General features: G+C 64.1%; 59 protein-coding genes (2 of these 59 cut by a window edge). 31 read left to right on the top strand and 28 right to left on the bottom strand.

The window, feature by feature from the left end:
* On the bottom strand, positions 1-348 hold the start of the coding sequence (locus tag H040_RS16550; protein ID WP_027916806.1) for a purine-cytosine permease family protein. It extends 1,050 nt beyond the left edge of the window; only the first 348 of its 1,398 coding nucleotides appear in the window; it begins with the start codon at positions 346-348; its stop codon lies beyond the left edge, outside the window.
* A 235-nt stretch (positions 349-583) separates the two neighbouring features.
* Here H040_RS16550 and H040_RS16545 point away from each other — a divergent pair, with 235 nt between their 5' ends.
* The 4 genes from H040_RS16545 to H040_RS16530 all read left to right on the top strand — a co-directional run bounded on the left by H040_RS16545 (position 584) and on the right by H040_RS16530 (position 2,776).
* Complete coding sequence (locus H040_RS16545) at positions 584-1,471, top strand: EamA family transporter (RefSeq protein ID WP_027916805.1); 888 nt, start codon at positions 584-586, stop codon at positions 1,469-1,471.
* 195 nt (positions 1,472-1,666) lie between these two features.
* Positions 1,667-1,987 carry a YbjQ family protein gene (locus tag H040_RS16540; protein ID WP_027916804.1) on the top strand — a complete coding sequence of 107 codons (321 nt, stop codon included), beginning with the start codon at positions 1,667-1,669 and terminating at the stop codon, positions 1,985-1,987.
* 137 nt (positions 1,988-2,124) lie between these two features.
* Positions 2,125-2,313, top strand: coding sequence for a hypothetical protein (locus H040_RS16535; protein WP_027916803.1), 189 nt, complete (start codon positions 2,125-2,127; stop codon positions 2,311-2,313).
* Between the two features lie 160 nt (positions 2,314-2,473).
* Positions 2,474-2,776: a hypothetical protein gene (locus H040_RS16530; protein ID WP_027916802.1), complete on the top strand. Its 303-nt coding sequence runs from the start codon at positions 2,474-2,476 to the stop codon at positions 2,774-2,776.
* On the opposite strand, the gene H040_RS16525 is transcribed toward H040_RS16530, so the two are convergent.
* The 3 genes from H040_RS16525 to ampC all read right to left on the bottom strand — a co-directional run bounded on the left by H040_RS16525 (position 2,767) and on the right by ampC (position 5,043).
* Complete coding sequence (locus H040_RS16525; RefSeq protein ID WP_027916801.1) at positions 2,767-3,189, bottom strand: group II truncated hemoglobin; 423 nt, start codon at positions 3,187-3,189, stop codon at positions 2,767-2,769. The two genes, H040_RS16530 and H040_RS16525, sit on opposite strands and share 10 nt — an antisense overlap.
* A gap of 89 nt (positions 3,190-3,278) precedes the next feature.
* Positions 3,279-3,611, bottom strand: a complete 333-nt coding sequence (locus H040_RS16520) for a hypothetical protein (RefSeq protein ID WP_027916800.1) — start codon at positions 3,609-3,611, stop codon at positions 3,279-3,281.
* Between the two features lie 295 nt (positions 3,612-3,906).
* Positions 3,907-5,043, bottom strand: a complete 1,137-nt coding sequence (gene ampC, locus H040_RS16515; protein ID WP_027916799.1) for a class C beta-lactamase — start codon at positions 5,041-5,043, stop codon at positions 3,907-3,909.
* Positions 5,044-5,162: 119 nt separating this feature from the next.
* Between ampC and H040_RS16510 the strand changes: the two genes are divergently transcribed.
* Complete coding sequence (locus H040_RS16510; RefSeq protein WP_027916798.1) at positions 5,163-6,155, top strand: bile acid:sodium symporter family protein; 993 nt, start codon at positions 5,163-5,165, stop codon at positions 6,153-6,155.
* Positions 6,156-6,278: 123 nt separating this feature from the next.
* On the opposite strand, the gene H040_RS16505 is transcribed toward H040_RS16510, so the two are convergent.
* The gene (locus tag H040_RS16505; RefSeq protein ID WP_027916797.1) at positions 6,279-6,872 is read right to left on the bottom strand and encodes an eCIS core domain-containing protein; all 594 of its coding nucleotides are present in this window, start codon (positions 6,870-6,872) and stop codon (positions 6,279-6,281) included.
* Positions 6,859-7,422: a TetR/AcrR family transcriptional regulator gene (locus tag H040_RS16500; RefSeq protein WP_027916796.1), complete on the bottom strand. Its 564-nt coding sequence runs from the start codon at positions 7,420-7,422 to the stop codon at positions 6,859-6,861. The genes H040_RS16505 and H040_RS16500 overlap by 14 nt, the downstream gene beginning before the upstream one ends.
* An 88-nt stretch (positions 7,423-7,510) precedes the next feature.
* Here H040_RS16500 and H040_RS16495 point away from each other — a divergent pair, with 88 nt between their 5' ends.
* Positions 7,511-8,242, top strand: coding sequence for an SDR family oxidoreductase (locus tag H040_RS16495; RefSeq protein WP_027916795.1), 732 nt, complete (start codon positions 7,511-7,513; stop codon positions 8,240-8,242).
* 26 nt (positions 8,243-8,268) lie between these two features.
* A complete protein-coding gene (locus H040_RS16490) occupies positions 8,269-8,862 on the top strand; it encodes a 2-hydroxychromene-2-carboxylate isomerase (protein ID WP_027916794.1) in 594 nt (197 codons plus the stop codon).
* A 38-nt stretch (positions 8,863-8,900) separates the two neighbouring features.
* On the opposite strand, the gene H040_RS16485 is transcribed toward H040_RS16490, so the two are convergent.
* The 4 genes from H040_RS16485 to H040_RS16470 all read right to left on the bottom strand — a co-directional run bounded on the left by H040_RS16485 (position 8,901) and on the right by H040_RS16470 (position 12,394).
* A complete protein-coding gene (locus H040_RS16485; RefSeq protein WP_027916793.1) occupies positions 8,901-9,446 on the bottom strand; it encodes a cupin domain-containing protein in 546 nt (181 codons plus the stop codon).
* 79 nt (positions 9,447-9,525) lie between these two features.
* Positions 9,526-10,731: an MFS transporter gene (locus H040_RS16480; RefSeq protein WP_027916792.1), complete on the bottom strand. Its 1,206-nt coding sequence runs from the start codon at positions 10,729-10,731 to the stop codon at positions 9,526-9,528.
* A gap of 86 nt (positions 10,732-10,817) precedes the next feature.
* Positions 10,818-11,351, bottom strand: coding sequence for a cytochrome b (locus H040_RS16475; protein WP_027916791.1), 534 nt, complete (start codon positions 11,349-11,351; stop codon positions 10,818-10,820).
* Positions 11,348-12,394 carry a catalase family peroxidase gene (locus H040_RS16470; RefSeq protein WP_027916790.1) on the bottom strand — a complete coding sequence of 349 codons (1,047 nt, stop codon included), beginning with the start codon at positions 12,392-12,394 and terminating at the stop codon, positions 11,348-11,350. The genes H040_RS16475 and H040_RS16470 overlap by 4 nt, the downstream gene beginning before the upstream one ends.
* 130 nt (positions 12,395-12,524) lie before the next feature.
* Between H040_RS16470 and H040_RS16465 the strand changes: the two genes are divergently transcribed.
* On the top strand, positions 12,525-13,046 hold the full coding sequence (locus H040_RS16465; RefSeq protein WP_027916789.1) for a sigma-70 family RNA polymerase sigma factor: 522 nt from the start codon (positions 12,525-12,527) through the stop codon (positions 13,044-13,046).
* Positions 13,043-13,795, top strand: a complete 753-nt coding sequence (locus tag H040_RS16460) for an anti-sigma factor family protein (protein WP_027916788.1) — start codon at positions 13,043-13,045, stop codon at positions 13,793-13,795. The genes H040_RS16465 and H040_RS16460 overlap by 4 nt, the downstream gene beginning before the upstream one ends.
* Positions 13,796-14,097: 302 nt before the next feature.
* Here H040_RS16460 and xthA read toward each other — a convergent pair whose 3' ends face one another.
* Positions 14,098-14,910 carry an exodeoxyribonuclease III gene (gene xthA, locus H040_RS16455; RefSeq protein WP_027916787.1) on the bottom strand — a complete coding sequence of 271 codons (813 nt, stop codon included), beginning with the start codon at positions 14,908-14,910 and terminating at the stop codon, positions 14,098-14,100.
* 164 nt (positions 14,911-15,074) lie between these two features.
* On the opposite strand from xthA, the gene H040_RS16450 reads away from it, so the two are divergent.
* From H040_RS16450 to H040_RS16440, 3 genes are read left to right on the top strand one after another with little or no spacing between them, the layout of a single operon-like run.
* The gene (locus H040_RS16450; RefSeq protein WP_027916786.1) at positions 15,075-15,725 is read left to right on the top strand and encodes a GNAT family N-acetyltransferase; all 651 of its coding nucleotides are present in this window, start codon (positions 15,075-15,077) and stop codon (positions 15,723-15,725) included.
* 53 nt (positions 15,726-15,778) lie between these two features.
* Positions 15,779-17,521, top strand: coding sequence for an autotransporter assembly complex protein TamA (locus H040_RS16445; RefSeq protein ID WP_027916785.1), 1,743 nt, complete (start codon positions 15,779-15,781; stop codon positions 17,519-17,521).
* The gene (locus H040_RS16440; protein WP_027916784.1) at positions 17,518-21,192 is read left to right on the top strand and encodes a translocation/assembly module TamB domain-containing protein; all 3,675 of its coding nucleotides are present in this window, start codon (positions 17,518-17,520) and stop codon (positions 21,190-21,192) included. The genes H040_RS16445 and H040_RS16440 overlap by 4 nt, the downstream gene beginning before the upstream one ends.
* Before the next feature lie 6 nt (positions 21,193-21,198).
* Here H040_RS16440 and H040_RS16435 read toward each other — a convergent pair whose 3' ends face one another.
* From H040_RS16435 to H040_RS16420, 4 genes are all read right to left on the bottom strand, one after another.
* Positions 21,199-21,756, bottom strand: a complete 558-nt coding sequence (locus H040_RS16435; protein WP_027916783.1) for a DUF2589 domain-containing protein — start codon at positions 21,754-21,756, stop codon at positions 21,199-21,201.
* Between the two features lie 67 nt (positions 21,757-21,823).
* Positions 21,824-22,492: a DUF2589 domain-containing protein gene (locus tag H040_RS16430; RefSeq protein ID WP_027916782.1), complete on the bottom strand. Its 669-nt coding sequence runs from the start codon at positions 22,490-22,492 to the stop codon at positions 21,824-21,826.
* Positions 22,493-22,556: 64 nt separating this feature from the next.
* A complete protein-coding gene (locus tag H040_RS16425) occupies positions 22,557-22,937 on the bottom strand; it encodes a Mor transcription activator family protein (protein ID WP_027916781.1) in 381 nt (126 codons plus the stop codon).
* A 231-nt stretch (positions 22,938-23,168) separates the two neighbouring features.
* Positions 23,169-23,627, bottom strand: coding sequence for a hypothetical protein (locus H040_RS16420; RefSeq protein ID WP_027916780.1), 459 nt, complete (start codon positions 23,625-23,627; stop codon positions 23,169-23,171).
* Between the two features lie 149 nt (positions 23,628-23,776).
* On the opposite strand from H040_RS16420, the gene H040_RS16415 reads away from it, so the two are divergent.
* Positions 23,777-23,965 carry a hypothetical protein gene (locus H040_RS16415; RefSeq protein ID WP_003248064.1) on the top strand — a complete coding sequence of 63 codons (189 nt, stop codon included), beginning with the start codon at positions 23,777-23,779 and terminating at the stop codon, positions 23,963-23,965.
* A gap of 35 nt (positions 23,966-24,000) precedes the next feature.
* Here H040_RS16415 and H040_RS16410 read toward each other — a convergent pair whose 3' ends face one another.
* On the bottom strand, positions 24,001-24,375 hold the full coding sequence (locus H040_RS16410) for a fe2+ zn2+ uptake regulation protein (RefSeq protein WP_027916779.1): 375 nt from the start codon (positions 24,373-24,375) through the stop codon (positions 24,001-24,003).
* Between the two features lie 202 nt (positions 24,376-24,577).
* Between H040_RS16410 and pvdQ the strand changes: the two genes are divergently transcribed.
* Positions 24,578-26,890, top strand: a complete 2,313-nt coding sequence (gene pvdQ / locus H040_RS16405) for a bifunctional acylase PvdQ (protein ID WP_027916778.1) — start codon at positions 24,578-24,580, stop codon at positions 26,888-26,890.
* Positions 26,891-27,010: 120 nt separating this feature from the next.
* On the opposite strand, the gene H040_RS16400 is transcribed toward pvdQ, so the two are convergent.
* A complete protein-coding gene (locus H040_RS16400) occupies positions 27,011-27,733 on the bottom strand; it encodes a UDP-2,3-diacylglucosamine diphosphatase (RefSeq protein WP_027916777.1) in 723 nt (240 codons plus the stop codon).
* Entirely contained in the window at positions 27,730-28,233 is a 504-nt protein-coding gene (locus H040_RS16395) for a peptidylprolyl isomerase (protein WP_027916776.1), read from the bottom strand. Before H040_RS16395 ends, H040_RS16400 begins: the two co-directional genes overlap by 4 nt.
* Before the next feature lie 246 nt (positions 28,234-28,479).
* On the opposite strand from H040_RS16395, the gene H040_RS16390 reads away from it, so the two are divergent.
* Positions 28,480-30,183: a glutamine--tRNA ligase/YqeY domain fusion protein gene (locus H040_RS16390; RefSeq protein WP_027916775.1), complete on the top strand. Its 1,704-nt coding sequence runs from the start codon at positions 28,480-28,482 to the stop codon at positions 30,181-30,183.
* Positions 30,184-30,192: 9 nt separating this feature from the next.
* On the top strand, positions 30,193-31,575 hold the full coding sequence (gene cysS, locus H040_RS16385; protein WP_027916774.1) for a cysteine--tRNA ligase: 1,383 nt from the start codon (positions 30,193-30,195) through the stop codon (positions 31,573-31,575).
* A gap of 120 nt (positions 31,576-31,695) precedes the next feature.
* Here cysS and H040_RS16380 read toward each other — a convergent pair whose 3' ends face one another.
* From H040_RS16380 to H040_RS16360, 5 genes are all read right to left on the bottom strand, one after another.
* On the bottom strand, positions 31,696-33,087 hold the full coding sequence (locus tag H040_RS16380) for a sensor histidine kinase (protein WP_027916773.1): 1,392 nt from the start codon (positions 33,085-33,087) through the stop codon (positions 31,696-31,698).
* Complete coding sequence (locus H040_RS16375) at positions 33,065-33,745, bottom strand: response regulator transcription factor (protein ID WP_027916772.1); 681 nt, start codon at positions 33,743-33,745, stop codon at positions 33,065-33,067. Before H040_RS16375 ends, H040_RS16380 begins: the two co-directional genes overlap by 23 nt.
* A gap of 146 nt (positions 33,746-33,891) precedes the next feature.
* Positions 33,892-34,911 (bottom strand): branched-chain amino acid aminotransferase, encoded by a 1,020-nt coding sequence (locus H040_RS16370; RefSeq protein WP_027916771.1) that lies wholly within the window; start codon positions 34,909-34,911, stop codon positions 33,892-33,894.
* Between the two features lie 485 nt (positions 34,912-35,396).
* Positions 35,397-35,756, bottom strand: a complete 360-nt coding sequence (locus tag H040_RS16365) for a hypothetical protein (protein WP_027916770.1) — start codon at positions 35,754-35,756, stop codon at positions 35,397-35,399.
* A complete protein-coding gene (locus H040_RS16360; RefSeq protein WP_027916769.1) occupies positions 35,753-36,130 on the bottom strand; it encodes a glyoxalase superfamily protein in 378 nt (125 codons plus the stop codon). The genes H040_RS16365 and H040_RS16360 overlap by 4 nt, the downstream gene beginning before the upstream one ends.
* 272 nt (positions 36,131-36,402) lie before the next feature.
* On the opposite strand from H040_RS16360, the gene H040_RS16355 reads away from it, so the two are divergent.
* Genes H040_RS16355 through ureG form a run of 8 tightly spaced genes read left to right on the top strand, consistent with a single transcriptional unit; the run spans position 36,403 to position 41,965 of the window.
* Entirely contained in the window at positions 36,403-37,236 is an 834-nt protein-coding gene (locus H040_RS16355; RefSeq protein WP_027916768.1) for an urease accessory protein UreD, read from the top strand.
* Between the two features lie 9 nt (positions 37,237-37,245).
* Entirely contained in the window at positions 37,246-37,548 is a 303-nt protein-coding gene (locus H040_RS16350) for an urease subunit gamma (RefSeq protein WP_027916767.1), read from the top strand.
* A gap of 19 nt (positions 37,549-37,567) precedes the next feature.
* Positions 37,568-37,885, top strand: a complete 318-nt coding sequence (locus H040_RS16345; RefSeq protein ID WP_027916766.1) for an urease subunit beta — start codon at positions 37,568-37,570, stop codon at positions 37,883-37,885.
* On the top strand, positions 37,882-39,585 hold the full coding sequence (gene ureC / locus H040_RS16340) for an urease subunit alpha (protein ID WP_027916765.1): 1,704 nt from the start codon (positions 37,882-37,884) through the stop codon (positions 39,583-39,585). Before H040_RS16345 ends, ureC begins: the two co-directional genes overlap by 4 nt.
* A gap of 10 nt (positions 39,586-39,595) precedes the next feature.
* Positions 39,596-40,087, top strand: a complete 492-nt coding sequence (ureE, locus tag H040_RS16335; RefSeq protein WP_027916764.1) for an urease accessory protein UreE — start codon at positions 39,596-39,598, stop codon at positions 40,085-40,087.
* Between the two features lie 23 nt (positions 40,088-40,110).
* Positions 40,111-40,656 carry a HupE/UreJ family protein gene (locus tag H040_RS16330; RefSeq protein WP_027916763.1) on the top strand — a complete coding sequence of 182 codons (546 nt, stop codon included), beginning with the start codon at positions 40,111-40,113 and terminating at the stop codon, positions 40,654-40,656.
* The gene (locus H040_RS16325; RefSeq protein ID WP_027916762.1) at positions 40,656-41,330 is read left to right on the top strand and encodes an urease accessory protein UreF; all 675 of its coding nucleotides are present in this window, start codon (positions 40,656-40,658) and stop codon (positions 41,328-41,330) included. Before H040_RS16330 ends, H040_RS16325 begins: the two co-directional genes overlap by 1 nt.
* A gap of 11 nt (positions 41,331-41,341) precedes the next feature.
* Positions 41,342-41,965, top strand: a complete 624-nt coding sequence (gene ureG / locus H040_RS16320) for an urease accessory protein UreG (RefSeq protein ID WP_027916761.1) — start codon at positions 41,342-41,344, stop codon at positions 41,963-41,965.
* A 5-nt stretch (positions 41,966-41,970) separates the two neighbouring features.
* On the opposite strand, the gene H040_RS16315 is transcribed toward ureG, so the two are convergent.
* Positions 41,971-42,699: a DUF899 domain-containing protein gene (locus tag H040_RS16315; RefSeq protein ID WP_027916760.1), complete on the bottom strand. Its 729-nt coding sequence runs from the start codon at positions 42,697-42,699 to the stop codon at positions 41,971-41,973.
* 169 nt (positions 42,700-42,868) lie between these two features.
* Positions 42,869-43,531, bottom strand: coding sequence for an HAD family hydrolase (locus H040_RS16310; protein ID WP_027916759.1), 663 nt, complete (start codon positions 43,529-43,531; stop codon positions 42,869-42,871).
* A 95-nt stretch (positions 43,532-43,626) separates the two neighbouring features.
* Between H040_RS16310 and lexA the strand changes: the two genes are divergently transcribed.
* The 4 genes from lexA to H040_RS16290 are packed head-to-tail and all read left to right on the top strand — an operon-like array spanning position 43,627 to position 49,366.
* The gene (gene lexA / locus H040_RS16305) at positions 43,627-44,244 is read left to right on the top strand and encodes a transcriptional repressor LexA (protein ID WP_027916758.1); all 618 of its coding nucleotides are present in this window, start codon (positions 43,627-43,629) and stop codon (positions 44,242-44,244) included.
* Positions 44,244-44,864, top strand: coding sequence for a translesion DNA synthesis-associated protein ImuA (gene imuA, locus H040_RS16300; protein WP_027916757.1), 621 nt, complete (start codon positions 44,244-44,246; stop codon positions 44,862-44,864). The genes lexA and imuA overlap by 1 nt, the downstream gene beginning before the upstream one ends.
* Positions 44,865-44,870: 6 nt before the next feature.
* A complete protein-coding gene (locus tag H040_RS16295; RefSeq protein WP_027916756.1) occupies positions 44,871-46,289 on the top strand; it encodes a Y-family DNA polymerase in 1,419 nt (472 codons plus the stop codon).
* Positions 46,286-49,366, top strand: a complete 3,081-nt coding sequence (locus H040_RS16290) for an error-prone DNA polymerase (RefSeq protein WP_027916755.1) — start codon at positions 46,286-46,288, stop codon at positions 49,364-49,366. Before H040_RS16295 ends, H040_RS16290 begins: the two co-directional genes overlap by 4 nt.
* Positions 49,367-49,492: 126 nt before the next feature.
* Here the strand turns inward: H040_RS16290 and H040_RS16285 are convergent, their stop codons facing one another.
* Together H040_RS16285 and H040_RS16280 are read right to left on the bottom strand one after the other, a co-directional pair.
* Positions 49,493-50,314: an aldo/keto reductase gene (locus H040_RS16285; protein WP_027916754.1), complete on the bottom strand. Its 822-nt coding sequence runs from the start codon at positions 50,312-50,314 to the stop codon at positions 49,493-49,495.
* Positions 50,302-51,207, bottom strand: a complete 906-nt coding sequence (locus H040_RS16280; RefSeq protein WP_027916753.1) for a LysR family transcriptional regulator — start codon at positions 51,205-51,207, stop codon at positions 50,302-50,304. The genes H040_RS16285 and H040_RS16280 overlap by 13 nt, the downstream gene beginning before the upstream one ends.
* A gap of 140 nt (positions 51,208-51,347) precedes the next feature.
* Here H040_RS16280 and H040_RS16275 point away from each other — a divergent pair, with 140 nt between their 5' ends.
* The 3 genes from H040_RS16275 to H040_RS16265 all read left to right on the top strand — a co-directional run bounded on the left by H040_RS16275 (position 51,348) and on the right by H040_RS16265 (position 54,345).
* Entirely contained in the window at positions 51,348-52,046 is a 699-nt protein-coding gene (locus tag H040_RS16275) for a CoA transferase subunit A (protein WP_027916752.1), read from the top strand.
* A gap of 35 nt (positions 52,047-52,081) precedes the next feature.
* A complete protein-coding gene (locus H040_RS16270) occupies positions 52,082-52,738 on the top strand; it encodes a CoA transferase subunit B (protein ID WP_027916751.1) in 657 nt (218 codons plus the stop codon).
* 188 nt (positions 52,739-52,926) lie between these two features.
* Entirely contained in the window at positions 52,927-54,345 is a 1,419-nt protein-coding gene (locus H040_RS16265) for a short-chain fatty acid transporter (RefSeq protein WP_027916750.1), read from the top strand.
* A gap of 126 nt (positions 54,346-54,471) precedes the next feature.
* On the opposite strand, the gene H040_RS16260 is transcribed toward H040_RS16265, so the two are convergent.
* A protein-coding gene (locus H040_RS16260; protein ID WP_027916749.1) for a dihydrodipicolinate synthase family protein crosses the window boundary here: on the bottom strand, positions 54,472-54,695 show its 3' end. It continues 664 nt past the right edge of the window; 224 of the gene's 888 nt are visible here — the last part of the coding sequence; the start codon falls outside the window, past its right edge; it ends in the stop codon at positions 54,472-54,474.

The following is a 54,695-nucleotide window of genomic DNA, read 5'->3' as shown; positions in this document are numbered from 1 at the left end:
GGTGGCGGTGAAGCCCAGGTACATCAGGCACACCAGCACCATCGGGATGGCCGCGCCATAGACACCGAACTGCACGCGGCTGGAGATCATCTGCGGCAGGCCAAGGCGCGGGCCCTGGGCCGCATGCAGGGCCATGACCGCGCCGCCGATGAGCTGGCCTAGCAGCAGGCCGATCAACGACCAGAACACGTCGCCGCCCAGCACCACGGCCAGGGCGCCCGTGACGATGGCGGTAATCTGCAGGTTGGCACCGAGCCACAGGGTGAATTGGCTGTACAGCTTGCCATGGCGCTCGGCTTCGGGAATGTAATCGATAGAGCGCCGTTCGAGCACGGATTTGCGAGACATTTGTGGGCTCCACTTCATTGTTTTTGTGTCAGGGAGAGGGTGACGCCTGCAGGCCGCGCAGATGGCGTCTGCCTGATATGAGCATGTCTATACAAGTAGGGTCAAGTGAAGCCTGCAAGGGCATAACAGCCAATCTGTTGTACAAGGGTTGGCCACAACTGTGCTGGTCCCTGGCGGGAAAATGGCCTTATGCTGTTACGAAATATGTCTAGAACGCCTGAAGAAGGAAGCTGCAATGCCGCTCAAGGACCTGCTGATCGCCCTGGTGGTGATTGTCGCCTGGGGAGTCAATTTCGTGGTCATCAAGGTCGGCCTCGATGGCTTGCCGCCGATGCTGCTGGGGGCGTTGCGCTTTTTGCTGGTGGCGTTTCCGGCGGTTCTTCTGGTCAAGCGGCCGAAGCTGCCATGGCGCTGGCTGATTGCCTATGGCGCGACCATCTCCCTGGGCCAGTTCGCCTTCCTTTTCCAGGCCATGTACAGCGGCATGCCGCCGGGCCTGGCGTCGCTGGTGCTGCAGTCACAGGCGTTCTTCACCCTCGGCTTTGCCGCGCTGTTCCTTGGTGAGCGCCTGCGTCTGGCCAGTGTGCTGGGGTTGCTGGTCGCCGCCAGCGGCCTGGCGCTGATCGGCAGTGAAGACAGTGGCCATGTGCCGCTGTTGGCGTTGCTGCTGACCTTGTGTGGCGGGGCCATGTGGGGCATGGGCAACATCATCACCCGCCGCTTTGGCTCGGTGGACCTGGTGGCGATGGTGATCTGGGGCGGGTTGATTCCACCGTTGCCCTTCCTGGCCTTGTCGTGGTGGCTGGAAGGGCCGGAGCGGATCAGCCACTCGCTGGCCAATATCGGTTGGAGCTCGGTGCTGGCACTGGCTTACCTGGCGTTCGTTGCCACCATGCTCGGCTACAGCTTGTGGAGCCAGTTGCTGTCGCGCCACCCGGCAGGCAAAGTGGCGCCGTTTTCGCTGCTGGTGCCGGTGATTGGCCTCAGCTCCTCGGCCTGGTTGCTGGGTGAGCGGCTGACGGCGGTGCAAGGGTGGGGGGCACTGCTGGTGATGCTCGGCCTGCTGGTCAATGTGTTCGGGGCGAAGCTGGGGCAGCGCCTGCGGGCGGCCAGCGCGCAATGAGCTGAAGGCCCCATCGCCGGCAAGCGCGGCGCCCACATGGATCGGCCAGGTTTTAGAGGTTGAGCATGATAGAAGCGCCCACAGCTACTGCATACACCTGAAAAACCGTGAATCATTTGTGAGCGCTGGTTGCCGGCGATTGGTTTTTGGCGTTTGGTAGACTTGGTTTTTTTTTGCAAGGCCTAGGAGCTCAGCATGATCATCTCTACTACCAGCCAGCTCGAAGGCCGCCCGATTGCCGAGTACCTTGGCGTGGTCAGCTCCGAATCGGTGCAGGGCATCAACTTCGTGCGCGATTTCTTCACCCGTTTTCGTGACGTCTTCGGTGGCCGTTCGCAGACCCTGGAAAGCGCCCTGCGCGAGGCCCGCGAGCAGGCCACCGAGGAGCTCAAGGCGCGGGCACGGCAGTTGCAAGCCGATGCAGTGGTGGGCGTGGACTTCGAGATCAGCATGCCGTCAGTGCAAGGGGGCATGGTCGTGGTGTTCGCCACCGGTACTGCCGTGCGGCTGAAGTAGCTAAATGCCACTGGTCGGGTCTGCCGGGTTTGGCCGGGCAGTCCGCTTGTGACCGGCTAGTCTCACAGTCACAGGTCGCGTTTTTCAGGTCAGCCCGTTGTTGGCCGACGCGGTCGCCACTGACATGGAGACAGGGCATGAGCGAGTCCTTTTTCGAAGACACGAATGATGCATTCCCGATCAACAGCCAGGTGCGTTGTGGGCAGGCGGCATTTCGCCTGGGCTTTGCCCACATGACCCTGGATGAATCAGAAGACCTCAAGCCAGCCCACCTGCAGCGCAGCAAGAAGGGCCGCTTCACGCCAAGGGTGCCGGCCAGAAAGTAAGCCTGCGAAAAAGTGAACCTGCTCACACAACCCCGCCCGATGGCGGGGTTTTTGTTGGTGTTGCTTGATCCTGCTCATGGTAACCGCGAGTTGCCCTCGCGGCGCCTGCGCAGTTGTGGTCTTCTGGCGCGGCATTCAGGAAAGAGAGGATTGATTTTCCATGCGAGTCAGGGACGAGACCTATTGGCAGTGGGCCGATGCACAGTTGCATAGCCGCTGCCACGACGAAGTACTCAGCGACGGCACCACGCTGGACATCCAGGTGCGTCTGTCGCGGCTCGGCGCCACGCAGCTGTTCCTCGGGCTGTACGGCCAGGACGGCAGGGCGCTGCTGGAGGAGTACTACCCGGCGCGGCCGGGCGAAACCATGACCCGCGCGCTGGTGTGGGGAGTAGACCGGGCTCGGGCGCTGGCCACGGGTGCGTTGCCGTTGCCCGTGGCGCCGCGGCGCCTTCAGGCCTGAGGGTGGCGCGCGCTGGCGGCCTGGACGATGCGCTGGGCCGGCACCTGAAGCTGGCGCAGCAGGTAGTCGGCGAAAGCCGGCTCCCAAGGCTGCAAGGCGATGGCATCGCGCATGCACGTCAGCCAGATTCCCGCGTGTTGCGCGTCGATCGGCCATTGCGCATGGAACGACGGGATACCGATCGAGCCATAGCGTTCAGCGTACAGCGGTGGCCCGCCCAGCCAGCCACTGAGGAAGCACGCCAGCTTGTCGCGCGAGCCAGCGAGATCGGCCGGGTGCATCTGCCGCACCGGAGCGGCGACTGGGTTCTGATCCATCAGCCGGTAGAAGTCGTCGACCAGTCGGCGCAGGCCGTCGATGCCGCCAGCGGCCTGGTACGAAGCGTCGCCAGTGCCATATGCAGGGGTAGTCATGCTGGGCTCCACAATCACGGGCCGGCATTCTAGCAGGCATGAAAAAGCCCGGCCTATGCAGGCCGGGCTCCGTAAGTGGTGGCGAACCCTCAGTTCAGCGGTTCGATCACCTTGACTGCCTGCCGCTCACGGGCGGCGGGCCATTCTTGTTGCAGGGTCTGCAGGACGCGGCCGACGAACTCGGTATCGGCGGCGGCCTTCTTGCCGACGTAGCCCTGGCCGCGGCGGTAGACCTTGAAGCGTGCGCGCATGCTAGGCAGGTGCGCTTCAAATTCATCTTCGACAGTGTTCGGCGGCAGGCGGTCGATGCGCACCTCGCCGGTCTGGCTGACCCACAGCAGGTGGTCGTCGAGGCTGTCCTTGCGTACTGCGAACAGCTGGGCCAATTGGTCGATTGTCGGATTGTTGTTCAAGTTCATCATAAAGCCCCCATCACCTATTTGTTGTTGATTGTCACAGTTGGCGCCACAGGTTGTAGCGCACTACCAAGGCTGCTACAGCAGCATCGCAACAGGGGCTTTCTCACGCTGCCTTTTGGACAGATTCCCTCTCCACGGACGGCCTGCGTTACCGCGCAAACCGTCTGGAACACCCTTGCCACCGCTCCCGATCAGGGAGACGGCTTCATCATGCACAAGGGCGAGGAATGGCGTCAATGGTTTTGTAGTGAATATTTTTTCTCACTACATATTGTCTGACAATCCATCTGGCAGTGACTTAGCGGTCAAGTTTGGACAGGATCTGGAAGGCCGCGCGCACACGGGCTTCATTAGGGTAATTGCGGTTGGCGAGCAGGGCGATGGCCTTGCCTTCGGCTGGGATGAAGGCGGCGTAGACGCCGAAGCCGTTGGTGGAGCCGGTCTTGTTGTACCAGGCCGCCGGCAGTGCAGGCAGAGGCGGGTTCAGGCGCTGAGTGGCCTGGGGTTCGCGGATCAGCCGCGGGCTGTTGCCATCGACCAGGGTGTCCAGGCTGACCGGGTAGGGGTAGCGCTCCCAGCCCAGGCCCTGGGTCATGTTGCCGACGCTGAAGTAACCGGCCTGGGTGATGGCGATGGCTTTGCGCAGTGGCGCTGAAAGTTCGCTCGCTTGCATGTTCAGGCGCAGGTAACGCAGCAGGTCGCTGGCGCTGGTCTTGATGCCATAGGCTTCGTCGGCGTACGGGCCAGGGCTGACCCGCACGGGGCGGTTCTGCGCGTCATAGCCCTGGGCATACAGGCCTTGCTCGCTTTGTGGTACCTGCAGGTACGTGTGTCGCAAGCCCAGCTCTGGCAACAGGTGCCTGGTCATGACATCGGCGAAGGTGCGCTGCTGCGCACGCGCCGCAAGGTCGCCGAACAGGCCCAGGCTCGGGTTGGAGTAGCAACGCTGGGTGCCGTGCTCGCTGCGCGGCTGCCAATTGCGGAAGAATGCCAGCGTCTGCTCTGGGGTCTGCACTGCGTCCGGGAACTGTAATGGCAGGCAATCGGCGCTGTAGGCCCCGAACTCCAGCACGCTGAGGTCGCCTAGAGGCGCACCGGCAAGCGCTGGCTGGTAGCGCCGGGCAGGGGCGTTCAGGTCGAGCGTGCCTTCGGCGCTGGCCAGGGCGGCGAGGGTGGCCGTGTAGGTCTTGCTCAGCGAGCCGATCTCGAACAGCGTGTCGGCAGTTACCGCCTTGCTGTCGGCTTTGCTGGCCACGCCATAATTGAAGTAGTGGGCCTGACCGTTGACGTAGACCGCCACGGCCATGCCGGCGATGTCCTGCTCTTTCATCAGGGGCCGGATAACTTCGTCCACTTTGGCCTGCATCGGCCCGGCAGCGTGCGCCGAGGCGAGGCCGAACAGGATGAGCAGTGGGGCGAGACGTACACGTGGCATGCAAAGGTCCTATTTGTGAGAGTGTCCGTTGAGCGACACCGATGGGGGTTCCGGCGTTAGCAGGAAAAAGCCTCAGACCTTATCGTCTGCCCTTGCACAACGACAAGATGGAAAACGTTATGAAGTATTTGCGCATGTTGTTCGACAACTTCACCCTATGCCTGCTCGGGGTGGTACTGATCGCCACCGTGCTGCCTTGCTCGGGCGACGGCGCGGTGTATTTTGGCTGGTTGACCAACCTGGCGATCGGCCTGTTGTTTTTCCTGCACGGTGCCAAGCTGTCGCGCGAGGCGATCATCGCCGGTGCTGGCCACTGGCGTCTGCATCTGCTGGTGTTCTCCTGCACGTTCGTGATGTTCCCGCTGCTGGGCCTGGCGTTCAAACCGTTGTTCGTGCCGCTGGTGGGCAACGAGCTGTACCTGGGCGTGCTGTACCTGTGCGCGCTGCCGGCCACCGTGCAGTCGGCCATCGCCTTCACCTCGCTGGCCCGCGGCAACGTGCCTGCGGCCATCTGCAGCGCTGCCGCTTCCAGCCTGATCGGTATCTTCCTGACGCCGCTGCTGGTGATGCTGCTGCTGGGGGCCAGTGGCGATACCGGTTCGGGGCTGGATGCCGTGTTGAAAATTACCCTGCAGCTGCTGGTGCCGTTCGTGGCCGGGCAGATCGCACGGCGCTGGATCGGTGCCTGGGTCAAGAAGAATGCCCGCTGGCTCAAGATCGTGGACCAAGGTTCGATCCTGCTGGTTGTCTACACCGCGTTCAGCGAGGCCGTGGTCACCGGCCTGTGGCACACCGTGTCGCCACAGCACCTGGCGGGGCTGTTCGCCGTCTGCGGTATCCTGCTGGCGGTGGTGCTGTTCGGTACGCGAATGCTGGGCAAGGTACTGGGCTTCAACCTGGAAGACCGCATCACCATCCTGTTTGCCGGCTCCAAGAAGAGCCTGGCGACCGGGGTGCCGATGGCGCAGGTGTTGTTCGTGGGTAGCGGCATCGGCGCGATGATCCTGCCGCTGATGCTGTTCCACCAGATCCAGCTGATGGTGTGTGCGGTACTGGCGCAGCGCTATGCCAGCCGTGAGCAGGCGGTTGAGGGCGCTACCGCTTCTTCCTGATAGCTTCATGTTGTCTGTACTGGCCTTTTCGCGGGTAAACCCGCTCCCACAGGTACTGCACCACCTTCGAGCTTGGTGAATATCCTGTGGGAGCGGGTTTACCCGCGAAGGGGCCGGTGCAGTTTATCGGGCCTGCCCGGAGCTGCGCTCACGCAATGCCTTCCCCACCTCGGCCTCGATCTTGTAGGCCGGCCCCTCCAGTTCTTCGTAGTTGCGCGTATAGCGCCTGGCAAATTCATTCACCCCAAGCTGCTGATACTGCTGCACATGCTTCAGCTCATGGGCCCACAACGCCACGTTGTCCTCGGCATCACTGGCATGGCGGAAGATGATGGTGTCGATCAGTGTTACGGCGTTCACGTCCGGGTTCTGCAGCATGGCGTTGGCCGCCGTGACCTGCTGCTCGTCACCCACCCGGTAGCGAGCTGCATCGAGCACGGCAAAGTCGTACCAGGGTTCCAGTTGCGCGCGGACGTGCAAGGGGATCGGTTGAGTGCCATTGGCAGTGGCCTCGTCTCGCGCTTGCTGCAAGGCGAACGCCAGGCTGCTCGACGCCGCGGTCTCGACATCCTTGAGGATCTGCCCGGCCTGGCCGGGGTCGATCGGCGCGCAGAAGCAGGCCATCAGGCAGACTTGGTACTGCCCGGGCGGGCAGGCCTGTTCGGCAAGCGCTGGCGCAGCCAGCAGCAGCGCCAACAGCAGGTTAACTCGCTTCATTCAATGCCCTGTCGACAAGCCGTTTACTGGCATCGAGCACCTGCTGTTGCACATCCTCGCTGGCCAGCATGCGCCCGACCACCACTGCGCCGACGCACTGGCTGATCAGCACCCAGGCCAACTCCGGGTCTTCGAGTGTTTCGCTCCACGCTGCATGCAGGCTCACCAGCCAGTGTTCGGCCTCCTCGCGCACAGGCTGCTCGGCGCGGGCGATTTCCACCCCCAGCGGCGGCAGCGGGCAGCCGCCTTCGGCATTGTGCAAGTGCGCCAGGCTCAGGTACTGCTGCAGGCAGCGGGCCAGGCGCTCGCGGCTGGCACCTTGGTTGGCCAGGCGCGCCAGCGGGCTGTTGCACAGCTCCTGGCGGACCACCTCGGTAAACAGGGCGTCCTTGGACGGGAAGTGATTGTAGAAGGCGCCGCCGGTCAGGCCGATGGCCTTCATCAACCCGGCCACGCCGGTGCTGGAAAAGCCGCCGCGCTTGGCCAGTGCGCCGCTGCTGGCCAGCAGCTTGTCGCGGGTTTGCTGCTTGTGATCCGTGGAGTAGCGCATGCACAACCTCTTCGCGCTGGCTTGACGATGGGGGCGATCATAACATAGCGTTCGTTTACTAAACGATCATTCATCAATGGGGGCAGGCATGACAGAACAACAAAAAGTGGTGCTGGTGATCGGTGCCGGGGACGCCACGGGCGGGGCGATCGCCAAACGTTTTGCCCGTGAGGGTTACGTCGCCTGCATTACCCGCCGCCAGGCCGAAAAACTCCAGCCGCTTATCGATGAAATCCGCGCCGAAGGGGGCCAGGCCCATGGTTTCGGCTCGGATGCGCGAAAGGAAGAAGAGGTTGCCGAGCTGGTCGAAACCATCGAGCGTGATATTGGCCCGATCGAGGCCTTTGTGTTCAATATCGGCGCCAATGTGCCGTGCAGCATCCTTGAGGAGACACCGCGCAAGTACTTCAAGATCTGGGAAATGGCCTGCTTCGCTGGCTTCCTCACGGCGCAAGCCGTGGCCCGGCGCATGGTCACCCGTGAGCGCGGCACCATCCTCTTCACCGGCGCCACCGCCGGTACTCGGGGTGCTGCCGGTTTCGCGGCGTTCGCTGGCGCCAAGCACGGGTTGCGCGCGTTGGCCCAGAGCATGGCGCGGGAGCTGGGGCCACGGAACATCCATGTTGCCCATGTGGTGGTGGATGGTGCCATCGATACTGCGTTCATCCGCGACAGTTTCCCTGAGCGCTACGCGCTGAAGGACCAGGACGGCATTCTCGACCCGGCGCACATCGCCGACAGCTATTGGTTCCTGCATGCCCAGCCCCGCGATGCCTGGACCTTCGAACTGGACCTGCGCCCGTGGATGGAGCGCTGGTAAGCCTGACTGACCAAGGAGTGTGACGCATGAGCAAGACCGTGGAGTTTTACTTCGACCTGGGCAGCCCGGCCAGCTATCTGGCCTGGACCCAGTTGCCTACCCTCTGCGCCCGAAATGGCGCAACCCTGGTGTACCGGCCAATGCTGCTGGGCGGGGTGTTTCAGGCCACCGGCAACGCTTCGCCAGCAATGGTCCCTGCCAAGGGCCGCTACATGTTCACCGATCTTGGGCGTTATGCCCGCCGTTACGGCGTGCCGTTCGGGATGCCGCCGGGGTTTCCGGTAAACACGCTGACCCTGATGCGCGGCGTGATCGGCATGCAGCTTCGTTCACCCGGGCAGTTTGACGTGTTGGTGGCGGCACTTTTCAGGGGACTATGGGCGCAACAGCGCAACCTGAGTGATGCTGCGACGCTGGATGAAACCCTCGGTCAGGCGGGTTTCGACCCTGCGGCATTTCATGCCCTGGCGGCGGATGGCGAGGTCAAGGCTGAACTGAAACGGGTGACTGAAGAGGCCGTGGCGCGTGGTGTGTTTGGTGCGCCGACGGTGTTTGTCGAGGGTGAGATGTTCTTCGGCCAGGATCGCCTGGATTTCGTCGAAGAAGCGCTGGCTCGATGAGGCAGGATGGCCTCGCCAAGGGCGAGGCCCTTCCGGATTCAGAAATTTGCCGGGGTGTTGGCGCTGATGATTTCCGCCTCGTCCTGGCCAATGTTCTTGAAGCTGTGCGGCAGGGTAGTGGGGATGTAGTAACCATCGCCTGAGTTGAGGATGCTCACCTGGCCATCGACCCATAGCTCCACCGTGCCACGAGTGACCAGGCCACATTCTTCGCCTTCGGCATGCACGATCGGCTCGCCGGAGTCGGCACCCGGCGCGTAGAGCTCGCGCAGCATGCGCATCTGCCGGGCTTCGACGCTGGCGCCGACCAGCAGCATGCGCAGGCCGTTCCGGCCCAGGTCCGGTTGCTCGCTGGCGCGGAATACGAAGCGCTCTTCCCGCACCGGCTCGTCGAAGCTGAAGAACTCGGCGAGGGTCATGGGGATCCCTTCGAGGAGTTTTTTCAGGGAGCTGACCGACGGGCTGACCCGGTTCTGTTCGATCTGCGAGATCGTCGAATTGGTCAACCCGCTGCGGCGGGCCAGTTCCCGTTGGGAGAGGTTGTTGCGTTCACGCACCAGTTTGAGTCGCGTCCCCGTGTCCATAGCCGCCTTGTAATCAGAGGTGTTTAAAATAATTAGCGACGCATTAAAACACACTCTGCGCGCTTGCGCGCTGTGCTTGTCAGGCCCGTTGCTCGCACGGCAGCGGCCATAGCCCGACCAGCAAAAGCAACAGCGCCACCGCCAGGAACGGCAAGCGCGGGTCCACGGCATAGACCAGCGTCCCGGCCAGTGGGCCGATCACCGCGCCCATGCCCTGGGCTGCACCAATGGAACCTGCGGTGGCGCCTTGTTCCGAGGCCTGCATGGCATTGGCCGCCAACGCGGAAAACGCCGGGAACACGAAGCCCATGCCAGCTGCGGCGACAAAGTAGCAACTCCATAGCCACGGCGCCGTGGTGGCCAGTGCGCCACAGGCAAACCCCAGTGCCGAAACACTGGCGCCGACCCGGATCATCTTCAACGGCGGCCACTCCAGCTGGCGCAGCAACACCTGCGACAGGATCAGCGCCACCCCGACGGTGGTCAGGGCGATGCCGGCAGCCTGGGCGGCATCAGTCGGCGCCAGCTGCAGGCGGTCGAGGGCGAAGAAGCCGACGACGATCTGCGACACCGTGACGCTGAGCATGGCGCTGAACGCCACCAGCAATGGCCGGCGCAGGCGTGGGTCGCTGAGCCGGACGGGGCTGGGCGCAGGGTTCTGCGCAAGGGGTTGTGGTTTGAGCTTGAACAGCAGCACCAGGAAGGCGCTGGCCGGCAGCAGCGACATGACATGGAACGGCAGGCTGAGGCTGTGCTGTGCCAGCACTGCCGCCAGCGCGGGCCCCACCACCAGGCCGACGGCATTCGCCGCACCCAGCGAAGCCATGGCCCGGGCCCGGCGCTGTGGTTCGACATGGTCGGCAATGAGCGCGTTGCAGCCCACCGGGATGGCGGCGTAGAAGGCGCCGATGCAACCGCGGGCCAGCATCAGGCCGAAAAACGCCAGGCCCGCCCCCGGTAGCCAGCGCAACGCCCCCTCCACAAACAGGCACAGCAGCCAGTAGGCCAAGGTGAAGCCGGCGCTGCCCAGCAGCAGGATAGGGCGGCGCCCCAAGCGGTCAGACAACCGCCCCCACGGGCGCGCCAGCAGCACCCAGACCACGCCGGCCACGGTCACCGCCGCGCCAGCTTGCCAGGTGGCCATGCCCAGCAGGCGCGAGATCGGCCCGATCAGTGCGACAAAAGCCATCATCGACATGGTGCAGGCCATGTTGGCCAGCAGCAGCGGGCGCATGTCCAGGGTGTTTGCAGGGGTAAGCAGGGCAGGGTCCTTTGCGGCATTCATCGGGCAGTCCAGGCGAGTCGACAGAAAGTTGCCGAGCTTAATGAGAATTATTGCTTTTTGTCGACCCCGCCCGGGTTATCAGCCTTTCATTCGCTGCGCCGCACGGGGCCTGGCCACATGCTACGCAACACGCCGTCCCGGCGCACCAATGCATGCATCAGCGCCGCCCCCAAATGTACCAGCACGGTGGCGAACAGCAGATAGCCAGCCCAGCCGTGCGCCTGGCGCAGCACGGCATATAGCTGCAGGTCGTGCGGCGCGATGGCCGGCAGTTGCAGGGGGCGTGGATAGCCACCTGCCGATAGCATCGCCCAGCCCAGCAAGGGCATGGCCAGCATGAGGCCATAGAGCAGCAAATGCGAGGCGCCTGCGGCAAAGCGCTGCAAGGCCGGCAGGTCGGTTGGCAGCGGCGGGTGTGGCAAGCTCAGGCGCAGGCCTATGCGCACGATGACCAGTATCAGCAATGCCAGGCCCGTGGCCTTGTGCAGTTCGACCAGCAGTGGGTGACGTGGTGACAGATCACCGACCATGCTCACGCCGATGAACAGCATGCTGATGATCAGGATCGCCATCAGCCAGTGAACCAGGCGTGCCAACGGGTGGAAGACTTCGGGTTTCATCGCTGTGCTCCTGCGCCGAGAGACTCGCGGCTGCGGCGGTTGAAGGATTCCGAGTAAGCGGCCGAACGTGCGGCGAGGATCGGGTCGGCGGAGGGCTCGATGCCGCTGGGCAGGATCAACGGGTCGAAGTTCAGGTCACGGCAGGCGCCTTGCTCGGGGGCGTCCACCTGTTCGACCACCAGGGTGCCGGCATCGACGCTGCGCCGCTCGGCTGGCCATGGGCGGGCCGGGTCGTCCACGGCATCGCCCGGGTCTGCCAGGACCAGGCGCAGGGTCCAGCGCAGCGGCCCTTGGGCCAGGCGCTGTTGCAGGTCGTGCTGAAGGAACTGCTTGTCATCGACCTGGCCGGGCAATGCGCTGAATGGCGTTTGCGGTTCAAGCTGCCAGCGTACCGGTTGCGCCTTGCCGTTCGCATCGATCAGGCGGAAGGCGTTGATGCTGTGGTACTGGGTGCTGGCGAAGCTGTCGCTGGGTTTGTAGCTGGCCGCCCACTGGCGAAACGCTGCGCTTTCCGGATGGGCAGCGAAAAATGCCTGCAGCTTTGCCGGGTCTGGCTTGCCGGTGGCCGGGTCGGGGGCGCCTGCCAGTACCTGGTCGTAGAAACCCTGCGGGTTGCTGACCGCCAGCACAGGTGGATTGTTCATGCCGGTGCGCCAGATCTGGCCGTCATCGGTGCTTAGCTGGATCGCCAGGCTGCGCACCGGCACGCCGGTGTCAGGGGCAAACGGGTTGGCACCGCCGATGGCGAAGCGGCCGATCACCGGCACCCGCGCCTGGCTGAAGGCCCGTGCGGTCGACAAGTTTGCGGCCTGCCCGCTGGGCTGGAAGTAGCCACTGATGCAAAGGCCCTTGGCGTGGTTTTTGCGATAGCCCGGATAGTGGCCGGCCTGGGCCTCGAAGGTATCGATGATGCGCTGCGGTGTCAGCTGCGGCCCGCCGATCCAGCCGGCCGCATAGGCAAAGCCGGCGCCCAGCGCCAGCATCACGGCGCCTATGCCGGCCAGGCGCAGCGCCTTGGCGGGGCCTTGCAAGGGTGAGTTCATGGTGGTCATCCGGTTCAGTGAAGGTGCCGGTACGACGGCGCAGGGAAAAACTTATTCCATCAACGGGAATAGATTTTCTCCCCAGGCGTCTGCCCCATACACTGACAACCCCAGCGCCCGGTACCTGACCATGCACGATCTGGACGAACAGCAGTGGCGTGAGCTGCTGCAGCGCCTGCGCCGCTTTGCCTTGTGGCTGACCCGCGAACCCGGCAGCGCCGACGACCTGGTACAGGCCACGGTCGAGCGCGCCTTGAGCCGCCGTGGCCAGCAACGCGAAGCCGAGGCACTGCGGGCCTGGCTTTTCACCATCTTGTATCGGCTGTTTCTCGATAATAAGCGCCGCGAGCGCTTGCATGCCCGCTGGTTGTCGTGGTTCGGCCGCGGCGAAATGGCGCACGAAGCGGTGGGCGACAATACCGAGGATATCGTGCTGGCCCAGGCTGACTTGCAGGCCTTCGCCCATCTGTCCACCGAGCAGCGGGCCTTGCTGTTGCTGGTCAGCATCGAGGGGCTCAGTTACAAGGAGGCCGCAGCGGCCCTGGAAATCCCCATTGGCACGGTGATGTCGCGGCTGTCGCGTGCCCGTGCTGCCTTGCGTGAACTGACCGAGGGCAACCCCCAGCCGCCGGCTTTGCGGAGACTCAAATGACACGCCTGATTCCTGGTGAAGACGAACTGCACGCCTTTGTCGACGACCGCCTGGAGCCGGCGCGGCGTGCCGAGGTACAGGCCTGGCTGGCGGCCAATCCGCAGCAAGCGGCGCGGGTCGAGGCCTGGCGCGCCGATGCCCGGCGCTTGCGCGCGGCGTTGGCCGGCTTTGGTGAGCAGCCGGGTGTGGCGACGCTCGACCTGCGTCAGGTACAGCAGCGGGTGCGCCAGCGCCGGCAGCGGCGGCTGGCATCGGCAGCGGTATTGTTGCTGGCGCTGGGCGTCGGCGGGCTGGGGGGCTGGCAAGCACGCCAGGTCACCTTGGCGGGCAATGAGCTGCCGATGGCCGATGCAGTGCAGGCCCATCGGTTGTTCGCCGGCAGCGAGGCGCTGGATATCCAGGCCAGTGACCCGGCACAGTTGCGCGATTGGCTGGGCCGGCATTTCAGCCGTGTGGGGCAGTTGCCGGATCTGGCGGGGTATGGTTTCCAGCCGGTCGGGGCGCGGTTGCTCAGCAACGAACAGGGGCCGGCGGCGCTGCTGGTGTTCCAGGATCGCAACGGCCAGCGCATCAGCCTGTTCCTGCGCTCGCCGGGTGATCGCTATCAGCGCATGCCCCAGGGGCAGCGGGTCGATGGGCAACTGGAAGCGCGCTACTGGTCGCACGGGGCGTACAACTTTGCCCTGGTCAGCGCGGCGGACGATGGGCGTGGGGCGGGGGTGGGGGAGGCGTTGCGGTTGGGGTTGTAGCGGGTGGGTAGGGCTTGAGGCATGCAGCGGGTTTGAGATCGAGCGCCGCCCGCGCGGCGCATCGCGGATGAATCCGCTCCTACATCTGTTGCAACGTGCCGAACCTGTAGCGCCATGGTCGCCTGCCTTGCCGAATGCCTTGAGCCCTACAAACAAGGCTGACAACCATGGCCTGACAGGCATGGCCACCTTGCAACAGATGTAGGAGCGGATTCATCCGCGATGCGCCGCGCGGGCGGCGCTCGCTCTTACCGGCGCCACATCCCTGACGGCATGCCCCACATCACTCAACTCAACTCAACTCAACTCAACTCAAGCCAGATCGGCGCATGGTCCGAAGGTTTTTCCATCCCGCGCAGCTCATAGTCCACTCCAGCCGCCTTGATCCGCGGCACCAGGGCCTGGGAGGTCATGATCAGGTCGATGCGCAGCCCGCGCTTGGGTTCGTCCTCGAAGCCGCGGCTGCGGTAGTCGAACCAGCTGAAGCGGTCGGCCACTTCCGGGTGCAGGTGGCGGAAACTGTCTACCAGGCCCCAACCCTTGAGGCGCTCCATCCACTCGCGCTCTTCCGGCAGGAAGCTGCACTTGCCAGTCTTCAGCCAGCGCTTGGCATTGTCCGGGCCGATGCCGATGTCGCAGTCCTGGGGCGAGATGTTCATGTCGCCCATCACCAGTACCGGCTGGTCGTTCTTGAACTGCCCTTCCAGCAGCGCTTGCAGGTCGCTGTAGAAGCGCTGCTTGGCCGGGAACTTGGTCGGGTGGTCGCGGCTTTCGCCCTGCGGGAAGTAGCCGTTCATGACCGTGATCGGGTTGCCGTCGGCATCGGCGAAGGTACCCCAGATGAAGCGTCGCTGGGCATCTTCTTCATCTGTGGCAAAGCCTTTGAACAGACTCAGCGGCGCCTGGCGCGAGAGCAGGGCGACGCCATAATGGCCCTTCTGGCCGTGGTAGTGCACGTGGTAGCCCAGGGCCTGGACATCGGCCAGGGGGAACTGATCGTCGCTGACCTTGGTTTCCTGCAGGCCGATCACGTCCGGCTGGTGCTTTTCGATCAGCGCCGCCAGCTGGTGCGGGCGGGCCCGCAGGCCGTTGATGTTGAAACAGACGATCTTCATGGAAAGACAATCCTGGTAAAAGGCCGGATGCTAGCCGACATCGGCGTTCATCACCAGCATGGCAGCCGCGTTCAGGCACTGCTAACGTGCTGGTGGAGGTGAACGATGCGCAGTGGAGCACCTCCAAGGCACTGAATATGCCCTTTCCAGGAGGACTGCCCGCCATGCCCGAAGCCACTGCCGCCCAGGCACGTATCTGCACGCTCGATGACGGCTACAGCCGTGAGGCACGCTCGCTGCTGTACAACGCCTATCGGCACGAACCGACTTTTGCCTATATCTTCGAGGGCCAGCGGCCAGGCTACGAACGCCGGCTGCGGGTGATGGTGCGCGAGTGGGTGCGCCAGCACTTTTATCTGCAGCTGCCGGCCATCGGCCTGCTGCTGGAAGACCGCCTGATCGCCGTGGCCCTGATCGTGCCGCCACAGCGCCGCCTGGGGGTGGCCGACAGCTGGGCCTGGCGCTTGCGCATGCTACTGGGCACCGGCCAACGCTGTACCCGTCGCTATATGGATTACCAGGCAGCGCTGGCCAGCTGCCTGCCGACCGGGCAGGTGCACATGCTGCCGCTGCTGGGCGTGCATCCACAGTTTCGTGGCCATCACTACGGTGAACAATTGTTACAAGCTGTTCATGACTGGTGCGCGGAGGACCCCAATACCCAGGGCGTGGTGCTGGACTCTGGCAACGAGCATTACCTGGCCTTTTACGCGCGCCAAGGCTACGAAGAGATTGGCGAGGTGGCTGTAGGGCCAATCCGGGAACGGGTGTTTTTTCATCCCAATCCGGTGTCATCGATGTCATCAATTGCCTGAAGTGGGCTGCCAGGCGCCTCCCTTGAGCGCTTGGCTCTGGTAGCATGCGCCGCATGACGTATTCAGGAAGACTAACCTGGGGCCTGGTTTTCTGGGCCGCCAGTTTCGCAGCATGGGGCCAGAGCGAGTTGCTGGTGAAGGTAAAACCAGCCAACAAGGAGCTCAAGGCCAATGTCGAAGGCTATATCGGTAACCTTGGTGACCGCGATGAAGAAGCGCTGCTGCGTTTCAGTCGCGGGGCCCAGGAGCAGGCGCGCAAGGCCGCGCAGGCACTTGGCTACTATCAGGCGCAGGTCGACACCGAAGTCAAACCGCCTGCCAAGGCCGATCAATCCCCCCAACTGATCATCAAGATCGACCCCGGCGAGCCTGTGCGCCTGCGCAACGTGACCGTGCGCATCGAAGGTCCGGCCAGCGAGATGAAGGCCTTTCGCGTGCCTGACAGCAGGGCATTACGGCCGGGCGAGCAGCTCAACCATGGCCTGTACGAGGATGCCAAACGGCTGATCCAGAACCAGGCTTCGCGTTATGGCTTCTTCAGTGGCCACTTCACGCGCCAGCGCCTGGCCGTCGACCCGCAGGCCGGCGTGGCCGACATCGAGCTGGTTTACCAGAGTGGGCCGCGCTATCGCCTCGGGGCAGTGACATTCAGTGGTGACACGCCGCTGGACGAAGACCTGCTGCAACGCATGGTCTCGTTCAAGCCCGGCACGCCTTACGATTCCGAACTGATCGCCGGGCTCAACAACGACCTGCAATCGAGTGGCTATTTTGAAGGTGTGCGGGTCGATGCCGCACCCACCGCAGCGGTCGGTGAAGACATCCCCGTGGATGTACGCCTCGAGACCCGCAAACCACGCACCATGGGCCTCGGCCTGGGCTTTTCGACCGACGTCGGCCCGCGCGGCAAGGCCAACTGGACGCGGCACTGGGTCAACCCGCAAGGCCACAGTTATGGCTGGGAGACCGAACTGTCGGCACCGCGGCAAAACGTCGGTCTGTGGTATGACGTGCCTCTCGATCCGCCCCTGACCGACAAACTGCGCTTTGCCGGCGGCTACCAGAACGAAGAAATCGCCGGCACCGACACCCTCAGCAAGCTGCTGACCGTCGGCCCTGAGTGGCACAGCAAGCTGCCCAGCGGCTGGCAGCGGGTGATCTCGCTCAAGTATCAGCGCGAAGAGTATCGCCTGGGCGATGACTCGGGGCTGAGCAAACTGTTGATGCCGGGTGTGAGTTTTTCCTACCTGCGCAGTGACAACCGCATCGACCCGCATAACGGCTACCGCTTGCAGTTCGACACCCAGGTGGCCAAGGAAGGGCTGATGTCCGACACCAACCTGTTGCATGGCAATGTCCTGCTCAAGGGCCTGACCACCCTTGGCCACAACCACCGCTTCCTCGGCCGGGTGCAGTTTGGTGGCAGTGCCACCAACGGCTACAAGAACAACATTCCACCGTCGCTGCGCTTCTTCGCCGGTGGCGATCAGAGCGTGCGCGGCTACGACTACCAGACCCTGTCGCCGAAGAACAGCGACGGCGACCGTATCGGTGGCCGCTATCTGGTCGCGGGCAGTGTCGAGTATCAGTACTCGCTGGCCGAAAAATGGCGGGTGGCAACCTTCATCGACCAGGGCAACGCGTTCAACACCCTGGAACTGCCAAGCCTCAAGACCGGGGTTGGTATCGGTGTGCGCTGGGTGTCGCCGGTAGGGCCGCTGCGCCTGGACCTGGCCAAGGCGCTCGATGACGATGGCGGAATTCGCCTGCACTTCTCCATGGGGCCCGAGCTGTGATGCGTGTGTTCAAATTCATTCTGCTGGGCATGCTCGGCAGTGTGCTGCTGGTGGCCCTGGCCCTGGGCCTGTTGCTGGGGACCGAAAGCGGCAGCCGCTGGGCCTTGGGCCGGGTACCTGGGCTGACCCTCGACGATTTCCAGGGGCGCCTGGCGGGCACCTGGCAGGCCAGCCGTTTGAGCTGGGTCGATGGCGGCAACCGGGTTGAAGTCGAGGCACCGTTGCTCAACTGGTCGCCCGCTTGCCTGCTGCGGGCCACGCTGTGTATCGAGCAACTGCATGCACGGCGCGTCGACATGGCATTTGCGCCAGGTGACGAGCCGGCCGAGAGCGGCCCTGTGCAACTGCCGACGCTGCGCTTGCCGCTGGCCATCGAAGTGGGCGAGGTCAAGGTGGGTCAGTTGCGCCTGGATGGCAGCGACCTGCTGGGCGATTTGCATCTGGCGGCGCACTGGAATGCAACTGGCCTGCGCGTCGAAAGCCTGCAGCTGCAACGCGACGACCTGCGCGTGGATGTGCAGGGTGACCTGCAGCCTGAGGGCGACTGGCCGCTGCAATTGCAAGGGCACGTGCAGTTGCCGGCGGTGGAGGGCAAGGCCTGGCAACTGGCGCTGAACGCCAAGGGCGAGCTGCAGAAGTCCCTCATCCTCGACGCCACCAGCAGCGGCTACCTTGATGCCCGCCTGAGCGGGACGGTACAGGCCCTTGCCGAACACCTGCCGGCGAAACTGCAGATTCGCTCCGATGCCTTCAAACCAACGGCTTCGCTGCCCGACACGTTGCAGCTCAATCAGCTCGTGCTGGATGCCCAGGGCGATCTGCTCAAGGGCTATCATCTGTCCGGCACCGCCAGCTTGCCGGCCGAACAGTCACCGATCGCCCTGGTGCTGACCGGCATGGTGGACGCCAAGGGCGCCAAGCTGGATGCCCTGGACCTGACGGCCAGCGAAAGCCAGCGCGTAAAGCTGCAGGCCAGTGCTGACTGGCAGCAAGGCCTGAAGGCTGACGCGCAGCTCGACTGGCAGGATTTCCCGTGGCTGCGCCTGTACCCGCTCGAAACTCCGCCGCAGGTGACACTCAAGCGGTTCAATGCTCAGGTGCAATACCGCGATGGCAACTACAACGGTACCTTCAACGGTGACCTCGATGGCCCGGCAGGTGCGTTCACCCTGGCCAGCCCGTTCGAAGGTGACCTGAGCCAGCTGCGCTTGCCGCAGGTGGCGATGACTGCCGGGCAGGGCAAGGCGGCTGGCAGTGTCGCGGTGCGCTTCGCTGATACCCTGGCCTGGGATGTCGACCTGCAACTGTCGGCCCTGGACCCTGCCTACTGGCTCGCTGAGTTGCCCGGGACCCTGGCCGGGCCGTTGCGCAGCAAGGGTGAAATGAAAGGTGAACAGCTCAGCCTGGATGCCCAGCTCGACCTCAAGGGGCGCCTGCGCGGGCAACCGGCGGTGCTCAAGGTCGAAGCGCAAGGTGCCGGGCAGAACTGGACACTCGGCGCCTTGGCCGTGCAATTGGGTGATAACCGTATCAATGGCAGCGGCAGCCTGCAGCAGCGTCTGGCCGGGCGTGTGGACCTCGATCTGCCGCGGCTGGGCCAGCTGTGGCCGAGGTTACAGGGGCAGGTCAAGGGCCGCCTGGATGTCAGCGGCACGCTGAACGCGCCGCAGGGCAACCTGACTTTGCAGGGCCAGCAACTGGCACAGGAAGAAAACCGCATCCAGCGGCTCGACCTGGAGGCGCGCCTGGACAGCGCTCAGCGCGGGGTGCTTGATCTCAAGGCCAACGGCATCCGCCTGGGCGACACGCTGTTGGGGACCTTGCAGGCCAATGGCAAGGGCGACATTCGTCAGCAGGCACTGACCTTGGCCCTGGATGGCCCGCAGCTCACGCTTGATCTGGGCCTGGATGGCCAGTTGAGCAAAGGCGACTGGCGCGGGCGCCTGGCCAGCGGCAGGATCCAGGCTGGCGGCCAGGACTGGCAGTTGCAGGCTCCGGCCCGCCTGCAGCGGCTGGCCAATGGGCAACTGGATTTCGGCGCCCATTGCTGGCGATCCGGCCAGGCCAGCTTGTGCGGCGAGGACCAGCGCCTGGCGCCCGAGCCACGCCTGCGCTATCACCTCAAGCAGTTCCCGCTGGGCAGCCTGGCACAATGGCTGCCTAAGGACTTCGCCTGGCAGGGTATGCTCAATGCCGACGTGAACCTGGATATCCCGGCCAGCGGCCCGAAAGGCACCGTTGGTGTCGATGCCAGTGGCGGCACGTTGCGCGTGCGTGACAAGGGTCGCTGGATCGACTTCCCCTATCAGACCTTGCGTCTGGAAAGCACCCTGGCGCCGCGTCGGGTCGATACACGCCTGGACTTTCGCGGCGAACGCCTGGGCGAGTTGAGCCTGAATACGCGCCTCGACCCGTTGGGCAAGGGCAAACCGCTGTCGGGTGACTTCCGCCTGGCCGGGCTGGATCTGTCTATCGCCCGTCCTTTCGTGCCGATGGTCGAGCGCCTGACGGGGCAATTGAAGGGTAGTGGGCGCCTGACCGGCACCCTGCTTGCGCCTCAGGTCAACGGCAACCTGATGCTCAGCGGTGGCGAGGTCAGCGGTGCCGAGCTGCCGATCAGCCTGCAGGAGCTGTCGCTGCAGGCCTCTATCGCCGGTGAGCAGGTGCTGCTCAACGGAGGCTGGCGCAGCGGCGATGCCGGGCGCGGCCAGCTCAACGGCCACCTGACCTGGGGCCAGGCATTGGGTATGGACCTACGCCTGCAGGGGCAACAGTTGCCCGTGACGGTCGAGCCCTATGCCACGCTTGAAGTCGCGCCAGACCTCAACCTGCGCCTGATCGATGACAAACTGGCGGTGACCGGCAAAGTGCTGGTGCCCAAAGGCAAGATCACCGTGCGCGAGTTGCCACCCTCGACCGTCAAGGTCTCGGACGACACGGTCATCGTCGGCCACCAGACCGAGGAGGGCAAACCGCCCATGGCGATGGCCATGGACATCGATGTGGTAGTGGGGCAGGACAAGTTGTCGTTCAGCGGCTTCGGCCTGACCGCCAACCTGCTCGGCCATGTGCACATTGGCGACAACATGGACACCCGTGGTGAGTTGAGCCTGTCCGATGGCCGCTACCGTGCCTACGGCCAGCGCCTGACCATTCGCCGTGCCCGGCTGCTGTTCGCCGGGCCGATCGACCAGCCATATCTGGATATCGAGGCCATCCGCAAGGTTGACGATGTGATTGCCGGTATTCGCCTGAGCGGCAGTGCCGAGCAGCCGAACACCACAGTGTTCTCGGAACCGGCCATGAGCCAGGAGCAGGCACTGTCCTATCTGGTACTCGGGCGCCCGCTGGGGACCTCGGGGGAAGACAACAATATGCTTGCCGAAGCGGCATTGGGCCTGGGCCTGGCGGGCAGTGCCGGGATCACCGGTAGCCTGGCATCTGGCCTGGGGATCGATGACTTCCAGCTGGACACCGAAGGTTCCGGTAACAGCACCAGCGTGGTAGCCAGTGGCAACCTGACCGAGAAGCTCAGCTTACGCTACGGGGTGGGGGTGTTCGAGCCGGCCAATACCATTGCGCTGCGCTACAAGTTGAGCAAGAAGGTGTATCTGGAGGCCGCCAGTGGGCTGGCAAGCTCCCTGGATATCTTCTACAAGCGCGACTTCTGAGGGGCTTCAGCGTACGGTGGCGGCCTCGACGAATTCGTTGGTTTCAGTGGGCGAAGGCGTGTCGGGTATACGCATGGGAGTGATCAGTCTGGTGTACTCCTCGATCAGGCGGTTGAGCGCCTCGGGTGGTTCGCTGGCATGAAACTGCATGCGTATCTGCACTTCGTCAGGGTCCCGGGCTTCGCCCTGGCGGCCCTGCGCGCCGATCGTCACCTTGAAGCTGGCAGCGTTGGCCCGTTCACATTCCTCACCCAGGGTGCGCAGCCCCTCAGTAGCGTTTACTCGTACCGAAAGGTCCACCTGCATGCGCTCCAGGGTCAGGCCCTTGGGCGCTACCAGGGCGAACAGTGGCACGCGCATCACATGCCTGTCATCCATCGCAACCTCGACCATCTTGGCCCTCATCGGGCTCCCTAGCGCCTGGGTGTCGGAGTCGAAGAACTGGTCGAACAAATTGATGTACTGCTGGGCAATCAGGCTGTTGGTGGCAGCAGCGGCCTCTTGAAGGCCGCGGGTAATATCCCGCAGGTCGAGGGCGGTCATGGGGGCTGGTGGGTTGTCCATGGGGCGGGCTCCTGAGGCAGAGAGAGGCCCCACAGGCAGGTGCGGGGCGACCAATCACGTAGCGGGATTACAATCGATCAGTAGAGGAGCTCTTGCCAGCATTGCTCTCTATGGCAGGTGTGGTCTTGAGGGTGTCGGCCTGCGAGATCGACTCCTGACTGTCCAAGGTTGAGGATTTGACCACGGTCGGCTTGGTGGCGGCCTCGGTGAGGAAATCGATTACCCGCATCATGGCTTCTGGTGGGTCCTGGCGACGTAGCGAGGTACTGAACGCATAGCGTGCCCGGGTATCGGTCTTGCGGGTTTGCGTGGACTTGCTGCTGATGCTGCCTTTCACATCCAGTTTGAAAGGGCCCCAGCCCAATGAGGCAGCCAGGTCACCACTTTTGCTGGATTCGCTGAAGTCTTCGGCCATCTGGCTGATGGTCATCTCGAATTCGACGTTGCCTTCATCGATGGATATGTTCGGGTGGGTGATGGCCGCCAGCAGCGGCACCTTCATGGACTTGCTGACGACGCCTTTGTACTCGCCTTGTTCGTCAACGATGGTTTCGTCATAGTCGAACTGGATGGCAACCGCTTTGCCGTCCTGTACGCACACCTGCATGAGGAAGTCCGCATAGGATTTGCTGGCAGTCACCTGCGCCTGGACCATGGCCTGCAGCGGTGCTGCGATCATGCGGTCCATGGGCAAGGCATTGAGGACCGAGCCGATGAGGCTGTTGTCGATGGACATTAGAGTCTTCTCTTTTCTTTAGCGTTGAGGGGGCGGCCGCTATGGGCGGCCGATGGGGGCGCCGTCAGCGAGTGCATTGTTCCTGGCGGCGAATGTTGCCGATCTGGCGCAGGCTCAGGCCGTATTTGTCGGCTAGCAGGCTGCGTGACAGGCCGTTGGCGCTTTCTTTCTGGATCTGCAGGTTGCGCAACTGACGCAAAAAATGGTCTGCCTTGGGAATTTCCAGGGCCACGCCGGCAAAGCGTTTGATCAAGGCGTCGAGGGCATCGGCCGGGAGTACGTCGGCGAGCTTGGTACGCTCTCGATATTTAGGTATGTACTTGGGCCTGCCGCCGTAGGCGCAGGTCATCTGGTAGGCGTTTTCAAGGCCGATGCATTCGATCAGGGCCTGCAACGAATGCGGTAACTGGCCGATGTCGATGGAGGTGAGATCTGGCAGTTCCATATGAGACTTCCTCGCGGTTGATGGGGCGCGATGCCTGTAGTTGGCATGGGGGAATTCTCGGGGAGCGATAAAACTGTCGCTAGGCGCCAAGTGGGCTGGCAGCTGTAGCTTCGATGAGCAGGGCTTGCAGGCAACGATGTCGCGAGGTGTAGGACGATGCCTCGCTGTTGCCGTGCAGGCCCGATTTCACGTTGGGTTGCTTTTCCACCGTGCAACTAAGTGCCCGCACCCTTATTTGCATGGATAACTGTTCAGCAGGCTTGCTCCACGCAGGTAGGCGTGCGCTTTACTTGCCTGTGCTTGCGGCAGGGAGCGCCAGTCGATGATCAGGCAAAGGCTGTACAACGGCTGCTCATCGAGCATGCCGATGACCCTGTCAGGAAAGGTGCGCCGATAGCGGGCGAGGGTGCTGTTCACGGTCTCGACCTGATCCGCGCGCGCCAAGGTCTGCCGAGCCAGTTCTGGCAGCAGCGGGTGGGGGACCGTGAAGTAGGCATGCCCGGACGTGGCCTTGAAGTGCCCGGCATGGCGGGTTCTTTGCCACAGTTGTTGCCATTGGCTGCTGCCTGCTTGGTCAGCCAGCTGGCTGCCTAGCTGGAGCAATTGTTCGGGCGGTGTCTGGCGGGTGTCCAAGGCATGAGTGGCAAGTGCGGGGGTGAGGAGCATGATGAACAGCGCGAAATTGCGCATGGTGCCTCCAGCGTGGGTTGGGGAAACCCAATACTTTCAGGCCTGGTTCGCCCTGCTAAGCAGGAAATGCAGCGCCGCAAGCCATGGCCGTTGTATCATTGCGCCTGCTCATTGCGAGCCAAATGCCCCCGATGTTGAAGGATTTTTCGATGACACACGTGCAGCGCCTCAAATATTCGCTTCTGATCATCCTGGTGGTGCTGGGCCTCATGCTGGGCCTGTCGCATCTGCAGAAGCAAGGCACGATCAGTGAACAGACCTTCCAGATGTTGGCCATTGCCATTGCCGTCGTCGTGGTCGTGATCAACGGGATTCTGCGGCGCAAGGTCAAGCCCTGACACCTGCCGGCCGGCCACGCCAGGCCGGCCTTCAGTCAGCGCGACAAGGGCTGCTCGAGCACGGCGCGGGCTTCTGGCTTGAGGCTGTAGCACTTGTCGCTGCCAAGGCTGATCACGCCCTCCGTGCACAGCCGTTTGAGTACCTCGCGCACGCTCAGGAACGACAGCGGTATGTCCAGTTGTTCCAGTTGCGCATGCACGCCCCGCACGCCAATGCTGCGCCCGGTACGGTCTGCGTTGTACAGCGCATCGATCACCTTCAGGCGAATTAGGCTGGTACGCAGGCCGTAGTTACGCAGCAGTTCGCGAATCTGCGTGTTACCGGCACGTTCGTCCACGCAGCCGGCCGTTCCATTGGCCGCCTTGCCCGGTGCGCGCCCGGTCTGCAATGAGGGTTGCGGGTTGTACATGTGAATGCTCCTTTTCGTGGACTGTCCCGAAATATGGGTGCCTCACTGATTAGGACGAATGAGAACGGCCAATCTGCAGCTTCTTGCTGAAAAAAGTTTCTGCCGGTTTTTCTTAAAGACGGTTTGCAGCACCCGCGCGCGTAAAATTTTCATCCAGCCATTCGTCTGATCGGGAATGACCCCCTGAATCCGAGGAGTGCCCGTGTTGCCAATTTCGCGTCCCTTGACCTGTGCCAGCCTGGCGGCTGCCTTGGTCGCCTCCAGCGTAGCCGTGCAGGCGCGGGAAACCAGCGCTGATGCCAGTGCGCAGATCCGCCGCACCAGTTTTGGCGTGCCACATATTGTCGCCAAGGACGAGCGCGGCCTGGGCTATGGCATTGGCTATGCCTATGCCCAAGACAACCTGTGCCTGCTGGCCAATGAAGTGCTGACGGTCAATGGTGAGCGCTCGCGTTATTTCGGCGCCCAAGGCGTGACCCTTGAACAACGTGGCAACTTGGCCAGCGACCTGTTTTTCACCTGGCTCAATACGCCGACGGCAGTCAGTGGCTTCATGCAGGCCCAGCCAGCGCAGGTGCGTGAACTGCTGGAAGGTTATGCCAGTGGCTTCAATCGAGCCCTGGCCGAGCGGCGCAGCCAGGGCCTGCCTGCGGAGTGTGGCGATGGCCAGTGGGTGCGCCCGATCACCAGCCAGGATCTGGTCAAGCTGACCCGTCGGCTGTTGGCTGAAGGGGGTGTGGGCCAGTTCGCCGAAGCGCTGGCGGGGGCCCAGCCGCCCAAGCTGGCAGCCCAGCAAGCAGCCCCGGCTTTTGACGTGGCACTGGCTCAGCAGCAGCGCTTCGCCTCCGAGCGTGGCAGCAACGCCGTGGCAGTGGGGGCTCAGCGCTCGGCCAATGGCCGTGGCCTGCTGCTGGCCAACCCGCACTTCCCATGGATGGGCGGGATGCGTTTCTACCAGATGCAATTGACTATCCCAGGCAAGCTGGACGTGATGGGGGCCGCCTTGCCTGGCCTGCCTGTGGTGAACATCGGCTTCAACCGCCGCCTGGCCTGGACGCACACGGTTGATACCTCGAAGCACTTCACCCTGTACCGCCTGCAACTGGACCCCAAGGACCCGACCCGCTACCTGCAGGATGGCAAGTCCGTACCCATGGCACAGCAGACCGTGAGCGTCACGGTCAAGGCCGCAGATGGCACGCTCAGCCAGGTTGAACGCCAGGTCTACAGCTCCAGTTTCGGGCCGGTTGTGCAGTGGCCAGGCCGGCTGGACTGGGATACCCAGGCGGCCTATAGCCTGCGCGATGCCAACCTGGACAACACGCGCGTGCTGCAGCAGTGGTACAGCATCAACCGTGCCGACAGCCTGGATGCCTTGAAGGGCTCTATCGAGCAACTGCAGGGCATCCCGTGGGTCAACACCCTGGCGGTTGATGCCCAAGGCAAGGCGCTGTACCTGAACCAGTCCGTGGTGCCTTATGTCGATCAGCAACTGCTGAGCGCATGCAGCAACCCGGCGGCGCAAGGCCCTTTGGTCGTACTGGACGGGTCGCGCAGTGCCTGCCAGTGGAAAGTCGATGCCCAGGCCGCGCAGCCTGGCATCTTCCCGGCGCGGATGTTGCCGAGCCTGGAGCGTAGCGACTTTGTGCAAAACTCCAACGACCCGGCCTGGATGGCCAACCCGGCCCAGCCACTGACGGGCTTCTCGCCGTTGATCAGCCGCAACGACCAACCGCTGGGCATGCGTGGGCGTTTCGCCCTGGAGCGCTTGCAAGGCAACGCCAAGCTGAGTGTCGATGACCTGCAGCGCATGGTGCTGGATGACGAAGTGTACCTGGCCAAACTGGTGCTGCCCGACCTGCTGCAGTGGTGCAAAGGCGCTGAGGCGGACCTGCTGGCCGTGTGCTCCAGCCTCGCCAGCTGGAATGGCAAGGCCGATTTGAACAGCGGTATCGGCCTGGTGCACTTCCAGAACATGGTCGAGGCCATGGCCAAAAAACCACAAAGCTGGCGCGTGGCCTTTGACCCGGCAGATCCACAGCACACCCCACGTGGCCTTGCGGTAGAGCAGGCGGCAGTGCGCAAACTGTTGCGCGAAGCGGCCTTGGCCTCGTTGCAGCAAGTGGCCAAGGCGGGTGTGGAGGAGGGCAGCCGTTGGGGGCAGATCCAGCAGGCCGCCGATGGCACGCCAGTACCGGGCGGGCCGCAGCAGCTGGGTATCTACAACGCGATGTTCAGCGTGCCGCACGGGCCAGGCAAGCGCCTGGTGGTCAGCGGTACCAGCTACCTGCAGTTGGTGAGCTTCACGGAAAGCGGGCCGCAGGCACGTGGCCTGCTGGCATTTTCGCAGTCCAGCGAAGCCGGCTCGGCGCACTTCAACGACCAGACCAAGGCGTTTGCGGCCAAGCAGCTGCCATCGATACCGTTTACCGAGGCGCAGATCAAGGCGGACCCTGAGTATCGGCAGTATGTGATCAGTGAGCGGGATAAAGGGGTCGTGGCCAGCCGGCCTTGAGCCTTTAGCCTGCACCGGCCTCTTCGCGGGTAAACCCGCTCCCACAGGTACTGCACCAAGGCTGCAGGCGGTGAGATCCTGTGGGAGCGGGTTTACCCGCGAAGAAGTCAACTTGATCTTTCAGGAAAACTCGAACGGTTCCAGGGCAAAGCCTTGCCCATCGACCTGCAGGGTCCAGCCCCGGCGGTCCCAATCCCCCAGCACGATGCGCCGCGCCGGTTCGCCTTCCACTACCAGCTTGTGGATCGCTGGCCGGTGGGTGTGGCCATGCACCAGCGTGCGCACGCCGTGCGCAGCCATCACCTTTGGCACTTCTTCCGGCGTGACGTCGACGATCTCGGTAGCCTTCATGCGTGTCTGAGCGCGGCTTTCGCTGCGCAGCTTGCGCGCCAGTTTTTGCCGGCTGGCCAGCGGCAGGTGCCGCAGGATCCACAGACTCACCGGGTTGCGCAGGTAGCGGCGCATCTTCATGTAGGCCAGGTCGCGGGTGCACAGGGTGTCGCCATGCATCAGCAACACCTGTTCACCGCCCAGTTCGATCACGCTCGGGTCGGCAAGCAGGGTGCAGCCGGCGGCCGTGCAGAAGTCCTGGCCAATCAGGAAGTCGCGGTTGCCGTGCATCAGGTAGATCGCCGTGCCGCTGTCGCTGAGCTGGCGCAAGGCCTGGCAGATCGACTGCTGGAACGGTGTCATGGCATCGTCACCGATCCACGCTTCGAAGAAGTCACCAAGGATGTACAACGCCTTGGCGTGGCGGGCGCGGCCGTCGAGCAGATCAAGAAACGCCCGGGTAATGTCCGGGCGTTCTTCTTGCAAATGCAGATCGGAGATCAGCAGGATCACTCAATGATCTCGGCTTTCTCGATGATCACGTCATCTTTAGGCACGTCCTGGTGGCCAGCTTTGGAACCGGTGGCGACTTTTTCGATGGCGTCGACGACTTCGCGGCCTTCGATCACTTCGCCGAATACGGCGTAGCCCCAGCCCTGGGTGTTCTTGCCGCTGTGGTTGAGGAAGTCATTGTTGGAGGCATTGATGAAGAACTGCGCGGAGGCGGAGTGCGGATCCATGGTACGGGCCATGGCGATGGTGTATTTGTCGTTCTTCAGGCCATTGTCGGCTTCGTTCTGGATGCTGGCACGCTTGTCACGCTTTTCGTTCATGCCGGGCTCGAAACCGCCGCCCTGGATCATGAAACCCTTGATCACACGGTGGAAGATGACGTTGCTGTAATGGCCGGCCTTTACGTACTCAATGAAGTTGGCCACGGTCAGCGGGGCTTTCTCGGCATTCAGTTGCAGGACGATGTCGCCGTGGTTGGTGCTCAGTTTGACTTTGGACATGCTGAAATTCGCTCTTTCAAGGCATACAGGAAATAGGCTGCGCAGGGCGCGTGTACTCACCAGACGCAGGATCGGGCGACCGCGACACATGTTTTCAGGGCGCGTGCGGCGGCCATTTTGCACGGTTCGCGATAAATCGCGCCAGTTTGTCGGTGCCCGGCTGTCAGCAGCTTGACTGCTTCGGCTATGATAGGCCCTTTGATTCAATCGGCCTACCCAGGCCGGACACGTGCATTCAAGGATCCTATGAGCAAGCCCACTGCCGACAACGCGCCCAACGCCGCTGCCAAAGGCGCCCCCGCTGTCCCTGCGAACTTCCTGCGGCCGATCATCCAGGCCGACCTGGACTCGGGCAAGCACAGCAGCATCGTCACCCGTTTCCCGCCGGAGCCCAACGGCTACCTGCACATTGGCCACGCCAAGTCGATCTGCGTCAACTTCGGCCTGGCCGAGGAGTTCGGCGGCGTCTGCCACCTGCGCTTCGACGACACCAACCCGGCCAAGGAAGACCAGGAATACATCGATGCCATCCAGCGCGACGTCAAGTGGCTGGGCTTCGACTGGGCCGGCGAGGTGCGCTATGCCTCCAACTATTTCGACCAGCTGCACGACTGGGCCGTTGAACTGATCAAGCGTGGCAAGGCCTATGTCTGCGACCTGACCCCTGATCAGGCCAAGGAGTACCGCGGCAGCCTGACCGAGCCTGGCAAGAACAGCCCGTTCCGCGAGCGCAGCGTCGAGGAAAACCTCGACCTGTTCGCGCGCATGAAGGCCGGCGAGTTCAAGGACGGCGAGCGCGTGCTGCGTGCCAAGATCGACATGGCCTCGCCGAACATGAACCTGCGCGACCCGATCCTGTATCGCATCCGCCATGCCCACCACCACCAGACCGGTGACAAGTGGTGCATCTACCCGAACTACGACTTCACCCACGGTCAGTCGGACGCCATCGAAGGCATTACCCACTCGATCTGCACCCTCGAGTTCGAGGGCCACCGCCCACTGTACGACTGGTTCCTCGACAACCTGCCTGTACCGGCGCACCCGCGTCAGTACGAGTTCAGCCGTCTGAACCTGAACTACACCATCACGTCCAAGCGCAAGCTCAAGCAGCTGGTAGACGAAAAACACGTCAGCGCCTGGGACGACCCACGCATGTCGACCCTGTCGGGCTTCCGCCGCCGCGGCTACACCCCGGCGTCGATCCGCAACTTCTGCGACATGATCGGCACCAACCGCTCCGACGGCGTGGTCGACATGTCGATGCTCGAGTTCAGCATCCGTGACGACCTGGACCGCACCGCGCCACGCGCCATGTGCGTGCTGCGCCCGCTGAAAGTGGTCATCACCAACTACCCGGAAGGCCAGGTCGAGCAGCTCGAACTGCCGCGCCACCCGAAGGAAGACATGGGCGTGCGCGTGCTGCCGTTCGCCCGCGAACTGTACATCGACCGCGACGACTTCATGGAAGAGCCGCCGAAGGGCTACAAGCGCCTGGAGCCGAGCGGTGAAGTGCGCCTGCGCGGCAGCTACGTGATCCGCGCCGACGAGGCGGTCAAGGATGCCGACGGCAACATCGTCGAGCTGCGCTGCTCGTACGACCCGGACACCCTGGGCAAGAACCCGGAAGGCCGCAAGGTCAAAGGCGTGATCCACTGGGTGCCGGCCGAAGGCAGCGTCGAATGCGAAGTGCGCCTGTACGACCGCCTGTTCCGCTCCGCCAACCCGGAGAAGACCGAAGAGGGTGGCAGTTTCCTCGACAACATCAACCCGGACTCGCTGCAGGTGCTGACCGGCTGCCGTGCCGAGCCGTCGCTGGGCCAGGCACAGCCTGAAGACCGCTTCCAGTTCGAGCGCGAAGGCTACTTCTGCGCCGACCTCAAGGACAGCCAGCCGGGTCGCCCGGTGTTCAACCGCACCGTCACCCTGCGTGACTCCTGGGGCAGCTAAGGAATCGCCGTGCTTACCATCTACAACACGCTGAGCAAGACCAAGGAAGCCTTCAAGCCGCTGGATGGCAACAAGGTGCGCATGTACGTGTGCGGCATGACCGTGTACGACTACTGCCACCTTGGCCACGGCCGCAGCATGGTGGCGTTCGACCTGGTGACCCGCTGGCTGCGTAAAAGCGGATACGACCTGACCTACGTACGCAACATCACCGACATCGACGACAAGATCATCAACCGCGCCAACGAAAACGGCGAGGCGTTCGACGCCCTGACCGCGCGCATGATCGACGCGATGCACGAGGACGAGCGCCGCCTGAACATCCTCAAGCCGGACCTGGAGCCGCGCGCCACCGACCATATCGCTGGCATGCACGCGATGATCCAGACCCTGATCGACAAGGGCTACGCCTACGCGCCGGGCAACGGCGACGTGTACTACCGGGTAGGCAAGTTCGTCGGCTACGGCAAACTGTCGCGCAAGAAGATCGAAGACCTGCGCATCGGTGCCCGCATCGAGGTCGACGAGGCCAAGCAGGACCCACTCGACTTCGTCCTGTGGAAAGGCGTCAAGCCGGGTGAACCGTACTGGGATTCGCCGTGGGGCCCTGGCCGTCCGGGCTGGCACATCGAGTGCTCGGTGATGTCCACCTGCTGCCTGGGCGAGAGCTTCGACATCCATGGTGGCGGCAGCGACCTGGAGTTCCCGCACCACGAGAACGAGATCGCGCAGAGTGAGGCAGCTACTGGCAAGCAGTACGCCAATGCCTGGATGCACTGCGGCATGATCCGTATCAACGGCGAGAAGATGTCCAAGTCCTTGAACAACTTCTTCACCATCCGCGACGTGCTCGACAAGTACCACCCGGAGGTGGTGCGCTACCTGCTGGTGGCCAGCCATTACCGCAGCGCCATCAACTACTCCGAAGACAGCCTGCGTGATGCCAAGGGCGCCCTGGAGCGCTTCTATCACGCCCTGCGTGGCCTGCCGCGGGTTGCCGCCAAGGGTGGCGAAGCCTTCGTCGAGCGCTTCAGCGTGGCGATGAACGATGACTTCGGTACCCCGGAAGCCTGCGCCGTGCTGTTCGACCTGGTGCGCGAGATCAACCGCCTGCGTGACAGCGATGTCGATGCAGCAGCTGGCCTGGCCGGTCGCCTGCGTGAACTGGGTGATGTGCTGGGGGTGTTGCAGCTGGAGGCCGATGACTTCCTGCGTGCCGGTGCCGAGGGCAAGGTCGATGCGGCTGAAGTGGAAGCCTTGATCCAGGCGCGCCTGCAGGCGCGTGCAGACAAGAACTGGGCTGAGTCCGACCGTATCCGTGACCAGATCACTGCCATGGGTGTGGTGCTGGAAGACAGCAAGGGTGCCACTACCTGGCGTCTGGCTGACTGATCGGAGTAATTGGGGCCGCTTTGCGGCCCTTTCGCGACACGAGGCCGCTCCTCCAGGGATATGCGTTCCCCTGTAGGAGCGGCCTCGTGTCGCGAAAGGGCTGCAAAGCAGCCCCTGATACTACTTGGCCAGCCCGGCAAACGGGCAGTGCAACACCAGTTTCGCCCCGCCCAGCTCGCTCTCGCCAATCTCCAGTCCGAACCCGTGCAGGTCAACGATCGCCGCAACGATCGACAACCCCAGCCCGAACCCGGAATGGCGGTGGCCTTCCTCGCTGCGATAGAAGCGCTTCAACACCGCAGTCCGCTCCTCTTCGGGAATCCCCGGCCCGCTGTCTTCGATGGCGATGTGCACGGCCGTTTCATCCTCTGTCGCCTTGATGGCAACCCGACCGCCTTCGGGCGTGAACTTGATGCCATTGCCCACCAGGTTCGCCAGGGCTTCGAACAACAGCTCGCGGTCACCATGCAGCGCGGGCAGCTGCGCAGGCTGTTCGAGGTTCAGGCGAATGCCGCCATCCTCGGCCAGCGGCAGATAGAAATCATGCAGCTCCACCAGCAGGTCATGCGGGTCGAGCTGAACGAAGCCGGCGCGACGCTGGCGGTCCTCCAGCTCGCTGATGCGCAGCAATCCACGAAAGCGCGCCATCAACGTGTCAGTCTCGCCGATCGCCTGGTCCAGCGCCTCGGCCTGTGGCGAGTCATGCGCGCTTTGCTGGCGAATGCGGTAAAGCTGCGCCCGCAGGCGGGTGAGGGGAGTGCGCAGGTCGTGGGCGATGTTGTCGCAGACGCCTTTGACCTCATGCATCAACCGTTCTATGCGGTCGAGCATGGCGTTGACGATGTCGGCGAGCATGTCCAGCTCGTCGCGGCGTGTCGACAGCGGCAAGCGGTGGGTGAGGTCGCCGGCGACGATCAGCTCGGCCTGGGCCTGAATGGCACGGATGCGCTTCAACGGGCGGCGGCGCAGCAGGTACCAACCGGCAAACCCCGGAATCAGGGTCAGCGAGATGCCCCATAGCAGCGCATGCAGGATGATCCGGGTGACCACGAACAGCGAGCCATTGTCGCGGAACAGCACTAGCCAGCGGCCATCCTGCACCTTGATCGCCACCGCATCGCAGCTGTCACGTGGCATGTGCGGGTCGTCGGCGTCCAGGCAGCGCTTGAGCTCGTGCACCTTGCCGTCCAGACCAAGGTCCGGCGGAATTGAACGAATGCGCCCGCCCACCGGGTTGAACTGGTCATCGAACAGGCCATAGGCATCGAAGCTGCGCTCTTCGAACGCCTGGCTGGCGATCAGGGCGTCGTCCAGCTGTTTGCCGCTCATGTGCGCGAACAGGTGCTGGCGCTGCAGCATGGAGTGGCGGGTGAGCTTGTTGAGGTAACTGGAAACTTCGAAGTACAGCACCCCCATGAGGATGCTGCTCCAGGCCACGAACAGAAAACTGTACAGCGCCAACAGGCGGCTGGTGGACGAGCTCCAGCCCTTAGACGGGTTCAGCAATGGCATAGCCCGAGCCCCGTACCGTACGGATCAGTGGCGACTGGCCGGGGGAGTCGATCTTCTTGCGCAGGCGACCGATGTGCACGTCGATCAGGTTGGTGCCCGGGTCGAAGTGGTAGCCCCAGACTTCCTCGAAGATCATCATGCGGGTGATCACCTGGCCGCTGTGACGCATCAGGTATTCCAGCAGCTTGTACTCGGTGGGCAGCAGGTTGAGGGTGTGCTCGCCGCGGCGTGCCTCGTGGCTGATCAGGTCCAGCTGCAGGTCGGCGACCTGCAGGCGGGTCTGGGTCATGGGTACGCTGTTGCGCCGCAGCAGCACTTCGACCCGCGCGGCCATCTCGTCGGAGGCGAACGGTTTGGTCAGGTAGTCGTCGCCACCGGCACGCAGGCCGCGCACGCGCTCGTCGACGTCGGACAGGGCGCTGATCATCAGGATCGGGGTGGCGATTTTAAGGTTGCGCAGGGTGGTGACGATCGTCAGGCCATCGACCTCGGGCAGCATGCGGTCGACAGTGATCAGGTCGTAACCGCCGGCAATGGCCTTGGACAGGCCCTCGCGGCCGTTGTCGGCCCAATCCACTTCCAGGCCGTGGCTGGAGAGTTCGGCGACGATTTCCTGGCCGGTGACGGCGTCGTCTTCGATGGTCAGTACGCGTGGCATGCTCGTTCCTGGGCGTCTATTTGGAGACTTGATTGTGCCAAAGAATAGCCAAACGACGATTTAAGAAAAATTCATCTACGCAGGGTAAAACAAAACGGGGCATGCCAGTGTCTGACATGCCCCGTCGATCAGCGTAGCCCAGCGGCTCAGGCGACCTTGACGATCCAGCCAGCCGGTGCTTCGACGTCGCCGCTCTGGATACCGGTCAGCTCGTTGTAGAGCTTCTGGGTAACCGGGCCGACTTTTTCCAGGTCGTGGAACACGTGCAGCTTGCCGTTGTACTCGATGCCACCGATCGGGGTGATCACCGCGGCGGTGCCGCAAGCGCCGGCTTCGATGAAGCGGTCGAGCTTGTTGATCTCGACATCACCTTCGATCACGGTCAGGCCCAGGCGCGATTGCGCCAGTTCCATCAGCGACAGGCGGGTGATGCCCGGCAATACCGAGGCCGATTTCGGGGTGACGAACTCGTTGTTGGCCGTGATGCCGAAGAAGTTGGCCGAACCGACTTCCTCGATCTTGGTGTGGGTCAGTGGATCGAGGTAGATGGCGTCAGCGAAGTTGGCCTTCTTGGCTTCAGCGCCTGGTTGCAGGCTGGCAGCGTAGTTGCCACCGACCTTGGCTGCGCCTGTGCCCTGAGGGGCGGCACGGTCGAAGCTGGAGATCTGGAAGTTGTGCGGCTTCATGCCGCCCTTGAAGTACGAGCCAACCGGGATGGCGAAGACCGAGAAGATGAACTCGGGGGCGGTGCGCACGCCGATGTTGTCGCCGGTGCCAATGACGAACGGGCGCAGGTACAGGGCGCCTTTGCCGTGCGGCGGGACGAACTTCTCGTTGGCCTTGACCACTTGCTTGCACGCTTCGATGAAGACATCGGTCGGCACCTGCGGCATCAGCAGGCGGGCACAGCTACGGGCCATGCGCGCGGCGTTCTGGTCAGGGCGGAACAGGTTGATCGAGCCATCCTTGCAACGGTAGGCCTTGAGGCCTTCGAAGCACTGCTGGCCATAGTGCAGGGCGGTGGAGCCTTCACTGATGTGCAGCACGTTGTCTTCGGTCAGGGTGCCTTTGTCCCACTCACCATTGCGCCATACGGACAGGTAGCGCTTGTCGGTCTTGATGTAGTCGAAACCCAGCTTGTCCCAGTTAATGCTTTCGTTACTCATGACACCCTCGATTGTCTTGCAAGTGCCCGATCGCTCAGGCTGCTGTTATATGCGCACCTCGCCACGATAATACATCCGTCGCGGATCGGGAACGGCCAGTGACGAATTGGCCATTAACTGGAAGATCTCGATTGTCTGGGTCGGCCTATTCGCGGGTAAACCCGCTCCCACAGGGTCATCAACAGGCTTTAAGACTTGCACAGTACCTGTGGGAGCGGGTTTACCCGCGAATAGGCCGACCCCACAGGATCATCGCAGGCTTCAAGACTTGCACAGTACCTGTGGGAGCGGGTTTACCCGCGAATAGGCCGGCTCCAGAGGATCATCGCAGGCTTCAAGACTTGCACAGTACCTGTGGGAGCGGGCTTGCCCGCGAATAGGCCGGCTCCAGAGGATCATCGCAGGCTTCAAGACTTGCACAGTACCTGTGGGAGCGGGCTTGCCCGCGAAGAGGCCGGGCCAGGCAATACAAGGCCCATCCAGCTTCAGCGTTGCTGCAGGCGCCTGTTCCAGTCCCCGGCATGGCTGCGGCTGCAGGCTTCTTCACTGTCGAAGCGCACATGCCAGGCCGCGTGATCCAGCGTCACACCCGCTTGCTCGAGCGCCTGGGCGGTCAGCGCCAGCATGCGCCCCTTGGCCGCACCCGCCAGCGCGACGGTTTTATCGGCTTCGCGCTCGAACACCCAGGTAATCCGAAGGCTGGCCGGAAAATCTTCCGGGGCCAGCCGATGGGTCAGCCAGCTGAACCCGACGATCTCGGCCTTTGCGGTTTCGCAGGCCTCGGTCAGGCAGGCGACCAATTCGCGCTCCAGGCGCGCCAGGTCGCGTTTGCTCATGGCTTTCACTGGGCAGCCTCGTCATCAATTTGCTGGCAGAAGCGCAACAGGTTGCCGAACGGGTCGCGAATCTGCATCTGCAAGCCCCAGTCGACCCGTTCGGCCTGGGGGCGGGCATAGCCGTACTGCTTGTCCAGCAGTTCGCGCTCCAGCGCCAGCAGGTCCTCGGTACGGGCAAACACGGTCGAGCCCGGGCAGGCGTCACCGTGGTGTTCGCTCAGGTGCAGGATCAGCCCGTCGCGGTGGATCTGCGCGTATAGCGGCAGGTCCGGGCTGAAACGGTGTTCCCAGTCGAGCTGGAAGCCCAGGAAGTCCAGATAGAACTCCTTGGCCTTGTCCACCGAGAAGATACGCAGTACCGGAATGGCGGGGGCGAGGGGCATGGCGGTTCCTTGGCCAAAGGCAAAACACAGACTGTAACGCAGCACCGAAAGAGGGCCAAGCGTTGCCCCTGCAATGTGCGTCATCGCCCTGCATGCCCCACGCCAGAGCCTTCGCCGTGAAGGTTTCATCTTCATTCACCTGCGAAGTTGGCCCGCAACCTGCTATATCCAGCCAGCGAAATTTGATCGAGTGGTCAGTCCTTTTTCACCCACGGGTGATGCACATGACCCTCTAAACGGCCTCAAGGCCACAGAAATCAAGGGGCCGCAGGATGTCGCTCGCGGAGCAGATCGAACCATCGGAACAGGACGCTGGCTGGAGCGCGCACCTGCAGTTGCGCTTCGTCGAGCGCAACGGCGTGACCCGCCTTGGTGCGCGCCGTCATTTCGGCCCGCTTTTGGTGCAGCGCCCGTTCTATCCAGAAGGCGCGCCGTGCCACGTTTATGTGCTGCACCCGCCTGGTGGCATCGTCGCCGGCGACCGGCTGGAGCTGGACATCCACCTCGAACCGGGCAGCCACGCGCTGCTGACCATGCCCGGGGCCAGCAAGTTCTACCGCAGCATCGGCCCTACCGCGCGGCTGGCCCAGCGCTTTCACCTTCAGGCCGGCAGCACGCTGGAGTGGCTCCCCCAGGACAGCATCTTCTTCAATGGCGCCCGCGCCAGCCTCGACAGCCGCTTCACCCTCGAACCCGGTGCCAGGCTGCTGGCCTGGGAAACCCTGTGCCTGGGCCGGCCTGTGATGAACGAGCGCTTCGAGCTGGGCGCACTGGACAGCCGCTTGTGCATCGCGTTGCCCGGCGACCCCGGCCTGCACGAGCGCCTGCGCATTGCAGGTGGGCAACTGGCCAAGGTCGGTGGCCACCCGCTGGTCGCCACCTTCTGCGCATCGCCCGCGACCCCGGCTGTGCTGGAGCAGGTGCGAGCGCTGCTCGATGAGCTTGATACCCCCGCAGGCGCGACCTTGCTCGGCCCGCTGCTGGTGATCCGCCTGCTCGATCACGACAACCAACACCTGCAACACACCCTGCAGCGCCTCTGGCACGCCCTGCGCCCGGCCGTTCTTGGCCTGGCCGCTTGCCCGCCGCGCATCTGGGCCACTTGAGAGAGCGCCATGGAGCTGACCCCGAGAGAGAAAGACAAACTGCTGCTGTTCACCGCCGCGCTGCTGGCCGAACGGCGCCTGGCCCGTGGCCTGAAGCTCAACTACCCGGAGGCCGTGGCGCTGATCAGTGCCGCGGTGCTCGAAGGCGCCCGTGATGGCCGCACGGTGGCCGAGCTGATGAGCCTGGGCCGCGAAGTGATCGGCCGTGAGCAGGTCATGGAAGGCGTTGCCGAAATGCTGCATGACGTGCAGGTCGAGGCGACCTTCCCCGACGGCACCAAGCTGGTGACCGTACACGACCCCATCGTCTGACCTGGAGCAGGAGCCCAGCATGATCCCAGGTGAAATTCAGGTCGCCGCTGGCGACATCGAACTCAACGTCGGCCGTGACACGGTCAGCGTCAGCGTGGCCAACCACGGCGACCGGCCGGTGCAGGTCGGTTCGCACTACCACTTCTACGAGGTCAACGATGCGCTGGTGTTCGAGCGCGCCCCGACCCGTGGTTTTCGGCTCGATATCCCGGCCGGCACCGCCGTGCGCTTCGAACCGGGCCAGTCGCGCACCGTGCAGCTGGTGGCCTACGCCGGCAAGCGCGAAGTGTATGGCTTCCAGGGCAAGGTGAATGGCGCACTGGAGGGCAGGGCATGAGCCGTATTTCCCGTCGGGCCTACGCCGACATGTTCGGCCCCACCGTCGGCGACCGCGTGCGCCTGGCCGACACGGCGCTGTGGGTGGAGGTCGAGAAGGACTTCACGATCTATGGCGAAGAGGTCAAGTTCGGTGGCGGCAAGGTCATCCGCGACGGCATGGGGCAGGGCCAGATGCTCGCTGCCGAGGCCATGGACCTGGTCCTGACCAATGCCCTGATCATCGACCACTGGGGCATCGTCAAGGCCGATATCGGCGTCAAGCACGGGCGCATCGCGGCTATCGGCAAGGCCGGCAACCCCGATGTGCAACCGGGCGTGACCGTGCCGGTCGGCCCAGGCACCGAAGTGATCGCTGCCGAGGGCAAGATCGTCACCGCAGGCGGCATTGACTCGCATATCCACTTCATCTGCCCTCAGCAGGTGGAGGAGGCGCTGACCAGCGGCGTCACCACGTTCATCGGCGGCGGCACCGGCCCGGCCACCGGCACCAACGCCACTACCTGCACACCGGGGCCATGGTACCTGGCGCGCATGCTCCAGGCTGCCGACTGCCTGCCGATCAACATCGGCCTGCTGGGCAAGGGCAACGCCTCACGCCCTGAAGCGCTGCGCGAGCAGATCGCCGCTGGCGCGGTGGGCCTGAAGCTGCACGAAGACTGGGGCTCGACCCCGGCCGCCATCGATTGCTGCCTGGGCGTGGCCGAAGAGATGGACATCCAGGTGGCGATCCACACCGACACCTTGAACGAGTCGGGCTGCATCGAGGACACCCTGGCCGCCATTGGCGACCGCACCATCCATACCTTCCATACCGAGGGTGCCGGTGGCGGCCACGCGCCAGACATCATCCGTGCGGCGGGGCAGGCCAACGTGCTGCCGTCCTCGACCAACCCGACCCTGCCGTACACGGTCAACACTGTCGACGAGCACCTGGACATGCTCATGGTCTGCCACCATCTGGACCCGAGCATTGCCGAGGACGTGGCGTTCGCCGAGTCGCGCATCCGCCGCGAGACCATCGCCGCCGAAGACATCCTCCACGACATGGGCGCCTTCGCCATGACTTCGTCCGACTCCCAGGCGATGGGCCGGGTCGGTGAAGTGGTGTTGCGCACCTGGCAGGTCGCGCACCAGATGAAGCTGCGCCGCGGCCCGCTGGCGCCGGACACCGGCTACAGCGACAACTTCAGGGTCAAGCGCTACATCGCCAAGTACACCATCAACCCGGCGCTGACCCATGGCATCGCCCATGAAGTCGGTTCAGTAGAGGTGGGCAAGCTGGCCGACCTGGTGTTGTGGGCGCCGGCTTTCTTCGCGGTCAAGCCGGCCCTGGTGATCAAGGGCGGGATGATCGCCACTGCGCCGATGGGTGACATCAACGGCTCGATCCCGACCCCGCAGCCTGTGCACTACCGGCCGATGTTCGGCGCCATGGGCGCGGCCCGCCACGCCACACGCATGACCTTCCTGCCCCAGGCCGCCATGGACCGTGGCCTGCACCAGGAACTGGGGCTACAGAGCCTGATCGGCGTGGCGCACGGCTGCCGCAGGGTGCGCAAGGCCGACATGGTCCACAACACCTTGCAGCCAGTGATCGAAGTCGATTCACAGACTTACCAGGTACGCGCCGACGGCGAGTTGCTGGTCTGCGAGCCGGCTAGTGAACTGCCGCTTGCGCAGCGTTATTTCCTGTTTTGAAGGAGTGAAGATGATAGTCCTGACCCGCCGGATAGAGGCATCCGAGACCGTCACCGGCAGCGTGACCCTGGACGTCGACAGCCGCATAAAAAGCCGCTTGCGCGTGACCCTCGACGACGGTCGCGAAGCCGGCCTGATGCTCGAGCGTGGCCACCTGCTGCGCGGCGGCGAGTTGCTCGCCGATGCCGCAGGAAGCCAGGTGATTCGCGTAATGGCTGCACCTGAAGCGGTGTCGACGGTGCGCTGCGACGACCCGCATCTGCTGGCCCGTGCCGCCTATCACCTGGGCAACCGCCACGTTCCCCTGCAGATCGATCCGGGCCTTTTGCGCTACCAGCACGATCACGTGCTTGACGACATGTTGCGCGGCCTGGGCCTGACGGTACAAGCCGAGCAGGCGCCGTTCGAGCCGGAAGCCGGCGCCTACCAGAGCGCACCGCACAGCCACAGTCACAGCCATGGCAGCGACCATCCGTTCGTGCGCCTGCCTGCCCATTCCTGAACCGCTCTGCCAAGGAGACCCCAATGAAAAAGATGTTCGCCCTTGCCCTGCTGATGGTCGCGCTGCCGGCCTTCGCTCACCCCGGGCATGACGGCAACCCGCTGCAAGACGGCTTGCTGCACCCGCTGACTGGCCTCGACCACCTGCTGATGCTGCTCGGCACCGGCGTGCTCGCCGCGCTGACCCGGCGCAACGTGGCGCTGCCCCTGGCAACCCTGGCGTCGATGTTCGCCGGTGCCGTGTGCGGCCATCTGTTCGGAGATGTGCTGGGCATGGAGACAATGATCGCTGTGTCGGTGCTGGTCGCAGCTGCCGCCGTGCTGCTGCCCAGCCGCCAACTGCTGCTGGCGCTGGCCATGCCGGTGTTCGCCCTGTTCCACGGCTGGGCCCATGGTGTCGAAGCCACGCCGAGCGCGTTCTGGATGTTCAGTGCCGGCTTTGTCACTGTCAGCGGCCTGCTGCTGGCGTGCGGCTTTGCGGTCGGCTGCCTGCTGCGCCGCCACAGCGGCCTGCAGAAAGCCTTCGGCGGCGGCATGCTGGCCGGTGCAGCGCTGGTGCTGGCCGGTTGATGAACAGCGACCTGGCACTGCTGCGCCTGCTGCAGTTGGCCAGCCCCGGCCTGCCGGTAGGTGGCTTCACCTATTCGCAAGGGCTGGAGTGGGCCGTCGAGGCTGGCTGGGTGTGTGATACCGCCGGCTTCAGCGCCTGGCAGCGCGAGCAGATGCACGACACCTTGGCTTGCCTGGACTGGCCGGTGCTGGCGCGCCTGTACCGCGCTTGCGAGGCCAATGATGCACACGCGTTCGCCCGCTGGAGCCGCTTCCTGCTGGCCAACCGCGAAACAGCCGAGCTGCGACTTGAAGAACAGCAGCGCGGCTCGGCCCTGGCGCGGTTGCTCGATGGCTGGCAGCTGGGCCAAGAGCCGGCCTGGCGCACCAGTATTGAACTCAGCCAGCTCGGCGGCATGGCCTGGCTCGCCGTGCACTGGCAGATCCCACTGCGTCAACTCGCCCTCGGCCATGCTTTTGCCTGGCTCGAGGGAGCAGTAATGGCCGGGGTCAAACTGGTGCCGTTCGGTCAGCAGGCGGCGCAGACCCTGCTGTGCGACCTGGGGGCCGAACTGCCCGGCGTGCTGGACCAGGCACTGGCATTGGCCGATGACCAGCTCGGCGGTGGCCTGCCACTGCTGGCCATCGCTTCTTCGCGTCACGAAACCCAATACACCCGTTTGTTCCGTTCCTGAGGACTGCCTACATGCAAAGCTATCAGCAACCCCTGCGCGTCGGTGTCGGCGGCCCGGTCGGCTCCGGCAAGACCGCGCTGCTCGAATGCCTGTGCAAGGCCATGCGCGATCACTACCAGATCGCCGTGGTCACCAACGACATCTATACCAAGGAAGACCAGCGCATCCTCACCGAGGCCGGTGCCCTTGAGCCTGAGCGTATCGTCGGTGTCGAAACCGGTGGCTGCCCGCACACCGCCATTCGCGAAGATGCCTCGATGAACCTGGCCGCCGTCGAAGCGCTGGCGCGCAAGTTCGGCAACCTCGAAGTGATCTTTGTCGAAAGCGGCGGCGACAACCTCAGTGCCACCTTCAGCCCGGAGCTGGCCGACCTGACCATCTACGTCATCGACGTGGCCGAGGGCGAGAAGATTCCGCGCAAGGGCGGCCCCGGTATCACCAAATCGGACTTCCTGGTGATCAACAAGACTGACCTGGCGCCCTACGTCGGTGCCTCGCTGGAAGTGATGGAGCGTGACACCCAGCGCATGCGCCCGCAGCGCCCTTGGACCTTCAGCAACCTGAAGAAGGGCGAAGGCCTGCAGGCGGTGATCGACTTCATCGTCGAGCGGGGCATGCTGGGCGTCAGGGGCTGACTCCGTCAGTCGTGGCAGCAGTGCGGTTTGCCGGTTTGCTCCGTGTAGCGATCATGGTGCCGCACCCAGTCCATGGTCCCGGCTTCGTTGCGGCCCAGCGGGGCGATGTCGAGGAAGTTGTAAGTGTTGACCAAGATGTCCAGGCCGCGGGCGTAGGTGGAATAGGTATGGAAGACCGTGCCGTCCGGGTCTTTGTAGAAGGCGCTCAGGCCTGGCAGCTCGGCCTCGTTGCCGGTGTAAGTCTCATAGTTGTACTGGCGTTGGCCCTCGGTGCCGACGCTGACGCCGAAGTCTTCGTTGAAGCCGCTGGCGTGCGATGAATACCAGGGGAAGCGCCACCCCATGCGTTGGCGGAAGGCCTGGAATTCGGGGTAGGGCGCACGCGACACGGCGACCAGTGAGACGTCGTGGTGGGCCAGATGCAGGTTGGCGCCGTCGAAATGGTCGGCAAGGAACGAGCAACCTGGGCAGCCTTCGTTCCAGCCCTCGGCAAACATGAAGTGATAGACAAGCAGCTGGCTGCGCCCGGCAAACAGCTCGGGCAGGCTCAGCTCGCCGTCCGGGCCCTGGAAGCGGTAGGGCTGTTCGACCTGGACCCAGGGCAGGGCACGGCGGGCGGCCGCCAGTTCGTCGCGCTGGTGGGTGAAGGCCTTTTCGTGCAGCCACAGCTGGCGGCGAGCGGCCAGCCATTGGTCGCGTGAGGCGACCGGGTGTTTCTGATCGGGGGGGCTCATGGTGCTGACTCCGCAAGGGGGTTCACACCCTGGTCGATTCGAAAGGAGGGGAATCGACAGCCGTGGCGGATGGGCGATGAGTGGTCTGGTGTGCCTGGCTGGAAATTTGTGGCGCCTGTCAGATCGAGCGCCGCCCGCGCGGCGCTCGATCTCGGCCCCAGTCATTCATTCATGGCGAGCACATGGTCTCGATCAACACCCACAACTGTGGATCATTGAAATCCTTCACCACCAGTTTTGCCCCGGCCGCCAGCAACCGCTCCGGCGTCTGGGTCGTGGCAACCCCCACGGTGAAGATCCCGGCCCCGCTCGCAGCGGCCACGCCCGGTAGCGAGTCCTCGAACGCCAGCGCTTCGCCTGCCACCGCCTCCAGGCGCTGCAGCCCGGTGAGGTAGGGCAGTGGATCAGGCTTGGGCCGCGCCAGCTCTTCGGCCACCAGCACATGCTCGAAGCGGCCCCGAAGGCCCATGGCCGTCAGCATATGCTCGGCATTCAACCGTGGCGCATTGGTCACCACGCACATGCCGATGTCCCAGGCTCGCGCATGGTCCATCAGGCGCAGCAAGCCTGGCGTGGGTTGCAGCACGGGTGACAGTTCGCGGAAAAGCGCTTCCTTGCGGTCGGCCAGGGCCTGGCACTCGGCCGCATCGGCACGTGGAAACAATTCGGCAAACAGTTCGCCATTGGCCCGGCCACTGACCTGGGTATCGAACTGTTCCTGGGTCAGCTGGCGTCCGTCATAGTCGTGAAGCAGTTGGCGGAAGGCCTGCAAATGCAGGGTGTCGGTGTCGGTCAAGGTTCCATCGAGATCGAACAGCAGGGCAGTCAGCATCAGGTATCCAGGTAATCAAAAAAACAAAAGCCGGGGGATGATAACCAAACCCGGCGACAAAGGGGGCTGTTCAGCGCACGTTGAAAAGAGTACAAATGTACTCCATGGACAATCTCACCCCAAAACGCCGGGCAATCCTGGAATACATTCGCGAGCGCATTGCCGAACACGGCCAGCCACCGAGCCTGGCCGATATCGCCAGCCGCTTTGGCTTCGCTTCGCGCAGCGTGGCGCGCAAGCACATCACCGCGTTGTGCCAGGCCGGTTACATCGATGTCACGCCAAACCAGGCGCGGGGCATTCGCCTGGCCGAGCCCCTGCGCCGGCCAGAAATCCTCGAAATTCCCGTGCTGGGGCAGGTGGCGGCCGGTGCACCGATCGGCCCGGACCTGGGCATTCACGAGCAATTGCTGCTCGACCCCAGCCTGTTTCGTCGCACCCCGGATTACCTGCTCAAGGTGCGCGGTGATTCCATGGTCGACGACGGCATCTTTGACGGTGACCTGGTCGGCATTCGCCAGCAGGGCGAGGCACGTGATGGCCAGATCGTGGTAGCGCGCCTGGACGGCGAGGTCACCATCAAGCGGCTGCAGCGCCAGCACGGTGGTTACCGGCTGTTGCCGCGCAACCCGGCCTATGCGCCGATCGATGTCGGGCCCGAGCACGAGTTCTTCATCGAAGGCGTGTTCTGTGGCTTGCTGAGGCGCGACTGATGGGCGCGGTGGTCGATCTCGATCGGCTGCTCGACCAGCGCCATGTCTGGCGCGGCCGGCAGGGCCAGGTGCGCCCGGCCGGCTTGCAACCCACCGGCCATGCGACGCTCGACCAGCGCCTGCCGGAGGGCGGCTGGCCGGCAGCGGCCCTCAGTGAACTGCTTTTGGCCAGCCCGGGGTGTGGCGAACTGCAACTGCTCTGGCCTTCCCTGGCACGCCTGACCGCTGATGGCGAGCGGGTGGTGCTGGTGGCGCCGCCGTTCATTCCCTATGCGCCGGCCTGGCAGGCCGCCGGTATCGACCTGCGCTGGTTGGTGCACGTCGATGCCGAGCAGGTCGATGCCCTGTGGGCGGCTGAACAGTGCTTGCGCTCCGGCAGCTGCGCGGCGGTGCTGTGCTGGCCGGAGCGTGCCGATGACCGCGCCCTGCGCCGCCTGCAGGTGGCTGCCGAGACCGGGCAGGCACTGGCTTTCGCTTGTCGGCCGCAACAGGCTGCGCACAATCCTTCGCCCGCTGCGTTGCGTATTGCCGTGGATACGCGCCCGGCGCAATGGCGCGTACTCAAGTGCCGGGGCGGCATGCCACCGGCCATGCCAATCGCCTGCCCAGGGCGGGGCTGATGCAACATGCTCTGGGCCTGCATTCTCCTGCCCCAGCTGGCGCTGGACTCGGTCCTGCGCGAGCGTGACGACGCCGATACGCCACTGGTGCTGATCGGCGGCCCCGTTCAGCGTCGCTTGCTGCAAGCCGTCAATCCAGCTGCAGCGGCGCTTGGCCTGCGGGCGGGGCAGACGCTGACCGCCGCACGGGCCCTGGCCGATGGCTTCCAGTGTGGCGAGGCTGACCCGGCCCGCATCGAGCAACTGCAGCAGTTGCTGGCAGCCTGGGCCTACCGGTTCAGTGCTCAGGTGAGTCTTCATTACCCACGTGCCTTGTTGCTTGAGGTCGGTTCCAGTTTGCAACTGTTCGGTCCCTGGCCGCTGTTTGAGGCCCGCCTGCGCGAGGAACTGGCAGCACTGGGCTTGCGCCAGCGCATCGTGCTCGCAACCAACCCGGTAGCAGCTCGCATGCTTGCCAACGGCCATGACGGCCTGGCCTTGACCAGCGCCGAGCAGACCCGGGCTGCGCTGGCGCGCATGCCGATCGAGCGTGTCGGGTTGCCGGCGGACGCTGCCGAAGCCTTTGCCCGCATGGGCCTGCGCCAGTTGGGGCAGGTGCTGGCCTTGCCGCGCGATGCGCTGGCCAGGCGTTTTTCCGCCCAGGTGCAGTTGCACCTGGACCAATTGCTCGGTTTGCGCTCCATGGGTCTGGGCTTCTATCAGCCGCCGGATCGCTTCGAAACGCGCCTGGAACTCAACTTCGACGTCGAGTCGCACCAGGCCTTGCTGTTCCCGCTGCGGCGCATGCTCAATGACCTGGCTGCCTTCCTCGCCGGTCGCGACTGCGGTGTGCAGCGCTTCTGCCTGCACCTGGAGCACGTCGAAGGGCCGGACACTCGATTGCAGGTAGGCCTGCTGGCCGCCGAGCGCGACGCTGCGATGCTGTTCGAACTGGCCCGCGGGCGCCTGGAGCCGCTGCGCATCCCGGCGCCTGTGCGCAACCTGCGGTTGGTTGCCGACGACCTGCCAGCCTTCGTGCCCCAGCACCAGGCACTGTTCGACCCCCGCGCCAAGCAGGCCCAGCCCTGGGAGCAACTGCGCGAACGCTTGCGCGCGCGCCTGGGTGATGAAGCCGTCAAGGGCCTGCGCGCCGAGGCCGACCATCGCCCCGAGTACGCCTGGCAGCAGGCGGAACAGGGCGCCCAGGGTAACCTGCCGGCCTTGCCCGGTAGCCGCCCTGGCTGGTTGCTGCACACACCGCAGGCCTTGGCAACGACTGACCACACGCTGCTCGGCCAGGCCGAGCGCATCGAGTCGGGCTGGTGGGACGGTGGCGACGTGCGCCGTGACTACTATCGCATCGAAACCCGCGACGGCCTGCGCGGCTGGGCCTATCAGGACCTGTCTCAACCCGGCCCGCTGTGGCTGCAGGGCTGGTTCGCATGAGTACTTCGAGTTACGCCGAGCTGCATTGCCTGTCCAATTTCAGCTTCCAGCGCGGTGCGTCCAGCGCCGAAGAGCTGTTTCGCCGCGCTCACGAGCAGGGCTACCAGGCCCTGGCAATCACCGACGAGTGCACTTTGGCGGGCATCGTTCGCGCCTGGCAGGCCGCCAAGGCGCAACAGTTGCGCCTGATCGTCGGCAGCGAAATGCGCCTGCAGGGTGGCCCCAAACTGGTTTTGCTGGTGCAGAACCTGGCGGGCTACCAGAACCTGTGTGCCCTGATCACCCGTGCTCGACGGCGGGCCGAGAAGGGTGACTACCAGTTGTTCGCTGACGACCTTCAGCAACACCATGAGGGGTTGCTGGCGCTGTGGATTGCCGATGATCCCGATGACCAGGCGACTGGCCGCTGGCTACGTGGCGTGTTCGCTGGGCGCTTGTGGCTGGGCGTTCACCTGCACCGCGGCAGCGACGATGACCGGCGCCTGGCGCGCTTGCGGGAACTGGCGGCGCAGCTGGGCATACGCGCGGTGGCCTGCGGTGACGTGCACATGCACGTGCGCGGCCGGCGTGCGCTTCAGGACTGCATGACCGCCATCCGCCAGCACTGCAACGTGGCCGAGGCAGGGCGCCACCTGTTCGCCAATGGCGAGCGCCACCTGCGCCCACTGGAGCAACTGGCCGAACTCTACCCGGCAGACCTGCTGGCTGAAAGCCTGGTCATCGCCGAGCGTTGCCAGTTCGACCTGGGTGAACTGCGCTACCAGTACCCGCGCGAGCTGGTGCCCGAAGGCCAGACCCCCGCCAGCTGGCTGCGCGAACTGTGCGAGCGGGGCTTGCCCCTGCGCTGGCCGGCGGGGCCGAGCAGCAAGGTGCGCGCGGTGCTGGACAAGGAACTGGCACTGATCGAGGAGCTGGGTTACGAGAGCTATTTCCTGACCGTGCATGACATCGTCGCCTTTGCCCGCAGCCAGCACATTCTCTGCCAGGGCCGTGGCTCGGCAGCCAACTCGGTGGTGTGTTTCGTGCTGGGCATCACCGAGCTCGACCCGATGGAGCATCGCCTGCTGTTCGAGCGCTTTCTGTCCCGCGAGCGCAACGAGCCGCCCGATATCGACGTGGACTTCGAACATGACCGGCGCGAAGAGGTGATCCAGTACGTGTTCCGCCGTTATGGCCGGCACCGCGCTGCACTCACTGCCGTGGTCAATACCTATCACGCTGCCGGGGCTGTGCGTGATGTAGCCAGGGTGCTGGGCCTGCCGGCCGACCAGGTGGATGCCCTGGCCAAGTGCTGCGGCCGCTGGAGCGACCGCATCCCGGACCCGCAACGGCTGGCAGAGGCCGGATTCGAGCCGGGCAGCCCGTCGTTGCGGCGCATCCTGGTACTGGCCGGTGAGTTGATCGGTTTCCCCCGTCACCTGTCCCAGCACCCCGGTGGCTTTGTCATTTCCGAACAACCGCTGGACCATCTGGTGCCGGTGGAAAACGCTGCCATGGCCGAGCGCACCGTGATCCAGTGGGACAAGGACGACCTGGACATGGTCGGCCTGCTCAAGGTCGATGTGCTGGCACTGGGCATGCTCAGCGCCTTGCGCCGTTGTTTTGACCTGCTGCAACGCCATCGCGGTCGCCAGCTGACCCTGGCGACTATCCCTGGTGAAGACCCGGCCACCTACGCAATGATCAGCCGCGCCGAAACCATGGGGGTGTTCCAGATCGAATCGCGGGCACAGATGGCCATGCTGCCGCGGCTCAGGCCCAACACCTTCTATGACCTGGTGATCGAAGTGGCCATCGTGCGGCCTGGGCCAATCCAAGGCGACATGGTTCACCCCTACCTGCGCCGGCGCCTCAAGCAGGAGCCGGTGACCTATCCCTCGGAAAAGCTCAAGGAGGTCTTCGAACGTACGCTGGGCGTGCCACTGTTCCAGGAACAGGTAATGGAGCTGGCCATGGTTGCTGCCGACTATAGCCCCGGCGAGGCTGACCAGTTGCGCCGCAGCATGGCAGCCTGGAAGCGCCACGGCGGGCTGGAGCCCCATCGTCAGCGGCTGGTCGAAGGCATGCTGCGCAACGGTTACGACCTGGCATTCGCCGAGCGCATCTTCGAGCAGATCAAAGGTTTTGGCAGTTACGGCTTCCCCGAGTCGCACGCGGCCAGCTTCGCCTTGCTGTGTTACGCCAGCAGCTGGCTCAAGTGCCATGAGCCGGCGATCTTCACCTGTGCGCTGGTCAACAGCTGGCCTATGGGCTTCTACAGCCCGGACCAGTTGCTGCAGGAGGCGCGGCGGCAAGGGATCGAAGTCCGTCCCGTGGATGTGTTCCATAGCGAATGGGACTGCACCTTGGAGCCTGACCCTCAAGGTGCCCTGGCCCTGCGCCTTGGCTTGCGTCAGGTGCGTGGTTTCAGTGAGGCGGATGCGCGCCGCCTGGAGCAGGCGAGGGCGCAGCGCCCCTGGCGGGATGTCGAAGACCTGTGCCTGCGCGCCGGGCTCGACAGCCGTGCCCGCGCCCGGCTGGCCGATGCGGGAGCCCTGCGTGCCCTGGCGCGTGACCGCCACCAGGCGCGCTGGCAGGTGGCGGCGGTGCAGCCGCAGTTGCCGCTATTCGCCGAGGTGCAGGCGCTGCCAGAAGCGCAAGTAGCGCTGCCCGCGCCAACGGTTGGCGAAGACCTGGTTGCCGATTACGAAACCTTGGGGACTACCCTGGGCCCGCATCCGCTCAGGCTGTTGCGCTCACGGCTGCGGGCGCTGGGCTGTCGCAGTTCCGGCGAGCTGGCGGGTGTCGAGCACGGCGATGCGATTACCGTGGCCGGGCTGGTGGTGGGGCGGCAGCGTCCGCAAACCGCCAGTGGCGTAACCTTCGTGACACTCGAGGATGAGTTCGGCATGGTCAACGTGGTGGTCTGGCGTGACCTGGCTGAACGGCAGCGGCGTGCGTTGGTGGGCTCGCAGTTGCTCAAGGTGAGCGGGCGGCTGGAGCAAGAGAACGGGGTGCGGCATTTGATTGCCCGGCGGCTGGAAGACATCAGCCCCTTGCTGCAAGGGCTGGATGTGAAGAGCCGAGATTTTCACTGACTTGATGGCTTCTTCGCGGGCAAGTCGGGGCGCCTAACCGCCGCTCCCACAGGATCACCACAGGATTGCAGCCCTCCACGTTACCTGTGGGAGCGGGTTTACCCGCGAAGAAGCCAACTCGGTCTGTCAGACCATCGCCAGGTGCTGCTTGCGCGTCGGCGCCGGAAATGCCCGGTCGATCGCCCGCAAGTCCTCAAGGGTAAGGGTCAACGCCCCGGCAGCCGCATTCAACCGCACATGTTCCGCAGACACCGCCTTGGGGATGGCAATCACATCATTTTCCCGTGTCACCCACGCCAGGCTGACCTGCGCCGGCGTCGCCCCATGGCGCTCGGCGATCTCGCTCAACACCGGGTGTTGCAACAGCCGCCCGGCCTGGGCCAGCGGGCAGTAGGCCATGGTTGGCAAACCGCGCTGGCGGCTCCACGGCAACAAGTCGAACTCGATGCCGCGCTGCGCCGGGTTGTACAGCACCTGATTGGTGGCGCAATCCGGGTTGTGCAGTTCACGCAGGTCATCGACATCGAAATTGGACACCCCCCAACGGCGGATCTTGCCCTGCTTGCGCAAGCGTTCGAACGCCTCGACCGTTTCCTCCAGCGGATACTGGCCGCGCCAGTGCAGCAGGTACAGGTCGATCACCTCGGTGCCGAGGCGTTTCAGGCTGCGTTCGCAAGCTTCAGGCACGCCCCGGCGGCTGGCATTGTGGGGGTAGACCTTGCTGACCAGGAACACCTGGTCGCGGCGCCCGGCAATGGCCTGGCCGACCACTTCCTCGGCGCCGCCCTCGGCATACATTTCGGCGCTGTCGATCAGGGTCATGCCCTGTTCGATGCCTTGTTGCAGGGCGGCCACTTCGGCGGCCTTGCGGGCCGGGTCCTCGCCCATGTACCAAGTGCCCTGGCCAATGGCCGGCACGTTGCAACCTGCCAGTTTCACGTAACGCATGTCACCTCCGGAGTCTGGGTGTGGGAAAGCACTACTTCGAGCAGCGCCTGGGCTGCGGTGGAAAGCCTGTGGTCGGCCAGGGCGATCACGCCGATGCGCCTTTCGACGGCAGGCTCGACCAGTGTCACGCAACGTGCGCCCAGCTCCTGCATCTGGTTGATACACAGCGCTGGCACCGCGCTGACGCCCAGGCCACTGGCGACCATGCGGCCGATGGTCGACAGCTGGTGGCTTTCGAACGCCACCGCCAGCTTGCCGTGGCGTGCCGCGACGTACTGCTCAAGCAGCAGGCGCACTGCCGACGGGCGTTGCAAGGCGATGAAGTCCTCAGCCAGCAGTTGCGCCCAGGTCGCCTGGGCTTGCAAGGCCAGCGGTGAATCGGCCGGCACCACGGCGACGAAACGGTCCATGTACAGCGGATGGAAATTCAGGCCTTCGGTGTTTTCCGGCTCGAAGCCGATGCCCAGTTCGACGCGGCGATGGCGCACCAGTTCCAGCACCTGTTCGTTGATCACGTCATGCACCGTGACATTGACCTTGGGGTAACGCTGGCGGAACACCTTGAGCGAATGTGGCAACAGGTTGCCGGCAAAGGCGGGCATGGCCGCCACCGAGACGCGGCCCAGCTGCAGGGTGAAGCGCTGGCGCAGCATTTCTTCGGTGTCGTCCCAGTCGGCCAGCAGGCGCCGAGCCAGGGGCAGCAGCACCTCACCCTCGGCGGTCAGGCTGACGCTGCGGGTGGTGCGGGTGAGCAGGGCGCCGCCGAGGTTCTCCTCCAGTGCCTTGATGGTCAGGCTCAAGGCCGGTTGCGACACATGCAGGTGTTCACCGGCTTGGGCGAAGCTTTGGTACTTGGCGACGGCGACGAAGGCGCGCAGTTGCTTGACGTTCATGACAGCCTCGCTCGCTGTTTTGGAAAAGTTATCAATCGATGATGAAAACAAAATTAACAAATCAGTCGTCAGCGGTGAAGATGGCTGCACACGCTCACCGACAGCCTCGTCGGTTCAACAACTACAAAAGGCGGATCAGCATGGCCGGACTGGACAAGCGCGTAGCAACCTATGAAGAGGCCCTGGCAGGCCTGACCGACAACATGACGGTGCTGGCCGGCGGCTTCGGCCTGTGCGGCATCCCTGAAAACCTCATCGCTGAAATCAAGCGCCTTGGCGTCAAGGGCCTGACCGTGGTTTCCAATAACTGCGGTGTCGACGGCTTCGGCCTGGGCGTGCTGCTGGAAGACCGGCAGATCCGCAAGATGATCGCTTCCTATGTGGGCGAAAACGCCGAATTCGAGCGCCAGCTGCTCAGTGGCGAACTGGAAGTCGAGCTGACCCCGCAAGGCACCCTGGCTGAGAAGATGCGTGCCGGCGGTGCCGGTATCCCGGCCTTCTACACCGCCACCGGTTACGGCACGCCGGTTGCCGACGGCAAGGAAGTGCGCGAGTTCAAGGGCCGCAAATACATCCTCGAAGAGTCCATCACCGGCGACTTTGCCATCGTCAAGGGCTGGAAGGCCGACCACTACGGCAACGTGGTGTACCGCAACACCGCGCAGAACTTCAACCCACTGGCGGCCACCGCCGGCAAGATCACCGTGGTCGAAGTGGAAGAAATCGTCGAGCCAGGCGTGCTGCTGCCCAGCGAGATCCACACCCCGGGCATCTTCGTCGACCGGGTGATCGTCGGCACCTTCGAAAAACGCATCGAAAAGCGCACCGTCAAGGCCTGAGCGCCGTCCATCAGAACAACAAAGAGATCCTGACCATGGCACTGACCCGCGAACAGATGGCGCAACGCGTCGCCCGTGAACTGAAGGACGGCTACTACGTCAACCTCGGCATCGGTATCCCGACCCTGGTGGCCAACTATGTACCGGCTGACATGGATGTGATGCTGCAGTCCGAAAACGGCCTGCTCGGCATGGGTGAATTCCCCACCGAAAGCACCCTCGATGCCGACATGATCAACGCCGGCAAACAGACCGTCACCGCCCGCCGTGGTGCGTCGATCTTCGACTCGGCGCAGTCGTTTGCCATGATCCGTGGCGGCCACGTCGACCTCACCGTGCTGGGCGCATTCGAAGTGGACGTGGAAGGCAACATCGCTTCGTGGATGATCCCCGGCAAGCTGGTCAAGGGCATGGGCGGCGCCATGGACCTGGTGGCCGGTGCCGAGAACATCATCGTCACCATGACCCACGCCTCCAAGGATGGCGAGTCCAAGCTGCTGCCGCGTTGCAGCCTGCCGCTGACCGGTGCCGGCTGCATCCGCAAGGTGCTGACCGACCTGGCCTACCTGGAGATCGAAGACGGCGCCTTCATCCTGCGCGAGACTGCGCCGGGGGTGAGCGTTGAAGAAATCATCGAGAAGACCGCTGGCAAGCTGATCGTGCCGGACGATGTAAAGGAAATGACCTTCTAAAGCATCACACTGTCCCCCTGTAGGAGCGGCCTTGTGTCGCGAAAGGGCTGCAGAGTAGCCCCGCGGTTTCAGCACTTAAGTTGAGATCGGGGGGCCGCTGCGCGGCCCTTTCGCGACACAAGGCCGCTCCTACAGGGGTTTTGCGTTTCTGCAGATAAATCCGATAAAACCAATAAAAGGAAGTAACCGTGGCCGCTGAAATCCAAGACAGCCGCTCCGCCCGCTTTGCCCTGCGCTGTTCCAACTGGGCCGAGCGGTGGTTCCCCGACTCCTGGGTATTCGCCGCCCTGGCCGTGTTGCTGGTGTGCATCGGCGCCCTGGCCATGGGCGCCAAGCCGACCGACACTGCCAAGGCCTTCGGCGATGGCTTCTGGAGCCTGATCCCGTTCACCATGCAGATGGCCTTCGTGGTCATCGGCGGCTATGTGGTGGCCAGTTCGCCGCCAGCCGCTCGGCTGATCGATCGCCTGGCGCGCATCCCCAAGAACGGCCGCTCGGCGGTGTGCTGGGTGGCGCTGATCTCGATGCTGGCTTCGCTGCTCAACTGGGGCCTCTCGCTGGTGTTCGGCGGTTTGCTGGTCCGTGCCCTGGCCCGTCGCACCGAACTGAAGATGGACTATCGCGCTGCGGGTGCCGCGGCTTATCTGGGCCTGGGTGCTGTCTGGGCGCTGGGCCTGTCGTCTTCGGCCGCCCAGTTGCAAGCCAACCCGGCCAGCCTGCCGCCTTCGATCCTGTCGATTACTGGCGTGATCCCGTTTACCGAGACCATATTCCTCTGGCAATCCGGGGTGATGTTGGCGGCCCTGGTGATCGTCTCGCTGGTGATCGCCTATGCCACGGCACCCGGCCCGAACAGTGCGCGCAGCGCCGAAGACTGTGGTGTCGACCCCAGCTTCACCGCCCCCCCAACGCCCAAGCGTACCCGCCCGGGCGAATGGCTGGAGCACAGCCCGATCCTGATCCTGATGCTGGTGGCCCTGGCCGGCGGCTGGCTGTACCAGGAGTTCGCCACCAAACCGGCGATCACTGCGATTTCCGGGCTGAACACCTACAACCTGCTGTTCATCATGCTTGGTGCTTTGCTTCACTGGCGCCCACGCAGCTTCCTCGATGCCGTGGCGCGTGCCGTGCCGACCACCACCGGGGTGCTGATCCAGTTCCCGCTGTACGGCTCGATTGCTGCGATCCTTACCCAGGTCAAAGGTGTGGATGAGCAGACGCTGGCCCATCACATCTCGTTGTTCTTCACCCAGATCGCCACCCATGACACCTATGCGCTGCTGATGGGTGTGTACTCGGCAGTGCTGGGCTTCTTCATCCCTTCGGGTGGTGGCAAGTGGATCATCGAAGCGCCGTACGTGATGCTGGTGGCCAACGACCTGCAGTACCACCTGGGCTGGGCGGTGCAGATCTACAACGCCGCCGAGGCGTTGCCGAACCTGATCAACCCGTTCTACATGCTGCCGTTGCTGGGCGTGCTGGGGCTCAAGGCGCGGGACCTGATCGGCTTCTCGTTCGTGCAGTTGCTGGTGCATGTGCCGCTGGTGCTGGTGCTGCTGTGGGCACTGGGTACCACGTTGCAGTATGTGCCGCCGGTGATGCCTTGAAATAGCTGTGTTGCCTGCACCGGCCTGTTCGCGGGTAAACCCGCTCCCACAGGATCCCCACAAACCTCAAATGAGGTGCAGTACCTGTGGGAGCGGGTTTACCCGCGAACAGGCCAGTGCAGGTTTTCAATCCGTCAGCGTTGCCAACAATGCCGCCAAGGTCGCGCGCCCTGGTTCATCCAGCCCGAACACCGGCCGCCGCGGCTCACCCACGGGCAACCCGGTCAGCCCCAAACCCGCCTTGATGGTCGCCGGCAATCCGCCCTTCAGGATGAAGTCGAGCAACGGCAGCTGCCGATAGAACAGCGCCGTGGCCAGCACCAGGTCCCCCTCGAGCACAGCCTGGTAAA

Source organism: Pseudomonas sp. URMO17WK12:I7 (genome assembly GCF_003269045.1).
GTDB classification, from domain to species: Bacteria; Pseudomonadota; Gammaproteobacteria; order Pseudomonadales; family Pseudomonadaceae; genus Aquipseudomonas; species Aquipseudomonas putida_J.
Note: the sequence above shows the minus strand (reverse complement) of the source record. Positions and strands in the feature narration are given on the sequence as shown.

What these genes read in the sequence shown, in the direction of transcription:
- H040_RS16545 (WP_027916805.1), top strand. Translation starts at nt 584, where the DNA reads ATGCCGCTCAAGGACCTGCTGATCGCCCTGGTGGTGATTGTCGCCTGG.
- H040_RS16540 (WP_027916804.1), top strand. Translation starts at nt 1,667, where the DNA reads ATGATCATCTCTACTACCAGCCAGCTCGAAGGCCGCCCGATTGCCGAG.
- H040_RS16535 (WP_027916803.1), top strand. Translation starts at nt 2,125, where the DNA reads ATGAGCGAGTCCTTTTTCGAAGACACGAATGATGCATTCCCGATCAAC.
- H040_RS16530 (WP_027916802.1), top strand. Translation starts at nt 2,474, where the DNA reads ATGCGAGTCAGGGACGAGACCTATTGGCAGTGGGCCGATGCACAGTTG.
- H040_RS16525 (WP_027916801.1), bottom strand. Translation starts at nt 3,189, where the DNA reads ATGACTACCCCTGCATATGGCACTGGCGACGCTTCGTACCAGGCCGCT.
- H040_RS16520 (WP_027916800.1), bottom strand. Translation starts at nt 3,611, where the DNA reads ATGATGAACTTGAACAACAATCCGACAATCGACCAATTGGCCCAGCTG.
- ampC (WP_027916799.1), bottom strand. Translation starts at nt 5,043, where the DNA reads ATGCCACGTGTACGTCTCGCCCCACTGCTCATCCTGTTCGGCCTCGCC.
- H040_RS16510 (WP_027916798.1), top strand. Translation starts at nt 5,163, where the DNA reads ATGAAGTATTTGCGCATGTTGTTCGACAACTTCACCCTATGCCTGCTC.
- H040_RS16505 (WP_027916797.1), bottom strand. Translation starts at nt 6,872, where the DNA reads ATGAAGCGAGTTAACCTGCTGTTGGCGCTGCTGCTGGCTGCGCCAGCG.
- H040_RS16500 (WP_027916796.1), bottom strand. Translation starts at nt 7,422, where the DNA reads ATGCGCTACTCCACGGATCACAAGCAGCAAACCCGCGACAAGCTGCTG.
- H040_RS16495 (WP_027916795.1), top strand. Translation starts at nt 7,511, where the DNA reads ATGACAGAACAACAAAAAGTGGTGCTGGTGATCGGTGCCGGGGACGCC.
- H040_RS16490 (WP_027916794.1), top strand. Translation starts at nt 8,269, where the DNA reads ATGAGCAAGACCGTGGAGTTTTACTTCGACCTGGGCAGCCCGGCCAGC.
- H040_RS16485 (WP_027916793.1), bottom strand. Translation starts at nt 9,446, where the DNA reads ATGGACACGGGGACGCGACTCAAACTGGTGCGTGAACGCAACAACCTC.
- H040_RS16480 (WP_027916792.1), bottom strand. Translation starts at nt 10,731, where the DNA reads ATGAATGCCGCAAAGGACCCTGCCCTGCTTACCCCTGCAAACACCCTG.
- H040_RS16475 (WP_027916791.1), bottom strand. Translation starts at nt 11,351, where the DNA reads ATGAAACCCGAAGTCTTCCACCCGTTGGCACGCCTGGTTCACTGGCTG.
- H040_RS16470 (WP_027916790.1), bottom strand. Translation starts at nt 12,394, where the DNA reads ATGAACTCACCCTTGCAAGGCCCCGCCAAGGCGCTGCGCCTGGCCGGC.
- H040_RS16465 (WP_027916789.1), top strand. Translation starts at nt 12,525, where the DNA reads ATGCACGATCTGGACGAACAGCAGTGGCGTGAGCTGCTGCAGCGCCTG.
- H040_RS16460 (WP_027916788.1), top strand. Translation starts at nt 13,043, where the DNA reads ATGACACGCCTGATTCCTGGTGAAGACGAACTGCACGCCTTTGTCGAC.
- xthA (WP_027916787.1), bottom strand. Translation starts at nt 14,910, where the DNA reads ATGAAGATCGTCTGTTTCAACATCAACGGCCTGCGGGCCCGCCCGCAC.
- H040_RS16450 (WP_027916786.1), top strand. Translation starts at nt 15,075, where the DNA reads ATGCCCGAAGCCACTGCCGCCCAGGCACGTATCTGCACGCTCGATGAC.
- H040_RS16445 (WP_027916785.1), top strand. Translation starts at nt 15,779, where the DNA reads ATGACGTATTCAGGAAGACTAACCTGGGGCCTGGTTTTCTGGGCCGCC.
- H040_RS16435 (WP_027916783.1), bottom strand. Translation starts at nt 21,756, where the DNA reads ATGGACAACCCACCAGCCCCCATGACCGCCCTCGACCTGCGGGATATT.
- H040_RS16430 (WP_027916782.1), bottom strand. Translation starts at nt 22,492, where the DNA reads ATGTCCATCGACAACAGCCTCATCGGCTCGGTCCTCAATGCCTTGCCC.
- H040_RS16425 (WP_027916781.1), bottom strand. Translation starts at nt 22,937, where the DNA reads ATGGAACTGCCAGATCTCACCTCCATCGACATCGGCCAGTTACCGCAT.
- H040_RS16420 (WP_027916780.1), bottom strand. Translation starts at nt 23,627, where the DNA reads ATGCGCAATTTCGCGCTGTTCATCATGCTCCTCACCCCCGCACTTGCC.
- H040_RS16415 (WP_003248064.1), top strand. Translation starts at nt 23,777, where the DNA reads ATGACACACGTGCAGCGCCTCAAATATTCGCTTCTGATCATCCTGGTG.
- H040_RS16410 (WP_027916779.1), bottom strand. Translation starts at nt 24,375, where the DNA reads ATGTACAACCCGCAACCCTCATTGCAGACCGGGCGCGCACCGGGCAAG.
- H040_RS16395 (WP_027916776.1), bottom strand. Translation starts at nt 28,233, where the DNA reads ATGTCCAAAGTCAAACTGAGCACCAACCACGGCGACATCGTCCTGCAA.
- H040_RS16390 (WP_027916775.1), top strand. Translation starts at nt 28,480, where the DNA reads ATGAGCAAGCCCACTGCCGACAACGCGCCCAACGCCGCTGCCAAAGGC.
- H040_RS16380 (WP_027916773.1), bottom strand. Translation starts at nt 33,087, where the DNA reads ATGCCATTGCTGAACCCGTCTAAGGGCTGGAGCTCGTCCACCAGCCGC.
- H040_RS16375 (WP_027916772.1), bottom strand. Translation starts at nt 33,745, where the DNA reads ATGCCACGCGTACTGACCATCGAAGACGACGCCGTCACCGGCCAGGAA.
- H040_RS16370 (WP_027916771.1), bottom strand. Translation starts at nt 34,911, where the DNA reads ATGAGTAACGAAAGCATTAACTGGGACAAGCTGGGTTTCGACTACATC.
- H040_RS16360 (WP_027916769.1), bottom strand. Translation starts at nt 36,130, where the DNA reads ATGCCCCTCGCCCCCGCCATTCCGGTACTGCGTATCTTCTCGGTGGAC.
- H040_RS16355 (WP_027916768.1), top strand. Translation starts at nt 36,403, where the DNA reads ATGTCGCTCGCGGAGCAGATCGAACCATCGGAACAGGACGCTGGCTGG.
- H040_RS16350 (WP_027916767.1), top strand. Translation starts at nt 37,246, where the DNA reads ATGGAGCTGACCCCGAGAGAGAAAGACAAACTGCTGCTGTTCACCGCC.
- H040_RS16345 (WP_027916766.1), top strand. Translation starts at nt 37,568, where the DNA reads ATGATCCCAGGTGAAATTCAGGTCGCCGCTGGCGACATCGAACTCAAC.
- ureC (WP_027916765.1), top strand. Translation starts at nt 37,882, where the DNA reads ATGAGCCGTATTTCCCGTCGGGCCTACGCCGACATGTTCGGCCCCACC.
- ureE (WP_027916764.1), top strand. Translation starts at nt 39,596, where the DNA reads ATGATAGTCCTGACCCGCCGGATAGAGGCATCCGAGACCGTCACCGGC.
- H040_RS16330 (WP_027916763.1), top strand. Translation starts at nt 40,111, where the DNA reads ATGAAAAAGATGTTCGCCCTTGCCCTGCTGATGGTCGCGCTGCCGGCC.
- H040_RS16325 (WP_027916762.1), top strand. Translation starts at nt 40,656, where the DNA reads ATGAACAGCGACCTGGCACTGCTGCGCCTGCTGCAGTTGGCCAGCCCC.
- ureG (WP_027916761.1), top strand. Translation starts at nt 41,342, where the DNA reads ATGCAAAGCTATCAGCAACCCCTGCGCGTCGGTGTCGGCGGCCCGGTC.
- H040_RS16315 (WP_027916760.1), bottom strand. Translation starts at nt 42,699, where the DNA reads ATGAGCCCCCCCGATCAGAAACACCCGGTCGCCTCACGCGACCAATGG.
- H040_RS16310 (WP_027916759.1), bottom strand. Translation starts at nt 43,531, where the DNA reads ATGCTGACTGCCCTGCTGTTCGATCTCGATGGAACCTTGACCGACACC.
- lexA (WP_027916758.1), top strand. Translation starts at nt 43,627, where the DNA reads ATGTACTCCATGGACAATCTCACCCCAAAACGCCGGGCAATCCTGGAA.
- imuA (WP_027916757.1), top strand. Translation starts at nt 44,244, where the DNA reads ATGGGCGCGGTGGTCGATCTCGATCGGCTGCTCGACCAGCGCCATGTC.
- H040_RS16295 (WP_027916756.1), top strand. Translation starts at nt 44,871, where the DNA reads ATGCTCTGGGCCTGCATTCTCCTGCCCCAGCTGGCGCTGGACTCGGTC.
- H040_RS16290 (WP_027916755.1), top strand. Translation starts at nt 46,286, where the DNA reads ATGAGTACTTCGAGTTACGCCGAGCTGCATTGCCTGTCCAATTTCAGC.
- H040_RS16285 (WP_027916754.1), bottom strand. Translation starts at nt 50,314, where the DNA reads ATGCGTTACGTGAAACTGGCAGGTTGCAACGTGCCGGCCATTGGCCAG.
- H040_RS16280 (WP_027916753.1), bottom strand. Translation starts at nt 51,207, where the DNA reads ATGAACGTCAAGCAACTGCGCGCCTTCGTCGCCGTCGCCAAGTACCAA.
- H040_RS16275 (WP_027916752.1), top strand. Translation starts at nt 51,348, where the DNA reads ATGGCCGGACTGGACAAGCGCGTAGCAACCTATGAAGAGGCCCTGGCA.
- H040_RS16270 (WP_027916751.1), top strand. Translation starts at nt 52,082, where the DNA reads ATGGCACTGACCCGCGAACAGATGGCGCAACGCGTCGCCCGTGAACTG.